At 72.8% G+C, this 57,671-nt stretch carries 45 protein-coding genes and 1 tRNA gene (1 of these 46 running past the window's edge); 33 read left to right on the top strand and 13 right to left on the bottom strand.

The genetic code is table 11. The features are described 5' to 3' along the window. The 5 genes from ACFWAR_RS20390 to ACFWAR_RS20370 form a co-directional block, all read left to right on the top strand. Positions 1–307, top strand: partial view of a type II secretion system F family protein gene (locus ACFWAR_RS20390; RefSeq protein WP_385779045.1) — the 3' portion only. The gene continues 581 nt to the left of window position 1, outside the view; the window shows 307 of its 888 coding nt (coding positions 582–888); its start codon lies off the left edge, out of view; its stop codon occupies positions 305–307. Positions 308–324: 17 nt separating this feature from the next. Continuing rightward, positions 325–1,155 carry a type II secretion system F family protein gene (locus tag ACFWAR_RS20385; RefSeq protein WP_385779042.1) on the top strand — a complete coding sequence of 277 codons (831 nt, stop codon included), beginning with the start codon at positions 325–327 and terminating at the stop codon, positions 1,153–1,155. A gap of 45 nt (positions 1,156–1,200) precedes the next feature. Continuing rightward, a complete protein-coding gene (locus ACFWAR_RS20380) occupies positions 1,201–1,389 on the top strand; it encodes a DUF4244 domain-containing protein (protein ID WP_385779099.1) in 189 nt (62 codons plus the stop codon). Positions 1,390–1,534: 145 nt separating this feature from the next. Further along, positions 1,535–1,843, top strand: a complete 309-nt coding sequence (locus tag ACFWAR_RS20375; RefSeq protein WP_385779098.1) for a TadE family type IV pilus minor pilin — start codon at positions 1,535–1,537, stop codon at positions 1,841–1,843. Then, entirely contained in the window at positions 1,840–2,223 is a 384-nt protein-coding gene (locus ACFWAR_RS20370; protein ID WP_385779040.1) for an Rv3654c family TadE-like protein, read from the top strand. The genes ACFWAR_RS20375 and ACFWAR_RS20370 overlap by 4 nt, the downstream gene beginning before the upstream one ends. Here the strand turns inward: ACFWAR_RS20370 and ACFWAR_RS20365 are convergent. Beyond that, positions 2,186–4,642 (bottom strand): DEAD/DEAH box helicase, encoded by a 2,457-nt coding sequence (locus tag ACFWAR_RS20365; protein ID WP_385779038.1) that lies wholly within the window; start codon positions 4,640–4,642, stop codon positions 2,186–2,188. The two genes, ACFWAR_RS20370 and ACFWAR_RS20365, sit on opposite strands and share 38 nt — an antisense overlap. Before the next feature lie 81 nt (positions 4,643–4,723). Between ACFWAR_RS20365 and bldG the strand changes: the two genes are divergently transcribed. The 11 genes from bldG to ACFWAR_RS20310 all read left to right on the top strand — a co-directional run bounded on the left by bldG (position 4,724) and on the right by ACFWAR_RS20310 (position 21,085). Next, positions 4,724–5,065, top strand: coding sequence for an anti-sigma factor antagonist BldG (gene bldG, locus ACFWAR_RS20360; RefSeq protein ID WP_008743037.1), 342 nt, complete (start codon positions 4,724–4,726; stop codon positions 5,063–5,065). Positions 5,066–5,165: 100 nt separating this feature from the next. After that, entirely contained in the window at positions 5,166–5,630 is a 465-nt protein-coding gene (locus tag ACFWAR_RS20355) for an ATP-binding protein (RefSeq protein ID WP_385779035.1), read from the top strand. A 299-nt stretch (positions 5,631–5,929) separates the two neighbouring features. Further along, positions 5,930–8,332 (top strand): sodium-translocating pyrophosphatase, encoded by a 2,403-nt coding sequence (locus ACFWAR_RS20350; protein ID WP_385779033.1) that lies wholly within the window; start codon positions 5,930–5,932, stop codon positions 8,330–8,332. A gap of 150 nt (positions 8,333–8,482) precedes the next feature. Continuing rightward, a complete protein-coding gene (locus tag ACFWAR_RS20345; RefSeq protein ID WP_385779031.1) occupies positions 8,483–9,049 on the top strand; it encodes a small secreted protein in 567 nt (188 codons plus the stop codon). A 140-nt stretch (positions 9,050–9,189) separates the two neighbouring features. Continuing rightward, positions 9,190–10,707: a methyltransferase gene (locus ACFWAR_RS20340; protein WP_385779029.1), complete on the top strand. Its 1,518-nt coding sequence runs from the start codon at positions 9,190–9,192 to the stop codon at positions 10,705–10,707. 102 nt (positions 10,708–10,809) lie between these two features. Continuing rightward, positions 10,810–11,007 carry a hypothetical protein gene (locus tag ACFWAR_RS20335; protein WP_385779027.1) on the top strand — a complete coding sequence of 66 codons (198 nt, stop codon included), beginning with the start codon at positions 10,810–10,812 and terminating at the stop codon, positions 11,005–11,007. 300 nt (positions 11,008–11,307) lie between these two features. Continuing rightward, positions 11,308–14,112 carry a type I DNA topoisomerase gene (topA, locus tag ACFWAR_RS20330; RefSeq protein WP_385779024.1) on the top strand — a complete coding sequence of 935 codons (2,805 nt, stop codon included), beginning with the start codon at positions 11,308–11,310 and terminating at the stop codon, positions 14,110–14,112. Between the two features lie 387 nt (positions 14,113–14,499). Further along, the gene (gene tmk / locus ACFWAR_RS20325) at positions 14,500–17,805 is read left to right on the top strand and encodes a dTMP kinase (RefSeq protein WP_385779021.1); all 3,306 of its coding nucleotides are present in this window, start codon (positions 14,500–14,502) and stop codon (positions 17,803–17,805) included. A gap of 120 nt (positions 17,806–17,925) precedes the next feature. After that, positions 17,926–19,137 (top strand): DNA polymerase III subunit delta', encoded by a 1,212-nt coding sequence (locus tag ACFWAR_RS20320; protein WP_385779019.1) that lies wholly within the window; start codon positions 17,926–17,928, stop codon positions 19,135–19,137. Positions 19,138–19,283: 146 nt separating this feature from the next. Continuing rightward, positions 19,284–20,894: an alpha/beta hydrolase gene (locus tag ACFWAR_RS20315; RefSeq protein WP_385779016.1), complete on the top strand. Its 1,611-nt coding sequence runs from the start codon at positions 19,284–19,286 to the stop codon at positions 20,892–20,894. Positions 20,895–21,011: 117 nt separating this feature from the next. Next, a tRNA-Thr gene (locus ACFWAR_RS20310) sits at positions 21,012–21,085 on the top strand. Between the two features lie 59 nt (positions 21,086–21,144). Here ACFWAR_RS20310 and ACFWAR_RS20305 read toward each other — a convergent pair. Next, a complete protein-coding gene (locus tag ACFWAR_RS20305) occupies positions 21,145–25,974 on the bottom strand; it encodes a hypothetical protein (RefSeq protein WP_385779014.1) in 4,830 nt (1,609 codons plus the stop codon). A gap of 155 nt (positions 25,975–26,129) precedes the next feature. On the opposite strand from ACFWAR_RS20305, the gene ACFWAR_RS20300 reads away from it, so the two are divergent. Beyond that, entirely contained in the window at positions 26,130–26,600 is a 471-nt protein-coding gene (locus ACFWAR_RS20300; protein WP_385779012.1) for a GNAT family N-acetyltransferase, read from the top strand. A gap of 66 nt (positions 26,601–26,666) precedes the next feature. Here ACFWAR_RS20300 and ACFWAR_RS20295 read toward each other — a convergent pair whose 3' ends face one another. The 6 genes from ACFWAR_RS20295 to ACFWAR_RS20270 form a co-directional block, all read right to left on the bottom strand. Then, on the bottom strand, positions 26,667–27,293 hold the full coding sequence (locus ACFWAR_RS20295; protein ID WP_385779010.1) for a hypothetical protein: 627 nt from the start codon (positions 27,291–27,293) through the stop codon (positions 26,667–26,669). 20 nt (positions 27,294–27,313) lie between these two features. After that, complete coding sequence (locus ACFWAR_RS20290) at positions 27,314–29,332, bottom strand: ThiF family adenylyltransferase (protein WP_385779008.1); 2,019 nt, start codon at positions 29,330–29,332, stop codon at positions 27,314–27,316. Positions 29,333–29,343: 11 nt separating this feature from the next. Then, positions 29,344–29,898, bottom strand: coding sequence for a hypothetical protein (locus ACFWAR_RS20285; protein WP_385779006.1), 555 nt, complete (start codon positions 29,896–29,898; stop codon positions 29,344–29,346). Positions 29,899–29,999: 101 nt separating this feature from the next. Continuing rightward, positions 30,000–31,454 (bottom strand): protein kinase, encoded by a 1,455-nt coding sequence (locus ACFWAR_RS20280; RefSeq protein WP_385779004.1) that lies wholly within the window; start codon positions 31,452–31,454, stop codon positions 30,000–30,002. A gap of 169 nt (positions 31,455–31,623) precedes the next feature. After that, a complete protein-coding gene (locus tag ACFWAR_RS20275) occupies positions 31,624–33,345 on the bottom strand; it encodes a bifunctional 3'-5' exonuclease/DNA polymerase (RefSeq protein ID WP_385779002.1) in 1,722 nt (573 codons plus the stop codon). 457 nt (positions 33,346–33,802) lie between these two features. Next, the gene (locus ACFWAR_RS20270) at positions 33,803–34,597 is read right to left on the bottom strand and encodes an NmrA family transcriptional regulator (RefSeq protein ID WP_385779000.1); all 795 of its coding nucleotides are present in this window, start codon (positions 34,595–34,597) and stop codon (positions 33,803–33,805) included. Between the two features lie 61 nt (positions 34,598–34,658). On the opposite strand from ACFWAR_RS20270, the gene ACFWAR_RS20265 reads away from it, so the two are divergent. Then, positions 34,659–35,834 (top strand): DUF2786 domain-containing protein, encoded by a 1,176-nt coding sequence (locus ACFWAR_RS20265; RefSeq protein WP_385778998.1) that lies wholly within the window; start codon positions 34,659–34,661, stop codon positions 35,832–35,834. 26 nt (positions 35,835–35,860) lie between these two features. Here the strand turns inward: ACFWAR_RS20265 and tatA are convergent, their stop codons facing one another. Further along, on the bottom strand, positions 35,861–36,049 hold the full coding sequence (gene tatA, locus ACFWAR_RS20260) for a Sec-independent protein translocase subunit TatA (RefSeq protein ID WP_385778996.1): 189 nt from the start codon (positions 36,047–36,049) through the stop codon (positions 35,861–35,863). Between the two features lie 124 nt (positions 36,050–36,173). Here tatA and ACFWAR_RS20255 point away from each other — a divergent pair, with 124 nt between their 5' ends. Together ACFWAR_RS20255 and ACFWAR_RS20250 are read left to right on the top strand one after the other, a co-directional pair. Next, a complete protein-coding gene (locus ACFWAR_RS20255; RefSeq protein WP_385778994.1) occupies positions 36,174–38,237 on the top strand; it encodes an FUSC family protein in 2,064 nt (687 codons plus the stop codon). 101 nt (positions 38,238–38,338) lie between these two features. Then, positions 38,339–38,575: a DUF397 domain-containing protein gene (locus tag ACFWAR_RS20250; protein ID WP_283461268.1), complete on the top strand. Its 237-nt coding sequence runs from the start codon at positions 38,339–38,341 to the stop codon at positions 38,573–38,575. Positions 38,576–38,741: 166 nt separating this feature from the next. On the opposite strand, the gene ACFWAR_RS20245 is transcribed toward ACFWAR_RS20250, so the two are convergent. Next, the gene (locus tag ACFWAR_RS20245) at positions 38,742–39,260 is read right to left on the bottom strand and encodes an ATP-binding protein (RefSeq protein ID WP_385778992.1); all 519 of its coding nucleotides are present in this window, start codon (positions 39,258–39,260) and stop codon (positions 38,742–38,744) included. Between the two features lie 361 nt (positions 39,261–39,621). On the opposite strand from ACFWAR_RS20245, the gene ACFWAR_RS20240 reads away from it, so the two are divergent. The 3 genes from ACFWAR_RS20240 to ACFWAR_RS20230 all read left to right on the top strand — a co-directional run bounded on the left by ACFWAR_RS20240 (position 39,622) and on the right by ACFWAR_RS20230 (position 42,611). Further along, the gene (locus ACFWAR_RS20240) at positions 39,622–40,458 is read left to right on the top strand and encodes a helix-turn-helix transcriptional regulator (protein ID WP_354380780.1); all 837 of its coding nucleotides are present in this window, start codon (positions 39,622–39,624) and stop codon (positions 40,456–40,458) included. A gap of 71 nt (positions 40,459–40,529) precedes the next feature. Then, positions 40,530–41,987, top strand: coding sequence for an aldehyde dehydrogenase family protein (locus ACFWAR_RS20235; protein ID WP_385778990.1), 1,458 nt, complete (start codon positions 40,530–40,532; stop codon positions 41,985–41,987). Between the two features lie 75 nt (positions 41,988–42,062). After that, complete coding sequence (locus ACFWAR_RS20230; protein WP_385778988.1) at positions 42,063–42,611, top strand: DinB family protein; 549 nt, start codon at positions 42,063–42,065, stop codon at positions 42,609–42,611. Positions 42,612–42,678: 67 nt separating this feature from the next. Here ACFWAR_RS20230 and ACFWAR_RS20225 read toward each other — a convergent pair whose 3' ends face one another. Next, the gene (locus tag ACFWAR_RS20225; protein ID WP_385778986.1) at positions 42,679–43,869 is read right to left on the bottom strand and encodes an MFS transporter; all 1,191 of its coding nucleotides are present in this window, start codon (positions 43,867–43,869) and stop codon (positions 42,679–42,681) included. A 121-nt stretch (positions 43,870–43,990) separates the two neighbouring features. Between ACFWAR_RS20225 and ACFWAR_RS20220 the strand changes: the two genes are divergently transcribed. The 4 genes from ACFWAR_RS20220 to ACFWAR_RS20205 all read left to right on the top strand — a co-directional run bounded on the left by ACFWAR_RS20220 (position 43,991) and on the right by ACFWAR_RS20205 (position 47,493). Further along, positions 43,991–44,989: a DUF5937 family protein gene (locus ACFWAR_RS20220; protein ID WP_385778984.1), complete on the top strand. Its 999-nt coding sequence runs from the start codon at positions 43,991–43,993 to the stop codon at positions 44,987–44,989. 66 nt (positions 44,990–45,055) lie between these two features. After that, a complete protein-coding gene (locus ACFWAR_RS20215; RefSeq protein WP_385778982.1) occupies positions 45,056–45,778 on the top strand; it encodes a flavodoxin family protein in 723 nt (240 codons plus the stop codon). Positions 45,779–45,873: 95 nt separating this feature from the next. Continuing rightward, positions 45,874–46,632: a MerR family transcriptional regulator gene (locus ACFWAR_RS20210; protein ID WP_385778980.1), complete on the top strand. Its 759-nt coding sequence runs from the start codon at positions 45,874–45,876 to the stop codon at positions 46,630–46,632. 162 nt (positions 46,633–46,794) lie between these two features. Further along, entirely contained in the window at positions 46,795–47,493 is a 699-nt protein-coding gene (locus ACFWAR_RS20205; RefSeq protein ID WP_385779095.1) for a DedA family protein, read from the top strand. 94 nt (positions 47,494–47,587) lie between these two features. Here ACFWAR_RS20205 and ACFWAR_RS20200 read toward each other — a convergent pair whose 3' ends face one another. Then, positions 47,588–49,243: a threonine/serine exporter family protein gene (locus tag ACFWAR_RS20200; RefSeq protein ID WP_385778978.1), complete on the bottom strand. Its 1,656-nt coding sequence runs from the start codon at positions 49,241–49,243 to the stop codon at positions 47,588–47,590. Between the two features lie 113 nt (positions 49,244–49,356). Continuing rightward, on the bottom strand, positions 49,357–49,851 hold the full coding sequence (locus ACFWAR_RS20195) for an inorganic diphosphatase (protein WP_214947725.1): 495 nt from the start codon (positions 49,849–49,851) through the stop codon (positions 49,357–49,359). Positions 49,852–50,008: 157 nt separating this feature from the next. Here ACFWAR_RS20195 and dacB point away from each other — a divergent pair, with 157 nt between their 5' ends. The 6 genes from dacB (at position 50,009) to folE (ending at position 57,526) form a co-directional block, all read left to right on the top strand. Beyond that, positions 50,009–51,433 carry a D-alanyl-D-alanine carboxypeptidase/D-alanyl-D-alanine-endopeptidase gene (gene dacB / locus ACFWAR_RS20190; protein WP_385778976.1) on the top strand — a complete coding sequence of 475 codons (1,425 nt, stop codon included), beginning with the start codon at positions 50,009–50,011 and terminating at the stop codon, positions 51,431–51,433. 49 nt (positions 51,434–51,482) lie between these two features. Continuing rightward, positions 51,483–52,610, top strand: a complete 1,128-nt coding sequence (locus ACFWAR_RS20185; RefSeq protein WP_385778974.1) for a zinc-dependent metalloprotease — start codon at positions 51,483–51,485, stop codon at positions 52,608–52,610. 253 nt (positions 52,611–52,863) lie between these two features. Then, a complete protein-coding gene (tilS, locus tag ACFWAR_RS20180; protein ID WP_385778972.1) occupies positions 52,864–53,949 on the top strand; it encodes a tRNA lysidine(34) synthetase TilS in 1,086 nt (361 codons plus the stop codon). 77 nt (positions 53,950–54,026) lie between these two features. Next, on the top strand, positions 54,027–54,587 hold the full coding sequence (hpt, locus tag ACFWAR_RS20175; RefSeq protein WP_356406650.1) for a hypoxanthine phosphoribosyltransferase: 561 nt from the start codon (positions 54,027–54,029) through the stop codon (positions 54,585–54,587). A gap of 195 nt (positions 54,588–54,782) precedes the next feature. Continuing rightward, a complete protein-coding gene (gene ftsH, locus ACFWAR_RS20170; RefSeq protein WP_385778969.1) occupies positions 54,783–56,804 on the top strand; it encodes an ATP-dependent zinc metalloprotease FtsH in 2,022 nt (673 codons plus the stop codon). 116 nt (positions 56,805–56,920) lie between these two features. Further along, the gene (gene folE / locus ACFWAR_RS20165; protein WP_385778967.1) at positions 56,921–57,526 is read left to right on the top strand and encodes a GTP cyclohydrolase I FolE; all 606 of its coding nucleotides are present in this window, start codon (positions 56,921–56,923) and stop codon (positions 57,524–57,526) included. Positions 57,527–57,671 lie beyond the last annotated feature (145 nt).

Below are 57,671 nucleotides of genomic sequence, written 5' to 3'. Positions count from 1 at the left end.
CTGGCGGGTGTCGTTGGACGGCGGAGCGGGGCTGGCGGCGGGGCTGGAGCGGCTGGAGGGGGCGTTGCGGGCGGAGCGGGACCAGGAGGAGTCGCTGCGGGCCCAGCTGGCGGGGGCGCGGTCCACCGCGGTCGTGCTCGCGCTGCTGCCCGTGGTCGGTCTGCTGATGGGGACCGCGATGGGCGCCGATCCCGTGCGGGTGCTGCTCCACACGCCGCTGGGGCTGGGGTGTCTGGCGGTGGGCGGGGTCCTGGAGGCGCTGGGGCTGCTGTGGTGCCGGCGGCTGATGCGGGCGGGGGAGCGGTGATGGGAGGGGGAGCGGTGATGGGAGGGGGTGCGGTGGCGGGCGGTGTCGCGGCCCAGCTCTTCGCCCATTCCCCGCTCTCCGTCCACAGGCTGGGGACGGCGCTCGCGCTCGGGGGAGCGGTGATGGGCCTGGGGGCGGTGTTGGGCGCGCGGGTTCGGGGGCGGGCGGCCCGGCGCAGGCTCGCGGTGCTCCTTGCGGTGGAGCAGGTGCGCCGGGGGCCCGGCATCCGGCCCCGGGTCCGGGGTGTCGTGGGGGTGTGGGCGGGGCCGCTCGGCGTGCTGCTGGCGGGCTGGGTCCTGGTCGGCGGGGTGGTGGGCGGGGCGGTCGGGTGCGCGGCGGCCTTCGGGGTGCGCCGGTGGCAGCTCCGGGCGCGGGCGTCGCCCGGAGCGGGGGAGGAGCTGAGGGAAGCGGCGCGTCAGCTGCCCCTCGCCGCGGATCTGCTGGCTGCGTGCCTGGCGGCCGGCGCCGGGCCGGTGGAGGCCGCCGAGGTGGTCGGGGAGTCACTGGGCGGGCCGGTGGGCGAGTGCTTGGCCCTGGCCGGGGCGGAGCTGAGGCTCGGCGGTGAACCGGGCGGGACGTGGGGGAGGTTGGCCCGGCTGCCGGATGCCCGGGAGCTCGCCGAGTGCCTGGACCGGGCCGCGCGGACCGGGGCGCCCGCGGCGGAGCAGGTGTCCCGGCTGGCGGGGCGGGTCCGCGAGGACCGGGCCCGGCGGTCGGGGGCCAGGGCGCAGCGGGTCTCGGTGCTCATCACCGCTCCGGTCGGGCTGTGTTTCCTCCCCGCCTTTCTCGCCGTAGGGGTGGCTCCGGTGGTGATCGGAATGGCTTCCGGTCTCCTCTCGGGCAACTGAAATCACATCAGTTACGAAAATTCACAGGAGGTTGTCGTGAGGATCATGTGGGTGCGTGTTCGGTCGGCTCTGCGGGGTCGTTGCGGGGACGCCGGAATGTCGACTTCGGAATACGCCATGGGCACGATCGCGGCGTGTGCGTTCGCCGCCGTTCTGTACAAGGTGGTCACGAGTGACGTCGTCGCGGCGGCGCTCCAGTCGACCATCGGAAAGGCACTCGATGCGCCTTTCTGATCACCGTTCCGGTGGGCCTCCTGACGGGGCTTCTGGTCGCTTTCGAGATGCGCTTTCTGACGGTGCGTCCGGGGAGTTCGGAGTGTCGGGTGCGCGGTCCGGCGAAATGGGCGACCGGGGATATGTGACGGCGGAGGCGTCCTTGGTGATCCCGGCCCTGGTCCTCTTCGCGGCGCTGCTGGTGTGGGCGCTGATGGCGGCGGCCGCGCAGATCCGGTGCGTGGACGCGGCGCGGGCCGGGGCCCGGGTGGCGGCCCGTACCGAACCGGTCGAGGTGGCGCTCGCGGCGGCCCGGGAGGCCGCCCCGGCGGGGGCGCAGGTGGAGCTGGAGCGGACGGGCGACCTGTGGCGGGTCAGGGTCAGTGCGCCCGCGCCGGGGCCGCGGGCCCTGTCGGTGCGGCTGGGGGCCCAGGCGGTGGCGCTGGCCGAGGACAGTGTGGGGCCGCCGCCGTGAGCCGGGAGCGGGGTTCGGCCACGGTGTGGGCGGCCGTGGTGGCCACGGCGCTCGTGGCGGTCTTCGGCGGCGTGCTGCTGCTGGGCCAGGCGGTGGTGGCCCGGCACCGGGCCGCGGCCGCCGCCGACCTGGCGGCCCTGGCCGCGGCCGCCCGCTGGACCCACGGCCCGGCGGACGCGTGCGCCGCGGCGCTGCGGGTGGCGGTGGCGCAGGGGGCCCGGATGGCCGCCTGCACGGTCTCGGGCGAGGTCGCGGAGGTGACGGCCGCCGCCCCGACGGGCCCCTACGCACCGCGGTCCACCTCGCGCGCGGGCCCCGGGCCGGGGCCTTGGCCGGGATCGGCTAGGGCGGCGGCGGGGCCGCTGAGAGGAGGTGGGTGAGGAGGCGGACGGCGCCGCGCTTGTGGAGGGGGTCGTTGCCGTTGCCGCACTTGGGGGACTGGATGCAGGACGGACAGCCGGCCTCGCACTCGCAGGCGGCGATCGCGTCGCGGGTCGCGGTCAGCCAGGCGCCGGCCGTGTGGAAGGCCCGCTCCGCGAACCCGGCACCGCCGGGGTGGCCGTCGTAGACGAAGACCGTCGGAAGGAGGGTGTCCGGGTGGAGCGGCACGGAAACGCCGCCGATGTCCCAGCGGTCGCAGGTGGCGAACAGCGGGAGCAGCCCGATGGAGGCGTGCTCGGCGGCGTGCAGGGCGCCGCCGAGGATCTCCGGATTGATCCGGGCCTCGTCCAGCTGGTCCTCGGTGACCGTCCACCACACGGCCCGGGTGCGGAGGGTGCGCGGAGGCAGGTCGAGCTTGGCCTCGCCGAGCACCTCGCCGGTGATCAGTTTGCGCCGTAGGTAGGAGACCACCTGGTTGGTGACCTCGACCGACCCGAAGCAGAGCGTGGCCGGGCCCCAGGGGATCGAGGTCTCGGTGTCCAGGACGGAGATGGAGGTGATGTCGCGGGCGGTGGTGGAGAAGGGCGGGGAGGCCTCCTCGACGAGGGCGACCGAGTCCTCCAGGTCCAGGTGTTTCACCAGGTAGGTGCGGCCCTGGTGGAGGTGGACGGCGCCCTCGTGGACGGCGGTGTGGGCGGCCGCCTCGTCCACGGTGCCGAGCAGTCGGCCGGTGGCCGCCTCGACGATCTGCACCGGGCGCCCGCCGCCGCCCCGGATGTCGGTCAGGTCCGAGGCGCGCTCCCGGCGGGTCCAGTGCCAGGCCGTGGCCCGGCGCCGCAGCAGCTTGGCCGCTTCGAGCTGGGGCAGCAGGTCGCGGGCGGCCGGGCCGAAGAGGGCCAGGTCGGGCTCGGTCAGGGGCAGCTCGGCCGCCGCCGCGCACAGGTGGGGGGCGAGGACGTACGGGTTGTCGGGGTCCAGGACGGTGGCCTCCACCGGCTGCCGGAACAGGGCCTCGGGGTGGTGGACCAGGTAGGTGTCCAACGGGTCGTCCCGGGCGACCAGGACGGCCAGGGCGCCGTGGCCGGAGCGCCCGGCCCGGCCCGCCTGCTGCCACAGGGAGGCCCGGGTGCCCGGGTAGCCGGTGATCAGGACGGCGTCCAGGCCGGAGACGTCCACGCCCAGCTCCAGGGCGGTCGTGGCGGCGAGTCCGAGCAGCTCGCCGGAGTGCAGGGCCCGCTCCAGGGCCCGGCGCTCCTCGGGCAGGTAACCGCCCCGGTAGGCGGCCACCCGGGGCGGTAGCGAGCGGTCGACGGAGGCGAGGCGCTCCTGGGCGATCAGGGCGATCAGCTCGGCTCCGCGCCGGGAGCGCACGAAGGCGACCGTGCGGACCCCCTGGACGACCAGGTCGGTCAGCAGGTCGGCGGTCTCCGCGGTGGCCGTGCGGCGCACCGGGGCGCCCTTCTCGCCGCGCAGCTCGGTGAGCGGCGGCTCCCACAGGGCGAAGACGACCTCGCCGCGCGGAGAGGCGTCGTCCGTGATCTCCGTCACGCTCGCGCCGGTCAGTCGGCTCGCCGAGGCGGCCGGATCGGTGGCGGTGGCCGAGGCGAGGAGGAAGACCGGATCGGAGCCGTAGCGGGCGCACAGCCGCCGCAGGCGGCGCAGCACCTGGGCGACGTGCGAGCCGAAGACCCCGCGGTAGGTGTGGCACTCGTCGATGACCACGTAGCGCAGGGCCCGCAGGAAGGAGGACCAGCGCGGGTGGGCCGGGAGTATCCCGCGGTGCAGCATGTCGGGATTGGTGAGCACCAGGTTGGCGTACTGGCGCACCCATTCGCGTTCCTCGACGGGGGTGTCCCCGTCGTAGACGGCGGGCCGGACCGCGTTTCCCAGGGGCCCGGCCAGCTCCCGCACGGCGCGCCGCTGGTCGGCGGCCAGGGCCTTGGTGGGGGCGAGGTACAGGGCGGTGGCGCCCCGACCGTTGGGCGCCTCGGCGCCGTCGGCGAGGGCGCTGAGCACCGGGGCGAGGTAGGCCAGGGACTTGCCGGAGGCGGTACCGGTGGCGACGATCACGGATTCGCCGTCGAGGGCGAGCTCGGCCGCGGCGGCCTGGTGTTCCCACAGGTGTTCGATGCCCGCCGCTTGGATGGCCGCTACGACGTCAGTTCGGATGCGATCGGGCCAGACCGCATGACGGCCCTCCCGAGGGGGCAAGTGCTCCGTATGGGTGATGCGCGCAGCTCGGGAAGGCCCCCGTGACAGGCGGTCCAGGACCGTGTCGGGGCCGGGTCGTGAGTCCGTGGCAGCCGTGGGCCGACCGGGACGGGGAGTATGGGACATCCGAAGTGAGTGTGTCACCGGTGTGCGGGACAATGGTCCCAAGGCGTCGTGCGCGCCTGCCGGTAAGTGATTGAATGCCATCGCGGCAGCCAATCCCTCCTCTACCTTCGGGTGAGGAGGCCCCTGGGGGGCGCCGCTCGATAGCAAGGTGCTGGAGGATCCGTGGACCTGTCCCTGTCGACTCGCACAGTTGGCGACCGCACAGTCGTCGAGGTCGGTGGCGAGATTGATGTGTATACCGCGCCCAAGCTGCGCGAGCAGTTGGTCGAGTTGGTGAACGACGGCAGCTACCACTTGGTTGTCGACATGGAGCGAGTGGACTTCCTCGACTCCACCGGCCTCGGTGTGCTCGTGGGAGGCCTCAAGCGCGTCCGCGCGCACGAGGGCTCGCTGCGCCTGGTGTGCAACCAGGAGCGCATCCTCAAGATTTTCCGCATCACCGGTCTCACCAAGGTGTTCCCGATCCACACCACGGTGGAAGACGCCGTCAACGCCACCGACTGACGGATCCCGAGCTGACGGATTCCGCCAGTAGGAGCGGGGGGTTCCGGGCCATACGGCCCGGGCCCCTGCAAGGCACGCCCGTAGTCCGAGGGGGACGCGCATGGCCACCGTTGAACTCCGCTTCAGCGCTCAACCCGAACACGTCCGGACCGCCCGTCTGGTCGCGGCCGCCGTGGCCCGCCGGGCCGGTGTGGAAGAGGCCGTCCTCGACGAGGTCAGACTCGCCGTGGGCGAGGCCTGCTCGCGCGCCGTCGGACTGCACCGCGGCAACGGGCTGACCGCTCCCGTCCGCGTCGTGCTGACCGAAGAGGAGAAGGTCTTCTCCATCGAGGTCGGCGACGAGGTTCCCGGGCCGCCCGGTGGCACCGGCACGTCTTCTTCCGCCGACGCGGACGCCGACCCGGACTCCGCCGCTGTGGGCGACGCCGATGTCACCGACACCGAGGACGAGATGAGCCTCGCGGTGATCAGCGGGCTCGTCGACGACGTCGAAGTGACCAGTGGGGAATCGGGCGGTGTCATCAGGATGAGCTGGCCGACGACCGGCGCTTCCGAACTCCCCTAGCCCGCCCGTGTTTCTCGCATAGACCTTCCATAGATCTTTAATCCCATCTTCCGATGTTTTTTCAAGGCCCTGCTGAGCAGGGCCTTTTTTGTTTTTCTAGATCGAATCCCGGCGATCCGGGAACGACGCGCGACCGGTCAATGGGTTTGCCCCATTACTACTTTCGAGGGTATTGGCGTGACGCGATCTATTGGTGAGGAGCAAGTGCAGGCCAATTCCGTTTCCCGCCCACTGTTTTGATCAGGTCGCGCTCCCTACAATCCGTCCACATCTTGGGCTCATCGCGTCAAGGAGGACGAATGACGGGGCTCTTCACCCATCTCGCACAAGAAGGCACCTCTCCGCTCGCAGCGGCGGTGCTCACCGATGACAATCGGCTTATCGTGATCGTCATCGCCGCGGTGGCACTCGCGGCACTCGTGGTCGCGCAGATCCTGGTCCGCCAGGTCCTCGCGGCCGACGAGGGAACCGACCGGATGAAGGAGATCGCGGCGGCCGTCCAGGAGGGCGCCAACGCCTACCTGGGGCGGCAATTGCGCACCCTCGGCATCTTCGCCGTCGTCGTGTTCTTCCTGCTCTTCATGCTCCCCGCGGAGAACTGGACCCAGCGGGCCGGACGTTCCGCCTTCTTCCTCGTCGGCGCGCTCTTCTCGGCCGCCACCGGCTACATCGGCATGCGCCTGGCCGTCCGCGCCAACGTCCGCGTCGCCGCGGCCGCCCGCGAGGCCACCCCCGCCGAGGGCGAGGCCGCCAAGGACCTCACCGAGGTCTCCCACAAGGCCATGCGGATCGCCTTCCGCACCGGCGGCGTGGTGGGCATGTTCACCGTCGGCCTCGGCCTGCTCGGCGCCTCCTGCGTCGTGCTCGTCTACGCCGCCGACGCCCCCAAGGTCCTGGAGGGCTTCGGCCTCGGCGCCGCGCTCATCGCGATGTTCATGCGTGTCGGCGGCGGCATCTTCACCAAGGCCGCCGACGTCGGCGCCGACCTGGTCGGCAAGGTCGAGCAGGGCATTCCGGAGGACGATCCGCGCAATGCCGCGACCATCGCCGACAACGTGGGCGACAACGTCGGCGACTGCGCCGGAATGGCCGCCGACCTCTTCGAGTCCTACGCCGTCACGCTCGTCGCGGCGCTGATCCTGGGCAAGGCCGCCTTCGGCGACCTGGGCCTGGCCTTCCCGCTGATCGTCCCGGCGATCGGCGTGGTCACCGCCATGATCGGCATCTTCGCGGTCTCCCCGCGGCGCACCGACCGCAGCGGCATGAGCGCCATCAACCGCGGATTCTTCATCTCGGCGGTCATCTCCCTGGTGCTCGTCGCCGTCGCGGTCCTCGTCTACCTGCCCTCCAGCTTCAAGGACCTGGTCGGCGTCGAGGACGCGGGCATCACCGGCCACTCCGGCGACCCGCGCGTCTTCGCGCTCGTCTCGGTGGCCATCGGCATCGTGCTCGCGGCCCTGATCCAGCAGCTCACGGGCTACTTCACCGAGACCAACCGCCGTCCCGTCCAGGACATCGGCAAGTCCTCGCTCACCGGCGCGGCCACCGTCGTCCTCGCCGGCATCTCCATCGGCCTGGAATCCGCCGTCTACACCGCGCTGCTCATCGGCCTCGGTGTCTACGGAGCCTTCCTGCTCGGCGGCACCTCGATCATGCTGGCGCTCTTCGCGGTGGCCCTGGCCGGCACCGGCCTGCTGACCACCGTCGGCGTCATCGTCGCCATGGACACCTTCGGCCCGGTCTCCGACAACGCCCAGGGCATCGCGGAGATGTCCGGCGACGTCGAGGGCGCGGGCGCCCAGGTCCTGACCGACCTGGACGCGGTGGGCAACACCACGAAGGCGATCACCAAGGGCATCGCCATCGCCACGGCCGTACTGGCCGCCGCCGCGCTCTTCGGCTCGTACCGCGACGCGATCGCCACGGCCGTCAAGGACGTCGGCGCCAAGGCCGGGGACATGGGCCTGAGCCTGGACATCTCGCAGCCCAACAACCTCGTCGGGCTGATCCTCGGCGCGGCCGTCGTGTTCCTCTTCTCGGGCCTGGCCATCAACGCGGTGTCCCGCTCGGCCGGCGCCGTGGTCTACGAGGTGCGCCGCCAGTTCCGCGAGCACCCCGGGATCATGGACTACAGCGAGAAGCCCGAGTACGGGCGCGTCGTGGACATCTGCACCAAGGACGCGCTGCGCGAGCTCGCCACGCCCGGCCTGCTCGCCGTGATGGCCCCCATCGCGGTCGGCTTCAGCCTCGGCGTCGGGGCGCTCGGTTCGTACCTGGCCGGCGCGATCGGCACCGGCACGCTGATGGCGGTCTTCCTCGCCAACTCCGGTGGCGCGTGGGACAACGCGAAGAAGCTCGTCGAGGACGGCCACTACGGCGGCAAGGGCAGCGACGCGCACGCCGCGACCGTCATCGGCGACACCGTCGGCGACCCGTTCAAGGACACCGCCGGTCCCGCGATCAACCCGCTGCTCAAGGTGATGAACCTGGTCGCGCTGCTGATCGCGCCCGCCGTCGTGCAGTTCAGCTACGGCGCCGACGCCAGCGGGACCGTCCGCGCGGTGGTCGCCGTCCTGGCGATCATCGTGATCGTCGGCGCGGTGTACGTGTCCAAGCGGCGCGGCATCGCGGTCGGCGACGACACCGGCACCGACACCGCCGAGCGGGTGGCCCAGCCGGCCGACCCCGCGGTGGTGAACTGACGGTACGCCGAAGGGCCCCCGCGGGGGCCGCGGTGCGGGACCGAATGGCGGACGGGCGGCGCGTACTGACGCGCCGTCTGTCCGTCTTTCCGCTTATCCGGATGCAGACGTGTATCTTCCGGGCCGAGAGCCTTGGAAGGGACCGATCCGGTGAACAAGAAGTTTGCGGCCGCCTTGTCCGGCGGCGCGGTACTGATGCTCGTGCTGTCCGGTTGCGGTGACGACGGCGACAAGAAGACCGACGACTGGGCCAAGAAGGTCTGCGACAAGTGGCAGCCCGAGCTCAAGAAGATCGAAGCCGCCAACGCCGACATCAAGCGCGTGGCGACCGAGAGCAGCAAGCCCGAGGACGTGCAGAAGACCGACGCGGGCGCGTTCCAGACCATGTCCACCTCGTACAAGGCCATGGGTACGGCCTTGACGAGCGCGGGAGTTCCTCCGGTCAAGGACGGTGATGCGACCCAGAAGGCCGCCGTCAAGGGCTTCGAGGACACCTCCAAGGGCTATGCGGACCTCAAGACGAAGATGGACGCGCTCGATCCCAAGGACCAGGGCAAGTTCGCCGAGGGCCTCAAGACCATCGCGAGCGGCCTCGACCAGACGACCCAGGGCGGCAAGGCGGCCCTGGAGAAGCTGAAGGCGGGCGGCCTCGACAAGTCCATGAACGGTCAGAAGGGCTGCCAGGTCGCGGCCGCCCCGGAGCCGTCCAAGGGCTGACCGACCGCCTCCTGACGGGGCGTACGCCGACCAGGGCGGCCGGGACCGGAAACGGACCCGGCCGCCCTGGTGCGCGCCGGGCCGCCGCCCGTGTCCGCCGCTTCGCACGCGATGTCGGCGACAGCGGCCACAATGGGCGGGTGAGTACCACCAGCCTTCCCCGCCTCCCCTCGCCCGCCCGCGCCGCCGCCCTGCGCGCGGCCCTGCTCGCCGCGGGCTTCACCGCCGACGGCCTGCTCGACCTGCTCGGCGCCCCCGCCTACGCCGCGCTGGCCCGCAGCGAGACGGTCCCCGCCCTGCGCGCCACCCGCGGCGACGGTCCGCTGGAGGGCCTGGTGCGGCTCTTCCTGCTCCAGCGGCCCGTGCCGTACGACCGGGCCGCGGCCGCGCTGCCCGTCGAGGAGGCGCTGGCCGACGGCTGGCTGCGCCGCGCGGGGGACGACGTACACGCCGTGGTGGACGTGCGGCCCTACGGCGGCCCGGACGGCGAGGACTGGTTCATCGTCTCGGACCTGGGCTGCGCGGTCGGCGGGGCCGGCGGGATCGGCAGCCGCGAGGAGGGCGTGGTCCTGGGCGTCGGCGGGGCCTCCACCACCCTGGCCGGGATCACCGTGCGCACCCCGGTCGGCTCGGCCCTCGACATCGGCACCGGATCCGGCATCCAGGCCCTGCACGCGGCGCAGCACGCGACCCGGGTCACGGCCACGGACGTCAACCCGCGCGCCCTGGACTTCACCCGTCTGACGCTCGCGCTGTCGGGGGCCCCGGAGGCCGAGCTGCTCACCGGTTCGCTCTTCGAGCCGGTCGGCGACGCGACCTACGACCTGATCGTCTCCAACCCGCCCTTCGTGATCTCGCCCGGGGCCCGGTTGACCTACCGGGACGGCGGGATGGGCGGGGACGACCTGTGCCGCGCGCTGGTCCGGCAGGCCGGGGACCGATTGAATCCGGGCGGATATGCGCAGTTCTTGGCCAACTGGCAGCACGTCGAGGGCGAGGACTGGCACGACCGGCTGCGCTCCTGGGTGCCGCAGGGCTGCGACGCGTGGATCGTGCAGCGCGACGTGCAGGACGTGACGCAGTACGCGGAACTCTGGCTGCGGGACGCGGGCGACCACCGCGAGGACCCCGAGGCGTACGCCCGGCGCTACGAGGCCTGGCTGGACGAGTTCGAGGCGCGGGGGACCAAGTCGATCGGCTTCGGCTGGATCACCCTGCGCCGCACGGACGCGGCGGTCCCGTCGATCGTGGTCGAGGAGTGGCCGCACTCGGTGGAACAGCCGCTCGGCGACACCGTCCGGGCCCATTTCGCCCGCCAGGACTACCTGCGCGAGCACGACGACGCGGCCCTGCTGGAGGGGTACTTCCGGCTCGCCGTGGAGGTCGTCCAGGAGCAGGTCGGCGCGCCCGGCGCGGAGGACCCGGAGCACGTCGTGCTCCGCCAGAACCGCGGGATGCGGCGCGCCACCAAGGTGGACACGGTCGGCGCGGGCTTCGCCGGAGTGTGCGACGGCTCACTGAGCGCCGGGCGCATCCTCGACGCGATCGCCCACCTGGTCGAGGAGGATCCGGTGGTCCTGCGGGACCGCACGCCGGAGGCGATCCGGCTGCTCGTGGAGCAGGGGTTCCTGGAGCCCGCGGAGCCCGCGCAGCCGTGAGTTAACCCGGGGTTCGCGCGCCGTACGCCCGGGGCTGGAAGGGTCCGCACCGGGGGAGTCCGGGGGGACTCCGGCAGCGGCGCGCGGGGCGGGGGAATCGGCGTGGAAAGTGGTCCGGCGGTCTTCGCGGCGACCGTGTTCCTGCTGTTCGGCGCGGCCCTGCTGACCTGGACGGGGGCGCGCGCACGGCGCCGCGCGCCGGTCGCCGAGGGCGTGCGCCACGCCGTGGCCGTACCGGTCGCCGTCCTGGCCGGCGCGGTCTCGCTCGCGCTCGGCGCGTGGTGCCTCGGCCGGGTCTGAACCCGGCGCCGGGGCGGGCGCCGCACGGCCCGCGGGGCGGGCGGAGCAACGTGCGCGAGCCCGTTCGCCGGCCCGCTCGAAGGAGGCTCCGGGGGCGGGGCCAGACGGCCCCCAGGACCCCCCGCACGGTGATCAGGAGGGGTCCGCCGCGGCATCCGGGCGGCAGAAGTGGCACTTGTCGGGTTACCGTTCGAGTGGCCGTTGCGGGCTTGTGCCGTTTGACACGGGGGCGGGTTGTACCGTCACACTCCGCAGCGTCGCCGTACTGCGACCGAGTGCCGACCGGAGAGAAGAGCCAAGTTGTCCCCGACTAGCGAGACCGCAAAGGGCGGCCGCCGACTCGTCATCGTCGAGTCTCCTGCCAAGGCGAAGACGATCAAGGGCTACCTCGGCCCGGGATACGTCGTCGAGGCGAGCGTCGGGCACATCCGCGACCTCCCCAGCGGCGCGGCCGAGGTTCCCGACAAGTACACGGGCGAGGTCCGTCGTCTCGGTGTGGACGTCGAGCACGACTTCGCGCCGATCTACGTCGTCAACGCGGACAAGAAGGCCCAGGTCAGGAAGCTCAAGGAGCTGCTGGCCGAGTCCGACGAACTCTTCCTCGCCACCGATGAGGACCGCGAGGGCGAAGCCATCGCGTGGCACCTGCAGGAAGTCCTCAAGCCCAAGGTCCCCGTCCACCGGATGGTCTTCCACGAGATCACCAAGGACGCGATCCGCGACGCCGTCGCCAACCCGCGCGAGCTGAACCAGCGCATGGTCGACGCCCAGGAGACCCGCCGCATCCTCGACCGCCTCTACGGCTACGAGGTCTCGCCGGTCCTGTGGAAGAAGGTCATGCCGAAGCTGTCGGCGGGCCGCGTCCAGTCGGTGGCCACCCGCATGGTCGTCGAGAAGGAGCGCGAGCGCATCGCCTTCCGCTCGGCCGAGTACTGGGACCTGACCGGCACCTTCTCCACCGGCCGCGCCGGTGACGCCTCCGACCCGTCCTCGCTGGTCGCCCGGCTGAACACGGTCGACGGCAAGCGCGTGGCCCAGGGCCGCGACTTCGGTTCCACCGGGCAGCTCAAGAGCGAGGTGCTGCACCTCGACGAGGCGAACGCGCGCTCGCTGGCCGCCGCCCTCGCCGAGACGGCCTTCGCGGTCCGCTCGGTCGAGTCGAAGCCCTACCGCCGTTCCCCGTATGCGCCCTTCCGCACGACCACGCTCCAGCAGGAGGCCTCGCGCAAGCTGGGCTTCGGTGCGAAGGCGACCATGCAGGTGGCGCAGAAGCTGTACGAGAACGGCTTCATCACCTACATGCGTACGGACTCCACGACGCTGTCCGACACCGCCGTCACGGCGGCCCGGGCGCAGGTCACGCAGCTCTACGGGGCCGAGTACCTGCCGGAGAAGCCCCGCGTCTACGCGGGCAAGGTCAAGAACGCGCAGGAGGCGCACGAGGCGATCCGGCCTTCGGGTGATCGTTTCCGCACGCCCGCCGAGACGGGTCTGACCGGCGACCAGTTCCGCCTGTACGAGCTGATCTGGAAGCGGACCGTCGCCTCCCAGATGAAGGACGCGGTCGGCAACTCGGTCACGGTCAAGATCGGCGGCCGGTCGAGCGACGGCCGCGACGCCGAGTTCTCCGCCTCCGGCAAGACGATCACCTTCCACGGCTTCATGAAGGCCTACGTCGAAGGCGCCGACGACCCGAACGCCGAGCTGGACGACCGCGAGAAGCGGCTGCCGCAGGTCGCCGAGGGGGACGCGCTGAGCGGCGAGGACATCACCGCCGACGGTCACTCGACCAAGCCCCCGGCCCGCTACACCGAGGCCTCGCTGGTCAAGGAGCTCGAAGAGCGCGAGATCGGCCGTCCGTCGACCTACGCGTCGATCATCGGCACGATCCTCGACCGCGGCTACGTCTTCAAGAAGGGCACGGCCCTCGTGCCGTCCTTCCTGTCCTTCGCCGTGGTGAACCTCCTGGAGACGCACTTCGGGCGGCTCGTCGACTACGACTTCACCGCCAAGATGGAGGACGACCTCGACCGCATCGCGCGGGGCGAGGCCCAGTCCGTGCCGTGGCTCAAGCGGTTCTACTTCGGCTCCGAGGACGCCTCCGAGGTGGTCCCGGCCAACGGCGACCACCTGGGCGGCCTCAAGGAACTGGTCACGGACCTCGGCGCGATCGACGCCCGGGAGATCTCCTCCTTCCCGGTCGGCGAGGGCATCGTGCTGCGCGTGGGCCGCTACGGTCCCTACGTCGAGCGCGGCGAGAAGGACTCCGAGGGCCACCAGCGGGCCGACGTACCGGACGACATGGCTCCGGACGAGCTGACCACGGAGTACGCGGAGGAGCTCTTCGCGAAGCCGAGCGGTGAGTTCGCCCTGGGCAAGGACCCGATCAGCGGGAACGAGATCGTCGCGAAGGACGGTCGCTACGGGCCGTACGTGACGGAGATCCTTCCCGAGGGCACGCCGAAGACGGGCAAGAACGCGGTCAAGCCGCGGACGGCCTCCCTCTTCCAGTCGATGAGCCTCGACACGGTGACGCTGGAGGAAGCGCTCAAGCTGATGTCGCTGCCGCGCGTCGTCGGCGTGGACGCCGAAGGCGTCGAGATCACCGCGCAGAACGGCAGGTACGGCCCGTACCTGAAGAAGGGGACGGACTCGCGCTCCCTGGAGACCGAGGACCAGCTCTTCTCGATCACGCTGGAAGCGGCGCTGGCGATCTACGCCCAGCCCAAGCAGCGCGGCCGGGCCGCGGCCAAGCCGCCGCTCAAGGAGCTGGGCACCGACCCGGTCAGCGAGAAGCCGGTGGTGGTCAAGGACGGCCGCTTCGGTCCGTACGTGACGGACGGCGAGACGAACGCGACGCTGCGGCGGGACGACGACGTCGAGACGATCACGCCGGAGCGGGGCTACGAACTGCTCGCGGAGAAGCGCGCGAAGGGCCCGGCGAAGAAGACCGCCAAGAAGGCCCCGGCCAAGAAGGCGACCGCGGCGAAGAAGACGACGACGGCCAAGAAGACGGCCGCCAAGACGACGACGGCGAAGAAGACGACGGCCAAGAAGACGACGGCGAAGAAGGCCGCCGCCGCCACACCGTCGACGGAGGAGTGACCCACCCACCACCGAAGGGCCCCGCACACCGCCGGGCCCTTCGCTGTTCCCCCACTCCCACGGGACGGCGCCGGACGCGTCGTCGTTCCCCCACCCCCACGGGCGGGACGTCATCCGACGGGGCCGGGGCGGGGCAGGAGGGTCCCCGCAGGCCGAGCGGTCCACCCCGCGCCGCTCCTCCGACCCGCCGAGGGCCAGCGAGCCGAGGAGACCCTCCTGCCCGGCCCCGCCCCGCGGTACCCGACCCGCCCCGCCCCCGCCCTGCGGAACGGACCCTGCCGCGCGGATCAGGCCCCGCCCCCCCCCCGCGGAACTGGGTCCGGGCTCACAGCCCGAGCGCGTCCACAGCCCTCCGCACCCGCCAAGCGCAGCGGATAGGCTGGGCGGATGACGCGAGCCGAGCAGCCGACGGTCGTCACGGCCCCCGAGACCTCCCCTTCCGCCCCCACCTACGACGAAGCCCTCGCCGCGGACTCCCGCGAGCGCGCGGTGCGCGCCCTGCTGCGCACCCCCAGGCTGCGCCGCCTGTGGAGCGCCCAGCTGGTGAGCGGCATCGGCGACATGCTCGCGCTGCTGGTCCTGGTGCTGCTGGCGCTCCAGGCCGCGGTCTCGCAGGGCTCGTTCGGCGGTGGTCCGCGCGGCCCCGCGCTCGCCGTCGCGGCCGTCCTCGGCGTGCGCGTCCTGGCCACGGTGCTGTGCGGCGCGGTGCTGCTCGGCCCGCTGACCAAGCTCACGGCGGCGGGCGGCAAGCTCGACCGCCGCTGGACCATGCTCGGCGCCGACGGCCTGCGCATCGCGCTGTTCGTCGTGGCCCCGCTCTGGCTCGACTGGATCCCGGAGCACGCGCTGACCGTGCTGCTCGCGACCGTCTTCGTCTCCGGCGCGGCCGAGCGCCTGTGGACGCTGGCCAAGGAGAGCGCCGCCCCGTCCCTGCTGCCCGGGCCGCCGCCGGAGGGCGCGACCGTACGCCCGCTGCCGGACCACCTCGACACCCTGCGGCGCCTGACCCTGCGCACGGCGTTCGCCGCGCTGCCGCTCGCCGCCACCGTGCTGCTCGCGGCCACCCTGGTCGGCCGCGCGATCGGCCTCGGCGTGGACTGGTTCGCGCAGAACCAGGCCGCGCTCGGCTCGTACGTCGCCGCCGGGCTCTTCGCCGCCTCCGTGTCGCTGCTGTTCCCGCTCGTGCTCCCCGAGTCGAAGACCCCGCGTCCGCGCTCCCCGCTGGAGGGGCTGCGCGCCCCGAAGGCCGGTGACCGCCCCGAGCAGGGGCGTACGGGCGCCATCCGGCTGCTCGTGCTCGCCTGCGCCGCGGTCGCCGGAGCCGTGGCCTGCGCCGTCGGCGTGGCCGCGCTGCACGCGTACGACCTGGCCGGCGGCCCCGCCACCTTCGCGCTGCTGGTGCTCGCGCTGGCCGGTGGCACCGCGGCCGGGATCCGCCTCACCCAGGCGGGCAAGATGCTGCCGGCGCTCTCGCGGCGCCGCCTGCTGGCCCTGGCGGTGGGCGTCACGGGCCTCGCGCTGCTGCTGACGGGTCTGGTCGCGGACACCGCGACCGTGCTCTTCCTGACCCTGATCGCCGGGACCGGCGCGGGCGTCGCGGCCAACACCGGGCACACCCTGCTCGACCAGGAGACCGAGGAGTTCCGCCGGGTCCGGGTCACCGAGCACCTGCACGCGGCCGTCCGGGTCGCGGTCGGCCTCGGCGCCGTCGGCGCCCCGGCGCTGGCCGCCCTGATCGGCGCGCACCGGCTGGTGGCCGGCCGGGTGGTCTTCGAGCACGGCGGTGCGGCCTTCGTCCTCATGCTGGTGGGCGCGCTGCTGCTGCCGGTGGCCGTCGTCGTGCTGATCAAGGCGGACGACCGCCGCGGCGTTCCGCTCCGCCGCGACCTGCGCGAGGCGCTGCGCGGCGGCGAGCCGGTGCAGGCCGCTTCGGGCACCGGGTTCTTCATCGCCCTGGAGGGCGGCGACGGCGCCGGGAAGTCCACCCAGGTGCAGACGCTCGCCGACTGGATACGGAGCAAGGGCCACGAGGTCGTCGTCACGCGCGAACCGGGGGCGACCCCGGTCGGCAAGCGACTGCGCTCGATCCTGCTGGACGTCTCCTCGGCCGGGCTCTCGAACCGCGCCGAGGCACTGCTGTACGCCGCCGACCGGGCGGAGCACGTGGACACGGTGGTCCGACCGGCGCTGGAGCGCGGCGCGGTCGTGATCTCCGACCGGTACATCGACTCCTCCGTCGCCTACCAGGGCGCGGGCCGCGATCTGTCGCCGACCGAGATCGCCCGGATCTCGCGCTGGGCCACCGACGGGCTGGTCCCGAACCTGACGATCCTGCTGGACGTCTCCCCGGAGACGGCCCGGGAGCGCTTCACGGAGGCGCCGGACCGGCTGGAGTCGGAGCCCCAGGAGTTCCACCAGCGGGTGCGGTCCGGGTTCCTGACGCTGGCCGCGGCCGACCCCGGTCGCTACCTGGTGGTGGACGCGGGCCAGGACCCGGAGTCGGTGGCCACCGTCGTGCGGCACCGGATGGACCGGATGCTCCCGCTGTCCGAGGCCGAGGTGGCGGCGCAGATCGAGGCGCGCCGACTGGCACAGGAGGAGGCGCGGCGGGCCGCCGAGGCGGAGGCCGCGCGCAAGGCGGAAGAGGCCCGACTGCGGGCCGAGGAAGAGGCGCGCAAGGCCCGCGAGGCGGAGGCGGCCCGGCTCGAAGCCGAGGCGGAGGCCGCCCGCAAGGCGCAGGAGGAGCGGCTGCGCGCCGAGGAGGAGGCCCGGGCCCGGGCCGAGGCCGAGCGGCTGCGCGTCGAGGCCGAGGAGAAGGCCCGCGCGCTGGAGCAGGAGCGGTTGCGGGTGCAGGCGCAGGAGGAGGCCCGGCTGCGGGCCGAGGCCGAGGAGCGCCGCCTGGAGAAGCAGCGGCGTGCCGAGGAGGCCCTGCTGAAGGCGGAGGAGGCCCGGCGGCTGGCCGAGGCCTCGGCCGCGGCCGTCGCCGCCGAAACCGCGAAGGCCGCTGCGGCCAAGGCCGCCGCGGAGGCCGCTGCCAAGGCTTCGGCCGACGCCGCCGCCAAGGCCGCGACCGAAGCCGCGGCGAAGGCTTCGGCCGAGGCCGCCGCGACCGCTGCCGCGGAGTCCGCGGCGCGGGCCGCCGAGGCGGTCACGGCGCCCGTGCCCCGCGTCGACATGGCCAAGGAGCCGCTGCCGGACCGGGCCCCGGCCGCGAAGCCGGCGGAGGGCGCCCATCCGGCGGACGCGATCACGGTGGTCACGCCGGTCGTGAAGCCGGACGACATCACCCAGACGGTCCCGGTCCCGAAGTTCTCGCCGCCGCCGGTCTCCGCGCCGCCGGTCTCCCCGAACGAGGAGACGGCCGTGCTGCCGCCGGTCCGCGCCTCCGACCCGACGGCCCGGGTGCCGCAGCGGATCTTCCGGGATTCCGCGGGCGGCCAGGGCGGCGGATCCGACCGCTCCGGCGACGACCGCGGTGGCAACGGCAACGACGTCACCCGGGAGCTGCCGGTCCTCGACGAGTCGGGGCGCCCGCGCCACCGGCCCGCCTGGGCCGAGGACGCCCCGATGGACGACGAGCCGACCCTCGCGGACGAGCTGCTCGGCCCGCGCGGGCGCCACGACGACGAGGACGGCGACGGGGGCCACGGCAACGGCGGCAACGGCGCCGGGGGCCGGCCGCGCCGCCGCTGACCGCGCCCGGCCGCGCTTGTCAGTGCGCCCCGCCACACTGGTGGGCGTGCGGGGCGACTGGACGCTCGTAAAGACCAGTAGAGACCGCAGATACCCGCAGAGAGAAAGGTGGTGGGCGGCATGCCCGTATGGGACGACCTGGTGGGCCAGGAGCGCGTGCAGGCACAGCTGGCCGCCGCCGCCCGCGACGCCGACGCGCTGGTCACGGCCGATGCCGAGGGCACCGAGTCGGCGACCGCGTCGAAGATGACGCACGCCTGGCTCTTCACGGGCCCGCCCGGCTCCGGCCGGTCCACCGCGGCCCGCGCCTTCGCCGCGGCCCTGCAGTGCACGAGCCCGGACCGGGCGCTCGGCGGCGAACCGGGCTGCGGGTTCTGCGACGGCTGCCACACCACGGTGGTCGGCACCCACTCCGACGTCGAGATCGTCCGCACTGACCTCCTGTCCATCGGCGTGAAGGACACCCGGGACCTGGTCCGCCGGGCCCAGCTCTCCCCGGCCGTGGGCCGCTGGCAGGTCATCGTCCTGGAGGACGCCGACCGGCTCACCGAGGGCGCGGGGAACGTCCTGCTGAAAGCCGTCGAGGAGCCCGCCCCGCGCACGGTGTGGCTGCTGTGCGCGCCCTCGCTGGAGGACGTGCTGCCCACCATCCGCTCCCGCTGCCGCCACCTGACGCTGCGCACCCCGTCGGTCGCCGCCGTCGCGGACGTACTGGTCCGGCGGGACGGCATCGAGCCGGCGGCCGCGGCCGCGGCCGCCCGGGCCACCCAGGGGCACATCGGCCGGGCCCGCCGACTGGCCACGGACGAGCGGGCCCGCAGCCGCCGGGCCGCCGTGCTGAAACTGCCGCTGCGGGTGGACGACGTCGGGGCGTGCCTGAAAGCCGCCCAGGAGCTGGTGGACGCCGCCGCCGAGGACGCCAAGCAGGTGGCCGAGGAGGTGGACGTCAAGGAGACCGAGGAGCTGCGCGCCGCGATGGGCGCCGCCGCGGGGACCGGCGGGCGGATGCCCCGCGGTACCGCGGGGGTGATGAAGGACCTGGAGGACCGGCAGAAGCGCCGCCGCACCAGGACCCAGCGCGACACGCTCGACCTCGCGCTCACCGACCTGATCGGCTTCTACCGGGACGTGCTGGCGCTCCAGCTCGGCTCCGGACTGGCCATCGCCAACGAGGAAGTACGTCCGGACCTCGACCGGGTCGCCCGCGCCTCGGGCCCGGAGCGGACCCTGCGCCGCATCGAGGGGATCATCGCCTGCCGGGAGGCGCTGGACCGCAACGTGTCCCCGCTCCTCGCGGTGGAGGCGATGACGATGGCCCTGCGCGCCGGCTGAGGGGCGCGGGTGCGGGTGCGCGGACGCCGGTTGACCGGCTCACCCGTACGGGCAAGGCGCGGCTGACCCCGGCGCGCCCCGCGTCACCCCGCGGACCGGGCGCGGCCTCCACCTCGTGGGCGCCGGGCAGGCCGTACGCTCCGGAGATGGACACGAGTCGCCTGCTGCGCACCACCGGAACCGTGATCGCCGCCGCCGGGCTCCTGCTCTCCGGGTGCACGTCGGGCAGCTCGGCCCCCCGGGCCGCCGCGTCGTCCTCCGGGGCGGCCTCCCCGGCCGGGACCGGGGCCAGCGCCGGGGCGAGCAAGGGCGCGAGCGTGCAGGCACCCGAGCCCACGGCGATCCCGGCGGCCCTGGCCCCGTACTACGCCCAGAAGCTGAAGTGGCGCGACTGCGGCGCGCCCGGCTTCCAGTGCTCGACCATGAAGGCCCCGCTGGACTACGCGCACCCCGGCAACGGCCAGGACATCGACATCGCCGTCTCCCGCAAGGCGGCCACCGGTCCCGGCAAGCGGCTCGGTTCGCTGCTGGTCAATCCGGGCGGCCCGGGCGGCTCCGGCATCGGGTACCTCCAGGCGTACGCGGGCATCGGCTACCCGGCGCCCGTGCGCGCCCAGTACGACATGGTGTCCTTCGACCCGCGCGGCGTGGCCCGCAGCGCCCCGGTGGACTGTCTGAGCGGCCCCCGGATGGACGCCTTCACCCAGGTGGACCAGACCCCGGACGACCCGGCCGAGCGGGCCAAGCTGGTGACGGCCTTCAAGGAGTTCGCCGCGGGCTGCGCCGAGAAGTCCGCCCGGATGCTGCCGCACGTCTCCACGGTGGAGGCGGCCCGGGACATGGACATGCTGCGCGCGGTCCTCGGGGACGAGAAGCTGACGTACGTCGGTGCCTCGTACGGGACCTTCCTCGGGGCGACGTACGCGGACCTCTTCCCGAGCCGGGTGGGCCGGCTGGTCCTGGACGGCGCGATGGACCCCGCGCGTCCGGCGCTGGAGCTGAACCGGGATCAGACGGAGGGCTTCGAGACGGCGTTCCGTTCCTTCGCCCAGGACTGCGCGAAGCAGCCCGACTGCCCGCTCGGCCAGGGCAGCCCGCAGGAGGTGGCGGCGCAGCTGAAGGAGTTCTTCCGCAAGGTCGACGCCCAGCCGGTGCCCAGCGGGGACGCGGCGCGCCCGCTGGGCGAGTCGCTCGCGACGACCGGGGTGATCGCGGCGCTGTACGACCAGGCGGCCTGGCCCCAGCTGCGCGAGGCGCTCAAGGACGCCAAGAACGGCGAGGGGCAGGGGCTGCTCGGGCTCGCGGACAGCTATTACGAGCGGGACGCCAAGGGCAAGTACGCCAATCTGATGTTCGCCAACGCCGCGGTGAACTGCCTGGACCAGCCCCCCGCCTTCACCACCCCGGAGGACGTCGACAAGGCCCTGCCGTCCTTCGAGAAGGCCTCCCCGGTCTTCGGCGCGGGCCTCGCCTGGGCCTCGCTGAACTGCGCGTACTGGCCGGTCAAGGCGACCGGCACGGCACACCGCGCGGAAGCGAAGGGCGCGGCCCCGATCGTCGTCGTCGGCACCGTCCGGGACCCGGCGACCCCGTACAAGTGGGCCCAGGCCCTCGCGGACCAGCTCGACTCCGGCGTCCTGCTCACCTACGACGGCGACGGCCACACGGCCTACGGCCGCGGCAGCGACTGCATCGACACGGCGATCAACCAGTACCTCCTGGAGGGCACCCCTCCGCAGGCCGGAAAGAAGTGCTGACCCCCCTGCCGACAGCCCCCCGCCGACCTGGTGCGGGGCACCCGGTTTAACCCTGTAGACTTGGCGCCGCTGCTGATGAGAGCCTCCCTCCAGGGAAATTCTCGTCATCCCAGCGGTGCCGCCTTAGCTCAGTTGGCCAGAGCAACGCACTCGTAATGCGTAGGTCTCGGGTTCGAATCCCGAAGGCGGCTCTGTAGAACCCCCAGGACTCACTCGCCGTGACCTGGGGGTTTTGCTGTTTTCGGGGGCGTTACGGCAGGTCGATGTCGAAGCCCTGGGGGGTCGGGGTGGTCTTGAAGCCCAGGGACTCCACGGCCGGGCGGAGTTTGCCCTGGCCGCGGTTCTTGCGGAACGTGCGGTAGGGCTCCATGCCGAACAGCTTCTGGAGGGCGCCGCCCAGTTCCAGGGAGGTCAGCTGTCGGTCGGCGGCGCGGGCCTGCTGGAGCAGGGTGAGGACGGCCTGTGTGAAGGCTTCCGGGCCGTCGGGGGCGGTGCGGGGGGCGGTGGCCCGTAGGCGGGCGGAGAGGGCCTGGATCACCGCCGGTTCGACCCGGTACGGCTGCGGGGCCGCGGGGACCGGGACGGCTGCCTCCGGTTCCGGTTCCGGTTCCGGAGCCGGTGCGGGATCGGGGGGCTGCGGGGCCGACCGGGGGGTTGGGAAGGGCGTCGGGAGGGCGACCGGCTGGAGCGGTTCCGCGTAGGCCAGGGCGTCGGGGGTCTCGCCCGGGTACGTGGGCTCCCAGGCGCGCAGGCCCTCGTAGCTGAAGCCGAGGTAGAACTCGACGGAGGCGTTGACGTCGCGGGTCTGCCAGAACTGGTTGCGCGGGGTGAAGAAGGCCGGCATCTGGCCGTTCGTGATCCGCAGGCGGCCCGACTGGGGGCTCTTGATCTCCTCGATGATCCCGCTCACGCGCTTCAGCTGTTGCGGCCGGCTCCAGAAGCCGGCGGGGCCGTAGCGCTGCCGGCCCATCTCGCTGAAGTGCACCAGGGGGTGCGGGCGCGGCCCGTGGCCCAGCCACTCGAAGCTCCACTGCCGCCGGTGCTGACGGCTCAGCCGCCTCGTCTCCTCCAGGTAGTAGCGGGTGCGGTCCTGGTCGCGGGCGTCCCCCCGGTACCAGATCAGGAAGTGCAGGATGTAGAGGTAGTAGTTCGCGTCCAGGCTGTTCCTCTCCGAGGCGAACCAGGCCAGTCGCTCCAGGGCGTTGGTCTCGGTGTACTCGGGGAGCCTGCGGTAGGACTGGAACCACAGGCGCAGGTCGGCGTCGGTGGCCCGGCCGCTGTTGACCGATCCCTCGGCCATCTCGGCTATGAGGCGCGCCTTGTCCTCGGACAGGCTCGACCAGTCCCGCCCGGCCTTGGCGTACAGGGTGCGGGCGATCGCGAGGTTCACCTCCGGGTTGTCGTTGCCGCGGCGCCGCAGTTCCTGCCACTGCTCGACCAGCCGCTCGACGTCGCCGTACAGGCCGGTGAGCCGGTTGTTGAGCTTCTGGTAGTACGTGCCCTCGGCGTTGAGGTTGCGGAGGTTGTCGAGGAGTTCCTCGGCGCGGCCGATCTGCTCGGTCACCCACATCGCGGACGGGTCGTTGCCCTCCATGAACTCGACGAGGCTGCCGACCCCGGAGGCCTTCCACAGGCGTTCCACCACGGTCGCGATGAGTTGGATGGGGGTGGACCAGGTGTAGTCGGTGTTCGTGTACTTCCCGGCGTTGGTGAACGCCTCCATCGCGCCGTCGAACAGTTCCTGGATCGCGGCGAGGAGTTGTTCAGGGGTGTGGTCCTCGCCGCCCCGGGTCAGGCTGGCCAGCTCGTTCTCGATCCAGAAGCGACGGACCAGGCCGAGGGTGTGCAGGTGCGTCGCGTCGTGGCCGTGGGACTTTTCCACGGCCTTGAGCACGAAGGACTCGGCCTGGCGGAAGTCCGCCTTCACCTTGTAGATGTCGTAGCGGCCGCGGTGGTTCCAGAAGTGCGCGTTGTCCGGGCAGCGGACGGTGAGTTGCTCGAAGACGCGGGCGCCGGCCTCGACCGGCATGCTCTCGATGAGCTCCGCGAAGTTGTCCGGCTTCTGGCCGTTCGGGGACCAGCTGGTGCGCCGGATGAACAGCTCGTTGAGGAGGCGGGCGGTGGTGCTGTTCTCGGGGCCGAGGTACTCGGTGGTCTTCTTGATGAACTCGACCGAGATCTGCGCGAGTCCGTACTGCTCGCCGTCGGCCTCGCCCGCCAGGACGTGCTGGGCGATCAGCGGGTGCAGCAGCCGCAGCGCGCCCCGCTCGGCCACCACCAGGTGGCGCAGGTCCGGGCCGAGCAGCTCGCTGAGGTCGCTGTCGCTCAGGGCGCCGGCCCGGGTGCGCTCGCGGCCCATCCAGGACTCGACCATGGTGACCGGGAGGCCGAGCTCCTGGCCGTAGCGGGTGATGAGGGCGAGGTGGCGGGCCAGTTCCTTCTGGCCGCGGCTCAGCCCGGCGAGGTGGTTGCGCACGTAGGAGGCGACCCCCTCGAACTGCTCCTCGTAGACGCACAGGCCGAAGAAGAAGGGGGAGAGCTTCTGCGCGGCCACCACGTCGGTGACGCCCTCGGCCAGGGCGTCGAGGAGCCGGTGGGCGCGGGGGGTCCGCGCGCGGTTGCGGTACTCCCTGAGGAACAGGTCGCGCTCGTCGCCCTGGAGCGGGTCGACCAGCTTGTGCTTGATCCGGGGGCGCTTGACGTTGGTGCGGTTCACCCACAGCAGGACGGCCCGGGTGTTGCGCTGGGCGAGGGAGTGGATCAGTTCGTCGCGGTCGTACTCCGGCAGGATCGCGGATTCGCAGACGACCAGGGCGGGGTGGCCGGTCTGCTGGTAGATCTCGTCGATGCGGTCGGCCGTCTTGTCCGAGAAGTGGCGCAGGAGCACGGTCGGATAGGTGCGGTGCATGTTCCACGCGACGCGGCGGGCGAGCGTGGTGCCCCCGGCGCCGGGCGAGTGGTCGAGGCGGACCATGTCGAGCTTGTGGTCCCCGAGGCGCTGTTGGACCTCCTTCATCAGGTCCGGGCAGGCGTCGCGCTGTACGTCGACCCACGCCTCCAGCTCCTGCCAGGTGGGCGGGCGGCCGCGCCAGAAGGCGTCCGTCGTCAGCTGGGGCGCGGACTGGCCGTGGGAGAGGACCTCCGAGTGCAGCACCTCCAGGTCGACCGAGAGCCGGTGCAGGTCGGCCCGCTTCAGTTCCCAGGGGCGGCCGCCCAGTCCGGGCAGCGCGGGCGCGGCCTTGCTGCCCGCCGGGGGCAGCGACTCGGCCACCACGGTGAGGAAGGCGTCGATGTCTATGCCGTCGACGGCCGGGGCCTGGGCGAGGTCGAGGCTCTCGGTGATCCCGTCGTACTTCTCGTCGATGTAGTCGATGATGTCGTCGATCTCGCGGCCGCGCCGTCCGGAGCGCAGGCACAGCACCGCCGCCGTCTGGTGCGGGGTGCCCTCGTGCGTCTCGTCGATCAGCTGGCGCACCCGCTGGAGGTAGCCGCGCCGGCGCCACTCGGCGGCGGCCGCGGCCGACGGTTCGTCGTGGGAGCTCCAGCCGTTCGCCATCAGCCAGCTCGTCGCACCGGTGGGCGGGACCGGCGTGCGGTTGCCGCCGAAGACGCTGACGTGCCGGTGCTCCTCCAGCTCGGGGACGACGACGCTGGACAGCCCGCCCTGGTCGCTCGCGGGGTCGAGGTCGATGACGGTCGCCCAGCCGCAGTGCGCGAGCGCCGCCAACTCGGGCCGCGCGGCCACCTCGTCGGCGACGAGGAACAGGTCCATCCCGCCGCCCACCCGCTGGAAGGGCTGCCAGCGGCGCAGCGCCTCCTGCGCCGTGACCGGGGTGGCGCTCGTGCTCGTGGCGATGCCGGTCGTGCCGATCCGGTCCTGCGCCGCGACGTCGACCCAGACCTTCGGGTGGTGCTCGCGCAGCAGCAGCCGGGCCGCCCAGCCCGCGCTGACCAGGGCCGCGCGGCGCAGGGACATGTCGTCGAGCGGCTTGGCGGCCCAGTTGAGACCGGCGGCGATCCGGGCGAAGAGCAGCTGCCGCTGCCAGACGTCGACGCGGTTGGACTCGGCGTCCATGAGGACGTCCCGCACCTCGGTGCGGATGCCGCGGAGCAGGTTGACGAGCCCGGCGTCATTGATGTCCAGCTCGACGGGGACCGTCAGCTTCTCGTCGTCGAGCCGGGCGAGCAGGGGCAGCACCCGGCCGCTCGTGGACCGGCCGAGGCCGAAGAGGAGCGCCGACAGTTCGAGGTAGGCGTGGTCGTACAGCAGGGGGCGGGACACTCCCCAGTTGACGTCGATCAGCCAGTACGCGAGGTCCCGGGTGGGCAGCGAGCCGCGCACCAGGACGTTGCGCAGGTGCAGGTCGCCGTGGGTCGGGCCGCGGAAGTGGTGCAGCTCGCCGTCGGCCAGGCCGACGGCGGGGTCGAGCAGGACGAGCGGGTCGGGCAGTAACTCGCCCTCGTGGCGCAGCGCCCGCCCGCTGCCGGTCCCGCGCAGCTGGGCCGTCACCTCGCGGACGCGGGCGCCGCGCTGGTCCTCCGGGAAGCCCTGCCCCAGCCAGGAGCGGATCACGGATCCCACGGTGCCCTGGTAGTCCGGTGGACCCGCGGCGGCGAGCTGTGCGGCGAGCAGGTCCCGGGAGGCGCGCGCGAGGACCTCCTGGCGGTCCTCGGCGTCGACGTGTTCGGCCGAGCGGACCCGGTCGAGGCTGGACCCGGCGATGTCGTAGAGGTCGACGCTGGTGCCCGAGTCCTGCGACGCGTGCAGCAGCCGCGGGACGTGTCCCTCGCCGAAGTGCGGAAGGCCCTCGATGAAGGCGTGGTGGGCCACGGACTGCGGGCGTCCGCTGGAGATGCCGGCCTTCAGCACGTACTGGCCGTTCAGGGAGCCGTCCGCGGGGCGGCCCGGGGTCCGGCCGATGTCGCACAGGACGACGCGGGCGTCCGTATAGCCGCCCGCGAGCGACTTCACGTACTGGACGCTGCTGGCGCGCGGCAGTTGGCTGCGCAGCAGGTCCAAGCCGGATTCCAACAGGTCGCGGCCGGGTTCACCGTCGCTCTTCGCCGAGTCGCGGTTCATCCCAGCAGGCTACCGACCGGGGCGTCGATGGTGGCCGGAAGTGCGGAGATTGGCGGCCGAATCCGCGGGGTTCTTCCGGTCGACGGCGAAGCGGTGTGGCGTGCGGGGAGCGGGATAATGGGGGTGGCACGAGGGGCGGACGAGAAGGAGTGCACATGGACCAGCGGGTAGTGGTGCGGGAGGCCGGCGACGGCGATGTCGAGGTGGCCGCCGGGCTGTTCCGGGGGTACCTCGACTTCTACCGGGTGGAGGTCGAGGACCCGGGGGCGCCGCGGGAGTTCCTCGCGGAGCGGATCCGCAAGGGCGAGTCGCTCGTGCTGCTCGCGGACGTCGACGCGGATGCCGGCGGGGCGGTGACCGTGGGGCTCGCGCAGGTGTACCGGACCTTCTCGTCGCTGGCGCTGCGCCCGGCCTGGGTGCTGAGCGACCTGTACGTCGCCCCGGACGGGCGGCGGACCGGGGCGGGCCGGGCCCTGCTGCGGGAGGTGCTGCGGCGGGCGCGGGAGGCCGGGGTGTCCGGGGTTCAGCTGGAGACGGCGTACGACAACCACGTCGCCCAGGGGCTGTACGAGGCCGAGGGCTTCGTGCGCGACGAGTTCCACATCTACGTCCACGACCTGGGCTGACCCGGAGCGGCGCGCGCCCGGGGTCCGGCCGGGACCCGATGGGGTCCCGGCCGGGCCCGAAGGGGCTCACTCCCTGACGTAGAGGCGGTGCATCACGGCCCATGCGGCGGCCGCGAGGGTCAGGCCCAGGGGCCACTGGACGAGCAGTGGCGGGGCGCTCGCGAGGAGGGCCGTCAGGCCGTAGGCACCGACCAGCGTGCCCAGCAGGGCCTGGAGGCCCTCCGGCAGGCGGCCCACCCGGACCAGCAGGTAGAGGACCACCGCGCAGGCCGGGAAGAGCCACGGGTACTCCCGCCCCGGCCCCTGGAAGAGCACCAGCTCGCGCAGGTCGGGGTACCAGTCGGCGGCGATCTCCTTGAGCGCCAGCCGGTGCGGTTCGGGCCAGCGCGAGGCGTACTGCGCCGACAGCTTCAGCGGCGCCGTCCAGCCGCTGAGGACCAGCAGCTGCCACATGAGCAGGACGAACGCCGCGCCCTGGCCGAAGGCCGAGAACGCCCCCAGACCCGCGACCGGCTGCTGCCGCACGGCCACCGGCCGGGGCCGCGGGGCGGGCGTGGGCGTCGGTGCGGGCGTGGGCCTCGGTGTCGGGGCCGGTGCCGGGGTGGGTTTCGGGGTCGGCGGCGGCGTGCCCCCGGCGGACTTCTGACGGTCCTCGTATTTCTCGCGCATCCGCCTGGTGAGATCGTCCACCATGGGTGTCCCTCCCTCCTCTTTCAGTGCCGGTGTTGCTGGCGGCGTCTGCGTTCCTGGTAGGCCCGCTTCTGGATGCGGGTGAGTTCGGCTTCGTCCTGCTTCCGGGCGGTGTACTCGCCGGGGTCGCTGCGCAGCGAGAGCTCGCCGCAGACCGGGCAGTCGGGCCGCCGCCCGGTGCGCAGCCAGATGCTCTGGAACGCGTGCTGGCCCGGTGCCTCGCCGAGCACGCGCGGGAAGAACCAGTGGTCGGGTTCCATCGCGAACAGGGCCATGGACAGGTCCTTTTGGAGCGGGGCGGTCAGGAACCCACCGACCCGGTCCGGTCCGCCGCTCGGGTGCAGCAGGGCCAGTACGACCTTCGCGGCGGCCGCGGTCAGGTGGTGGATGTCGGTGAGCAGCCCGGGTACGGCGAACAGGCGGCCGGTGCCGTAGTCCGTGCGCGGCTGGTGGCCCAGTTCGCCCAGGGACTCGCGGACCCCGCCGGTCGCGCACGACCAGCAGGGCGAACCGGGGGTGGTGAAGACGATCTCGCCGCCCGCGGCGCCGTCGTAGAGGCCGATGAAGACGGCCGGGCGGCGCAGGTAGTAGGAGAGGTGGTTGAGGCGCTGCTGCGCGTGGTTGTCGTCGGTGGCGGCGACGACGAGCTGGGCGTCGGAGATCCGCTGGTACCACTGGTGGTAGTCGAGGGCGCCGACGTCGCGCTTGATCACGGTGACCTTGAGCCGCGGGTTCACCTTGCGCAGCCGCCGGGCGGTGGCCTTGGCCTTGTTGCGGCCGATGTCGCGCACCCCGAACAACGAGCGGCCCAGGTTGGCGGGTTCGACCCGGTCGGGGTCGACCAGGGTGAGGTGGCCGACCCCGGAGCGGACCAGCACCTCGGCGAGGTAGCTGCCGACCGAGCCGACCCCGACCAGCACGACGTGGGCGTCCCTCAGCGCGGGCGAGAGCAGGCCCTGGGTCCGGGCGAAGAGACCGGCGCGCGCGGCCCGCCGCCGGCCGATCCCGACCCGGTAGACGAGCCGCCGCATCCGGCCCGGGGGCGGTGCGGAGGGGGTCAGGGGCGCGTCCGGGGAGAGCGGGGCGGGTGCGGGGGCGTCCGCGATCCGGGCGCCTTGGATCCGGGTGTCCTGGATCCGGGTGTCGGGCGTGCGCGGGCTCGGGGTGCGGGTGTCCGGCACGGGGAGCTCCCGGGTGGCGGACAGCGGCTCCGGACCGGGCCCGGACGCGGACGCGTGGCGGGCGGGCTGTCCCGCGCCGCCCTTGCCGCGGGGTCCGGGCGCGGGCGTACCGGCCCCCAGGGCCTCGCGCAGTCGGTCCTGCTCCGGGATCCGCGGGTCCCAGCCCAGCTCCCGCACGATCAGCTCGGGGTGCGGACCGTCCGCCCCCGCCTCCTCCAGCAGCAGGGGCGGGGCCACCGGGAAGTCGGCGGTGGCGAAGAGGTAGCGCCGGGCGCCGGAGCGGCCCGGGGGCAGGGGGACCCGTACCCCGGGCACCGTGCCCACCCGGGTGGTGAGCGGGAGGGAGTCGGACCAGGACAGCCCGGCGTGGCGGAGCGCGGCGGCCAGCGGCACGACCACCGGACGCATCGGCTCCAGGCGGACCCCGCGCTCGGTCCACATCGCACCGAAGAAGGAGATCCGGGCGGTGTCGGTGAACAGCTCGTGGCGCTCGCCCGGGGTGGTGAGGTCGTGGGTGACGATCGGCGCGATGTAGCGCCCGAGGTCGGGCACGGCCTCCAGGGTGCGCCCGTACTCCCGGTGGTCCTGCTGGGAGGGCCGGGGCATGCGCGCCGGGTGCGAGTGGATGATGCCCTTGAAGCGGATCGGGCCGGCCTCCTCCATCCGCCCTATCTCGTCCAGCAGCCACGCGGTGTTGCTGTACTCCACCCGGGTCACCTGGGCGCGCGCGTCGTGCACGAAGGCGGTGAGCACGTCGCGTCCGCGCAGCCCGAGCAGGGCGCCGCCCTGCTCGGGCCGGGTCCGCCCGATGTCCCGCCCCACCTGGTCGATCACATAGTCGAAGACATGTACGGGCAGCACGGCATCGGTCCCTACTGCTTGCGGTTGAACGGGAACGGGCGCCCCATGCGGACGAAGTCGACGCCGAGCGCCCAGGTCGCCGAACGGGCGTACGCCTCCTCCAGGGTGGGCTGGCCCGAGCCGGGGCGCTCGGACAGGCAGATCAGCCCGCTGTGGTAGAGGTGGAAGCCGTGCTGGTCGTGGCTGGGCAGCGACTCCAACTCCGGTTCGATCAGGCGGACCTGGTACTCGGTCCCGTCGAAGCGCGCGCACATCACGTAGCGGTGCTCGAACATCGTGCTGATCTCGTAGACCCACCCCTCGGCGCCGGGGGCGTCCTCGTAGTAGGTGTTGGCGGGCAACTTGCTCGCCACCACGCGGCGTTCGCGCTCCAGACGGCCCGCGTCGGTCCGGGCGGCGAAGGTGCTCTGCGGGACTCTGGAGAGCGGCGCGTCGTCCTGGCCGCCGGTGCCGAGGCGGACCTTGCCCTCGCGGTCGACGTACACCTCCTGCTGGGCCGCGCCCTTCTTGGACTGGCTGGCGAAGAAGCTGTCGCGGATCGCGTTCAGGTCGTACATGTCTGCCATGGTCCCCATCCCCTCCCTGGTGATTCGGTGGTGCGCCGTGCGTGATGTGGTGTGCGGCGTGCGCCGTGCCGCGCGGGTCCTCGCGCGGCACGGCCCACGGTTCAGGCCCGGGTGCGGGCTATCAGCTCGCGCAGCCGGACGGTCTGCGGGTGGTCCGGGCCGTACGCCGTCCAGTGGTCGGCGTACAGGGCCTCGAACTCGGCGGCCGCGCGCCGGGTCTCGCCGGCGGCGGCCAGCCAGTGGGCCTGGTCGTAGCGGATCTCCGAGAGCTTGGGGTCGGTGGCGGACAGGACCCCGGAGACGGCGGTGCGCAGTTCGAGCAGGTGCTGGGCGGCCGGGCGCGGATGGCCCGACTCGCCGATGTAGCGGGCGAGGTTGAGCGCGCACACGACGGCCAACTGGTCGTCGGCGCCCAGCACCTGACGGGCCCGCGCGGCCACCGGCGCGAGCAGCTCGGCGGCGGCCGCGGGGCGACCGGCCCGGGCCATGGCCTGGGCGAGGTGCAGGACGACCAGCCAGGTGCCCCGGTGGTCGGCGGGGAGGGAGGCGTGCGCGAAGTCCAGTACGTCGCGCAGCAGCCGCACCCGCTCGCCCACCGCGCCCTCCGGATCCCGCTCGGTGGCCTCCAGCACGGCGTTGCAGCGGGCCTCGACCTCCCGTGCGGGGTCGGCCGGGGGCCCGGGCGGCGGGCCGGGCGGCGGCGGGGTGGGCGGTGTGACGACGACGGTGGGATGCGGTACGACGGCCAGGCTGAGCCCGCGCAGCAGCCCGGCGACCTCGCGGGCGTCGGCGGGGCGCTCGCCGGGGTTCTTGGTGAGCAGCCGGGTGACCAGGTGGTCCACGGCGGGCGGCACCTCCGGGCGCAGGGAGCGGACGGAGGGGATCGGGGCCCGGCAGTGGAGGTTGACCAGCGTGCCGTAGTCGTCGGGGGCGGAGTAGGGCTGGCGCCCGGTGAGCATCTCGAAGAGCACGCAGCCGACGGCGTAGAGGTCGGTGGCCGGTCCGATGGGGTCCTGGAAGAAGCACTCGGGAGCCATGTACTCCGGGGTGCCGATGAGTTGGGCGTCACCGGTGACCCCGGCCGCGTACCCGAGCGCGCCGTAGGCCGTGTAGGTGCGGGCGATGCCGAAGTCCAGCAGGACCAGCGTGCCCGAGGCGCCCGGCTCGGCCGTCCGGGCCCCGCGGACCATGACGTTGGTCGGCTTGATGTCCCGGTGGACCAGGTCCCGCGCGTGCACCGGGACGAGCGCCTCGCACAGTTCGGCCGCCCAGCGCAGGGCGTGGTCCACCGCGAGCCGGCGGCCCTTGGGGAGGACGACGCGCAGGGTCTGGCCCTCGATGTACTGGGTGATCAGGTAGAGGTGCCAGAAACCGTCGATCCGGGCCTCGTCCACGTCGTGCACGCGGACGATCCGGGGGTCGTCGATGGCCGCGAGGATCTTCGCCTCGCGCAGGAAGCGGAGGGCCGGATGCGTGCCCCGATCGCCCACCCGGAGGAATTTGGCCACGACCGTTCGGTCGAGCCTTTGATCATGCGCTTTCCAGACTTCCGCCATGCCTCCTTGGAAACGCTCAAGCAGTGCGTACCGGTCCAGCACAAGGCGCCGCACGGGCGATGGGCCCGCCCCCCGAATACCCGACATGGGACAAGGGTGGCACTCACCCGGTCATCGGTTCAGCGTATTTCTGAAACATCTCTGAACCTCGTGTGGCTCTTTTGCGTCGCTACTTTGCATCGGCATAACACTCCACCACGGCTGTGGTGAAAGGAAAGCGAACCGGAGTCTCGCCGAAGGCGATCCGGCCGGCCCGGTCGCCCGCCGCGCGGATCGCCTCGGACACGGTCTCGGCCTCCTCGACCGGGCAGTGCACGATCACCTCGTCGTGCTGGAAGAAGACCAGCTCGGCGCGGAGGTGGGCGGTGGCCTGGCGCAGCGCGGCCAACATCAGCAGGGCCCAGTCGGCGGCGCTGCCCTGGACCACGAAGTTGCGCGTGAAGCGGCCGCGGGCCCGGGAGTCGGACGAGGCGTAGCCGGGGGTGAAGCCGTAGCCGCCGCCGGGGGCGGGGTCCGGGGCGCCGTCGTCGGAGTGCGCGCCCTCCTCCTGGGGCAGGCCCGCCTCCTCCTGGGCGCCGGCCCCCGCCGCGGGCGGGCAGGTGCGGCCCAGCCAGGTGCGGACCAGCCGGCCCTCCTCACCGGCGCGGGCGGCGTCGTCGACGTACGCCACGGCGCGGGGGAAGCGGCGGCGCAGTGCGGCGAGGTTCTTGAGGCCGTCGCCGGAGGTCTGCCCGTACACCGCGCCCAGGACGGCGATCTTGGCCATGTCGCGGTCGCCGGAGAAGCCCTGCCGGGAGATCGAGGTGTAGAGGTCCTCGGGGCGGCCGGCCACCTCCATCAGGCCCGGGTCGCGGGAGATCGCGGCCAGCACGCGGGGTTCCATCTGGTCGGCGTCCGCCACGACGAGCCGCCAGCCGGGGTCGGCGACGACCGCCCGGCGGATCACCTTGGGGATCTGCAGGGCGCCGCCGCCGTTGGTGACCCAGCGGCCGGTGACGGTGCCGCCGGGGACGTACTCGGGGCGGAAGCGGCCGTCGTGCACCCAGTCCTGGAGCCAGCCCCAGCCGTGGGCGGTGTAGATGCGGTACAGCTTCTTGTACTCCAGCAGCGGGGCGATGGCGGGGTGGTCGATCTCCTGGATCTCCCAGCGGCGGGTGGACTTCAGCTTGATCCCGGCGCGGGCGAAGGCCTTGATGACCTCGGCGGGCAGGTCGGGGCGGACCGGGTGGCCGAAGGCGGCGGAGATCTGCTCGGCCAGCTCGGCGAGGCGGCGCGGGGCCCCGCCGCCGCCGTAGCGCTCGCCGAGGAGGTCGGTGAGGAGCGCGCGGTGCACGTCCGCCCGCCAGGGCAGGCCCGCCCGGTTCATCTCGGCGGCGACGAGGAACCCGGCGGACTCGGCGGTGGTGAGCAGGTGCATGCGGTCGGGGTGGGCCGTGGCGCCGTGGCGGCGCATCTGGTCGGCGTAGACCGCGAGCAGGGCCTCGAGGGGGAGCGGGGCCGGGCGGGGGTCGAAGAGGGACGACTGGGTGCCGGGCTCGGCGGCGCGCTGCGGGGGGTCGGGCGGGACGGGGGCGTTCGTGAGGCGGGCCCATGCGGCGGCGGCGGAGCGGGGCTCGCCGAGGCGGCCCTCGTGGCCGAGGAGCAGCAGCTCGGCGTCCTCCACGTCGTAGCAGCGCTCCACGGTGACGCCCTCGGCGAGGAGGCGGGGGTAGACGGCCTGGGTGGAGCGCCAGATCCAGCGGGTGCCGGGTGGGGCGGAGCGGATCGCTTCCGCGGGGGTGGGGGTGGTGGTGCGGGGGGCTCGGCCGTGGTCGTGGCCGTCGGCCGGGGTGGCCTGCCAGTGGCCGTCCGGGGTTTCGGCCAACGCCCACCGGGCGGGGTGGTCGCTCATCGTTCGAGTGTTCCACCGGGGTCTGACATCCGGCTTCGGTGGCGGGGTGGTGTCGGCGGGGCGTTTCGGGCGGTGCGTTTCGGCGGGGTCGGGGGTGGTCAGGGCGGCGTCGCCGCGCCGGGGTGGGGTGTCTCCTCGGCTCGCGGGCTCGGGCCGGTCGGACACTGCGGCCAGCGGTGACCGCTCGTCCTTGCGGGGACACCCCACCCCGTCGCGACGCCGCCGCCCTGACGCGGGACCTCCGCGCGGGTCGCGGCCGGGACGGGGGCACGTGGGAGTGTCCCCGCAAGGACGAGCGGTCACCGCCGGGCGCAGTGTCCGACGGGGCCGCTGCCGCGAGCCGAGGAGACACTCGCGCGGGTCACCGGCCCGGCCGCGGCCCGCCCGCGCCGACCGTTTCCGCGCGGGGTCACCGGCCCGGCCGCGGCCCGCCCGCGCCGACCGTTTCCGCTCGGGGTCAGGCGGTGGCCGCGTAGGTCCGCAGGGCGTCTCTGGGCGGGGTGGGGAGGAGGGTGTGGAGGGGGCCCTGGTCGGGGGTGGAGAGGAAGTCCGCCGCGATGGCGGAGTAGGTGCCGATCAGCATCGGGACCTGGAAGGGGACCGAGCCGGGGCCCGAGAGGGCGGTGCGGGCCGCGGCCAGGGTGGAGGGGGCGTAGGTCGTGCCCGTCGCGGTGGCCAGGTCGGCGCCGCCGATCGAGCGGGCGCCGACCAGCTCGTAGGTCCGGCCCGCGTGCGCCCCGGGGTCGAGGGCGACCCGTACGGCCACGTCGGCCAGGTCCTCGCGGGCCACGGCGGCGACGGTGCCGGTGCCCAGCGGGGCGGTGATCCGGCCGTCGGGGCCGGGGGCGGCGAGGGCGGCCAGGAGTTCGGCGTACAGGCCGTTGCGCAGGACGGTCGCGGCGAGCGGGGAGTCGCGCAGGCGGCGTTCGGTCCAGCGGTGGGCGAGGGCGTAGGGGAGGTGGTCGCCCTGTGCCGTCAGGCTCGTGTAGACGACGTGGCGCACCCCCGCGCGTTCGGCCGCGCCGATCGCCGCCTCGTGGCGGGCGATGACCGTGTCGTCCTCGCCGTAGCCCGCCGAGATCAGCAGGAGGGTCTCGACCGAGGTGAAGTCGAGGGTGCGGGGGACGTCCAGGTCGATCTCGCGCTGGTTCGCGGTCGGCGTCCGGGTGCCGATCAGGGTCCGGGGGTGGTGCGCCAGCTTCTGCGCGATGAGGGAACCCAGGGCGCCCGAGGCGCCGGTGATTAACAGCATGGACTGGTCAACGAAGGGACGGGTCCGGGGGCACTCGGGAGGGGCGTGCCAAGCTGTTGGTGTGAAACATGTTGTCGACCGTGCCTTCGCCGCCGCCCTCTACGCCCAGGACGACACCGGGCTCGACACCGGCGCGTCGGTGCTGGCCGCCGCCGCGTGGGGCGAGGTGGGACAGGAACTGCTGGCGCGCGGCGAGGCGTTCGTGCGCCAGGCCTGGGAGCGCGGCTGGCAGCCCGCCGACGTGGTGCGGCTGGTGCGCCGGGACCTGGACGAGCGGCACGTGCGGCTCGTCGGGGACCTGATCGCCGGGGAGGCGCGGCGCTACGCCCGGCTGCCCGCGCGGTGGGGCGCCGCCGAGGCGTGGTGGGGAGCGGACTCCGGGTACGCGGAGCGGGTGGTCGCGCGGGAGAAGTGCGACCGGTTCTCGCTCGCCACCGCGGTGCTGGAAGTGCTGCGGGTGCTGGTGCGGCTGCCCTCGATCGAGCCGGTGGGGCCGCTGCCGGGGGATCCGGCCGGGGAGCTGGAGGCGCACGGGCACATAGAGCCGCGGATGCTCGGGCGGATCCGGGCGCTGTTGGCGAAGGCCGAGGCCACGACCTTCCCCGAGGAGGCGGAGGCGCTGAGCGCGAAGGCGCAGGAGCTGATGGCCCGGCACACCGTCGACGAGGCGTTGCTGGCCGTGCGCGGTGGCGGGTCCGGGCAGCTGCCGGGGGCCTGCCGGATCGGTGTGGAGCCGCCGTACGAGGAGGCCAAGGCGGTGCTGTTGGACGCGGTCGCGCGGGCCAACCGGTGCCAGGCCGTGTGGAACGCGTCCTTCGAGTTCTCCACGGTGGTGGGGTTCGAGGGCGATCTGGAGTCGGTGGAGCTCCTCTACACCTCGCTGCTCGTGCAGGGGACGGCGGCGATGACGCGCGCCGAGGCCGGCCAGCGGGCCGGTGGGCGCAAGCGCACCAAGACCTTCCGGCAGTCGTTCCTGCTGGCCTACGCGAGCCGGTTGGGCCAGCGGCTCGCGGAGACCGCCGAGCACACGGCCTCCGAGGCGCCCGACAACCTGCCCGCGCTGGTGGCCCGTGACGTGGCCGTCAGCTCCCGGGCCGAGGAGATGTTCCCGAAGACGACCACGACCCGGCTGCGCGGGGCCACCGACCTCGCCGGGTGGACCGACGGCACCGAGGCGGCCGACCGCGCCCACGTGGGGAACGCGGGGCGACCGGACCGGCAGGCGCTGCGGAAGTAGCGGGACCCGCCGGTCCGCCCCCGTGGTCAGCGCGGGGTGACCTCGGTCGAGGGGGTCTGGTCCTCGGCCCGCATGGCCTTGGCCTCGCTCTTGAGGATGCGGGCGGACTTGCCCAGCGAGCGGGCCATGTCGGGGAGCTTCTTCGAACCGAACACGAGGAGACAGACGACCAGGAGGACGACGAGGTGCCAGGGTTCCATGGCGTTCCTGAGCATGCGCGTACCCATCTTTCGGACGTGCGGTGACCGGTGTTGGACGGCCTTGGACCGCCTCATGGAAGCGCCACCGATCGGGTCCGTACAAATCTGAAGAAGTCCTGAAAGAAGCTACGCTCGCGGCATGAGCTGGCTCAGGGCCCTGAAGGACACCGCGCGAGCGGGACTGACGGTCGAGCGGACCCGGCTGGAGCCCCTCATCGCGGTCCGCGCGGGCGTCGGGCTGGCCCTCGTCGTCGGGCTGAGCCTGGCCTTCCTGGGGGCCGGTTCGGCCGCGAGTTCCGCCTTCGGCGCCTTCATGGCCGCCATCGCCTCCTTCCAGCGCAGCTGGCGCCCGCGGCCGGTGCTCGCGCTCGCCTCCGGGCTCACCCTCGCCGTCAGCACCTTCGTCGGCTACCTCGTCGGTTCCTCCCACACCCTGGCCTTCCTCCCCCTGTTGGCGGTGTGGACCTTCGCCTCCGGGATGCTCTGGGCGGCCGGTCCGACCGCCGGGGTGATCGCCTCCGGGAACGTGGCGATCATGCTGGTGACGGTCACCCTGCCCACCTCCGTGGCCCAGGCCGCCGGACACGCCGCGCTGATCGCCGCGGGCGGGGTGGTGCAGGCGCTGCTGATCGTGCTGTTCCCGGTGCGCCGCTGGGGGGCCCAGCGCGACGCGCTGGCGGACGCGCTCGCCGCCGAGGGCGACTACGCGCGGCGGCTGCGCCAGGACCCGGCCGCGCCCTTCGACCCCGCGCCGCTGATGACGGCCCGGGCCGCCGCCATCGTCACCCGGCGCCAGGCCCGCAGCCGCCCCGCCGAACTGCACGGGGCGCGGGGGCTCGCGGAGCGGATCCGGCCCGTGCTGGCCTCGCTCGCCGACCCGGCGGTGGGGGCTCCGGCCGAGGGGCCCGCCCGGGACCGGGTGCGGGAGCTGCTGGCCGCCGCCGGGTCCGTACTGGACGCCGCCGCGCGCGCCATCCGGCAGGGGGAGCCCGTCCGGCTGCCCGCGCCCGACCTGGCCGTCCTCAACTCGCCGGACACGCCCGATCTGCTCGACGGGGCGGCGCTGCGGGCCGCGCGCCGGCTCGCGGCCCTGCTGGCGGACGTGCTGGAGACCGCCGAGCCGGGGTCCGGGCGGACGGCGGACCCCGCGGAATCGATGCTGCGCCCCACCCTGCCGGGGCTGGTCCCGCTGGTGGCCAAGGCGGTACGGGCGGAGCTGCGGCCGGGATCGCCGATCCTGCGCCATGCGCTGCGCGTCGCCGCGGTCGCCTCGGCGGGCTACCTGATCGGGCACGCGCTGCCCTTCGGGCACGCCTACTGGGCGCCGATGGCCGCTGTCATGGTGATGCGGCCCGACTTCAGCCAGACCTACTCGCGCGCCGTCGCCCGCTTCGGCGGGACCCTCGTGGGGGTCGCGGTCGCCACCGGCATCGTCCAGCTCGCCCATCCCGGCATGTACCTCTCCGGGCTGCTGGCGGTGGTCAGCGCCTGCCTGATGTACGTCCTGATGCGCACGGGGTACGCCGTCTCCCAGGTGTTCGTGTCGGCGTACGTCGTCTTCCTGCTCGGCATGGGCGGGGTGCGCTGGGACCAGACGGTCCCCGACCGGGTCGCCCTGACGCTCGTCGGCGGGCTGCTCGCGATGGTGGCCTACGCGCTCTACCCGGCGTGGGAGACCCCGCGGCTGCGCACCCGGCTCGCCGACTGGGTCGCGGCCAGCGGGCGGTACGCGGCGGCCGTGCTCGGGCAGTACGCCGACCCGGCCGGCGCCCGGCGGGCGGACGTGCGCGAGGCGGTGCTGGCCTCCCGGGACGCCCGGATCGCCTGGCAGGAGGCCCTCTCGCGGGCCGCCGGGGAGCCGGTGCGGCACCGGGGGATCTCCCGCTCGGCCGCCGACGACGCGGCCGAGGCGCTGGCGGCGTTGGGGCGGCGCGCGATGCTCCTGGAGGCGCACCTGCCCGACCGCGACCGGGAGCCGGTACCGGGTGCGGCGGCGCTCGCGCGGGCCCTGCGGACGGCGACCGAGGAGGGCGCCCGGGCGGTGCGGGAGCGGCGGGTCCCGGAGTGGGAGGCGGTCCGGGGCGTGCTGGACGGGCCGGACGGACCGCCGCCCGGGGTGCTGCGCAACGCCGCCGAGCTGCTGTGGGAGTCGTTGGAGGAGGTCTCGGCGGCGCTCGGGGCGAAACCGGCCGTCCGGCTGTGATCAAAGGACCACGCCGCGTGCACGTGCATCTGCCCATGCAGCTGTTTCTGAACACAGCTATGATCCGGTGCAGTTGACATCTGCACTATCGGGGGCTTCCTGTGGACCACGCGTACAACGGGATGGCGGCCGCGGCACTCGTCGGGGTGATGTGGCAGAAGAGCAGGCACAGCAACTCGCAGGGGTCTTGCGTGGAGTTCGCCAAGCTGCCGGGAGGCAACGTGGCGGTACGGAACTCACGTCACCCGGACGGACCGGCGCTGGTCTACACGCCGGCCGAGATAGAGGCGCTGTTGCTGGGCGTCAAGGACGGGGAATTCGACCACCTCATCGCCTGACGGCGCGGGCCGCGGGCGGCAGGCACAGGGCGGCTGATCGAGCCATGCACGTGCACTGGCCGGGAACGATCGCAGTGATCGTTCCCGGTCAGTGTCGTGTGGAACGGCCGGTCCGCGACGGGTGCGCGCCCACCGGTGGGGTGGGCGCCGCGCCCCTGTCGCCGCGTCAGTCCTGGAGCATGAACAGGGCCCAGACCACCTTGCCGGTGAGCCGTCCCGCGAGCGGGTGCCAGCCCCAGCTGTCGCTGTAGGAGTCCACGAGGAACAGCCCGCGCCCCGACTCGGCGTCGAAGTTCTCCTCCGTCCGCTCCGGTGAGAAGCAGCCCCCGGGCCGGTCCTCGCTCGGGTCGCGCACGGCGCACACCAGCCGGGTGCTCCACCGCATCAAGTGCAGGCGGACCGGCGGGTCCTGCTCCCCGCGCGACCCCGTACAGCCGTGGGAATCCTCGGGAAGCGCGTGCCGCAGCGCGTTGGTGACGAGTTCGGAGACGACCAGGGAGACGTCGTCGAAGCGGCTGTCCAGTCCCCACCCCGACAGTGTCGAGCGGGTGAACGAACGGGCGCCGCGCACCGCCTCGTAGCGGGCGGGCAGAGCGCAGGAGGCGGACCCCGAGACAGCCGTGGGGTCGACCGGGGGAAGCCCCTGCCGTAACGGCTCTAGCACGGTCGATCCATTCGTCCCCATGCGAGGCACTCCCGGGATTCGCGGCCGGGCGGTGGCCCTGACCAGAAAGAACTGCGGGGTGGGTCTCGCGCCGGCGCGAAGAGCACGCAGGTGCGCGGGGACCATGCTTCCGAATGCGGATGTCAGATGCAAGGGCAGATGCACGTGCACGCGCCGGACCTGTCCGGTCCCGTCATGGTTCTTGCTCATTTCTTCCTACGCATACTTACGGACTTCTTTTCCGGGACGCAGGATTCCGTTACAGAACGAGTACGGGCCGATGCGTTTTGGTGGCAGACTGCGGCCCCTGGGGTACGGGGGCCCCGCGCACGCCAAGGCGAAGGGGAGGGCAGGACTAGTGACCGCAGAAGCAAGCGGTTCTGTGGTGCGCCGTATTCTCCTGGGCTCGCAGCTCAGGCGGCTCCGTGAATCCCGTGGGATCACCCGTGAGGCGGCCGGCTACTCGATCCGCGCGTCCGAGTCGAAGATCAGCCGCTTGGAGTTGGGAAGGGTGAGCTTCAAGGCGAGAGACGTAGAGGACCTCCTCACGCTCTACGGAGTCATGGACGGCACCGAGCGCGAGTCGCTCCTCGGGCTCGTCCGCGAGGCCAACGCGGCCGGCTGGTGGCACAGTTACGGCGACGTCCTGCCCGGGTGGTTCCAGACCTACATCGGCCTGGAGGGTGCCGCTTCCCTCATCCGCATCTACGAGGTCCAGTTCGTCCACGGCCTGCTCCAGACCGAGGCGTACGCCCACGCCGTCGTCAGTCGTGGCATGCCCACGGCCACCGCCGCCGAGATCGACCGACGGGTCGCGCTGCGCCTGGAGCGGCAGAAGGTCCTGGTCTCCGAGAACGCCCCCGTCTTCCACGCCGTCCTCGACGAGGCCGCCCTGCGTCGCCCGTACGGCGACCGGGACGTGATGCGCGGTCAGCTGGAGCACCTCATCGAGATCTCCCAGCGCCCGAACGTGCAGCTCCAGGTCATGCCCTTCTCCTTCGGCGGGCACGCGGGCGAGAGCGGCGCGTTCACGCTGCTGCGCTTCCCCGAGTCCGATCTGCAGGACATCGTCTATCTGGAACAGCTCACCAGCGCCCTCTACCTGGACAAGGAAGAGGAAGTGGGTCAGTACAGCCGGGCCATGGAACGGCTCCAGGGCGACTGCCCGGACCCGCGCCAGACCCGGGATCTTCTCCGGGGCCTGCTCCAACTGTCTTGATTCGCACGTACTATGACGACTGATCAGTCTCCGGTGCAGCGCAAGGGTGCGCGCTCGCAGTAAGGGATGGCATGTCCATATTCAGCGACTTGGCCCATCAGTACATCGACGGCGAGTGGCTGGCCGGTATGGGCTCGTGGGACATCATCGACGTGAACCCCTACAACGGGGAGAAGCTCGCGGCCATCACCGTGGCCACCGTCGAACAGGTCGACCGCGCCTACCGGGCGGCCGAGCGCGCGCAGGCCGAATGGGCCGCGACCAGCCCTTACTCCAGACGCGCCGTGCTGGAACGCGCCCTGCGGATCACCGAGGAGCGCGAGCCGGAGATCGTCGAGGCGATGATCGACGAGCTGGGCGGGACCCGGCCCAAGGCCGAGTACGAGGTCCACCTGGCCAAGGAGTTCATCCGGGAGGCCATCCAGCTCTCCGTCCGCCCCGAGGGCCGCATCCTGCCCTCGCCGGTGGCGGGCAAGGAGAACAGGGTCCAGCGGCTGCCCGTCGGCGTGATAGCCGTCATCAGCCCCTTCAACTTCCCCTTCCTGGTCACCATGAAGTCGGTCGCGCCCGCGCTGGCGCTCGGCAACGCCGTGGTGATCAAGCCGAACCAGAACGCGCCGGTCGTCGGCGGCGGTGTGATCGCGAAGATCTTCGAGGAGGCGGGGCTCCCCGCCGGGCTGCTGAACGTCCTCGTCACCGACATCGCCGAAATAGGGGACGCGATCCTCACCCACCCGGTGCCCAAGGTGATCTCCTTCGCGGGCTCCGACCGGGTCGGCCGGCACGTCGGCGCCGTCGCCGCCCGCCACTTCAAGCGGACCGTCCTGGAGCTGAGCGGCAACAGCGCGCTGGTCGTCCTCGACGACGCCGACCTCGACTACGCGGTGGACGCGGCCGTCTTCAGCCGCTTCGTCTACCAGGGCCAGGTCTGCATGGCCGCGAACCGGATCCTCGTGGACCGCTCGGTCGCCCCCGAGTTCACCGAGAAGTTCGTCGCGAAGGTGCGCTCCCTGAACACGGGCGACCCGCACGACCCCGAGACCCACATCGGTCCCCTGATCAACTCCTTCCAGGCGGACGCGCTCACCGCGCTCGTGGACCGGGCCGTCGCTTCGGGGGCGCGGGCACTGGTGCGCGGTTCTACGCGCGGCAACCTGGTCGAACCGACCGTGCTGGCGGACCTGCCCGAGGACTCCCCGCTCCTGGGCCAGGAGATCTTCGGTCCGGTGGCCCTGCTGGTCGTCTTCGACGGCGAGGAGGAGGGCGTACGGCTGGCCAACGCGACCCCGTACGGCCTCAGCGGCGCCGTCCACACGCGGGACGTCGAGCGCGGCGTGCGCTTCGCCCAGCGGATCGAGACGGGCATGATCCACGTGAACGACTCCACCATCGGGGACGAGCCGCTGGCCGCCTTCGGCGGCGAGAAGGCCTCGGGTCTGGGTCGGCTGAACGGTGAGGCGACGGTGGAGGCCTTCACCACGCAGAAGTGGATCTCGGTCCAACACGGGCGGACCCACTTCCCCTTCTAGGACAGCAACTGACCTAGTTGGTCCCTAGATTGTTCCTTGTCGAAGAGCCCCACAGACAAGAGGCGGTCGTTCAGCATGGTCACCCACGTTCCCGCGGAAGCACACGGCGACGAGCGCAGCGCGCTCCTGTCCTTCATCGAGGCCCAGCGCGGCGGGCTGCGGCGATCGGTCCTCGGCCTCACGGACGAGCAGGCCGCGAGCCGCCCCAGCGCGAGCGAGCTGTCCCTGTCCGGGCTGCTCAAGCACGTGTCCGAGACCGAGCTGGGCTGGCTGCGGATGGCCCAGCAGCAGCCGAACGAGAAGCAGCGCGACGAGACGACCTGGGCGGACAGCTTCCGACTCGTCGGCGACGAATCGGTGGCCGCGGTCCTGGAGTTCTGGGACGGGGTGGTGGTCGAGCTGGAGAAGTTCGTCCGCGACGTGCCGAGCCTGGACGACACCTTCCCGCTGCCGGACCAGCCCTGGTTCCCCAAGGAGGGCCGGGTCTCGATGCGCTGGCTGCTCCTGCACCTGATCGAGGAGCACGCCCGGCACGCGGGGCACGCCGACGTCATCCGCGAGTCCCTCGACGGCAAGACAGCCTTCGAGCTGGTGGCCCAGGCCCGGACCGAAGCCCAGGCCTAGGCGGTTCCCTCCAGATCGCGCCGGGCCTCGCCCTGCCTCCGGGGGCGGCGGCCCGGGCGTACGGGCGCTACGCCGCCAGGTCGTGGGTCAGGCGGGCCGTGACGCGGCGGTGCAGGGCCAGGGTGGTCGCCGCCGTGAGCAGCCCGGCCGTGAGGGCGAGCAGCCACAGGGCGGCCGGTCCGGCGCCCTCGTAGAGGGTGACGCCCAGGGTGAGCGCGGCGAAGCGGGCCACGCCCCAGGTCCAGCCGAAGGCGCCCTGGTAGCGGCCGCGGGCGTCCGCCGGGGCGAGGTTGGCGACGACGGAGGCCGCGATGCCGGCCACGACCACCTCGCCCAGCGACCAGACGGCCACCGACACCGTGTAGCCGACGATGCCGTCGGCGAGCCCGGTCAGCGCCACGCCCACGGCGATCAGCGCGCTGCCCGCCGCCTGCACGGGCAGCTGGGGCAGCCGGGAGAGCAGGCCGGAGGCGAAGGGCTGCAGCGCGACCACCAGGATCGCGTTGACGGCCGCGGTGGCCCCGTAGGCGGCGGGGGAGAGCCCGCTGTCGCGCATGGCCAGCGGCAGCGCCACCTCGGTCAGCGAGTACACGAAGAGCTGCACCCCGAAGAGCGGGAGCAGGGCGAGCAGCAGCCGGTCGCGCAGCACCACCCCGTAGCCGAGCCCGGCCCCGGCCTCCGCGGCCTTGGGGGCGCGCAGCGGCTCGCGCAGCCGGGTCGCCACCACCGCGGCGTAGACCAGCAGGGTCCCGGCGTCGACCGCGAAGAGCAGCCAGTAGCCGTGGGCGGCGAGGAACCCGCCCAGCACCCCGGCGACCGCGGTGCCGATGTTGACCCCCCAGCCGAAGAGGGCGTAGGCGCGCTGTCGGCGCTCCGGGTCCACGGTGTCGGCCATCAGCGCGTAGGCGGCGGGGCTGACGGTCGCCGAGGCGGCGCTCAGCAGCAGGGCCGCCGCGGCCATCGTCAGGGCGCCCGGGGCCAGGAACAGCGCCCCCTGCGCGGCCGCGGCGCCGAGCAGCCCGGTCAGCATGGTGGGCCGGCGGCCGATCCGGTCGGCGAGGAAGCCGCCGAGGACCGGACCGAGCAGGTTGCCGGCGCCGAGCGCGCCGAGGACGTAGGCGGCTTCGGACCCCGTCACCCCGCGGTCGGCCAGCAGGAACACGAGGAAGGGCGTGACCAGGTGACCGAGCCGGTTGACGATCGTTCCGGCGAAGACGGTCCAGACGGTGGGCGGGAGTCCGCGGAAGGTGGAGGGCATGCGAGGAGCGTGCGCCCCTGCCCCCGCCCGCCGTATTGATTAAGCTCAGGCCGAATCCACCGGGCGCGTGGCCCGGTGGTCCCGGACGGCCGGGGACGGCCGCGGATACGGAGGCGGGGCTGTGGAGTCGGAGCTGAGCTTCTCGACGGCGGACCTGGCGCAGACCCGCTTCGCGGTCTCCCCGATGTGGGAGGTCGTCACCAGCTTCCGGCTGCTGGCCGGTGCGGCCGATCCGGTGCCGCACCGCCGCTGGGCCGAGCAGGTGCGCCCCCGGCTGGAGTGCGCGGGCCTGGACCGCGGTTGGCTGGCCGAGCTGGTCCCGGCCCGCGGCTACCTCGCGGACTTCCTCAACCCGACCCCGGCCGGTCCCTTCCCGGAGCTGGCCGCGGAGCTGACGATGATCCGGGACACCGCCCCCGAGCGGGTACGGGCGGACCTCGCCCGGCTGCGGGCCGAGCGCCCCGGGCCCGCGGGCGCGGGGGCGGCCCGGCTGCGGCTGCTGGAGGAGGCGCCCGGGGCCGCGCTGGAGAAGGTCGCGGCCGAGATCGAGACCTACTGGGAGCTGGCGATCGCGCCCTACTGGGCCAGGATCCGGCAGCTGCTGGAGGCCGACGTCTTCCACCGGGCGCGCCAGGTGGCCGAGTACGGCTCCGCGTACGTGCTGAACGAGCTGCACGAGTCGGTCACGTGGGACGAGGGCACGCTGCGCCTGGTGCGCAGGCACTGCTCGGTGACCCGGGACCACGCGGGCGCGGGGATGCTGCTGGTGCCCTCGGCCTTCGCCTGGCCGCGGGTGCTGACCCGCTCGGTGGTGCCGGAGCCGCCCCAACTGGCCTACCCGGCGCGCGGGATCGGCACGCTGTGGGAGCCCCGCACCCCGGGGGCCGCCGGGGAGGCCGTCGCCGCGGTGCTGGGCCGCTCCCGGGCGCTGCTGCTCGCCGAGCTGGACACCCCGGCCTCCACGACCGACCTGGCCGCCCGGTGCGCGCTGTCCGCGCCCGCGGTCTCGCAGCACCTGACCGCGCTGCGGGGGGCCGGGCTGGTCACCGCGCACCGGGCCGGTCGTTCGGTGCTGTACGCCCGTACCGCGGTCGCGGACGCGCTGCTCGCACCGGCCTAGAGCGCCCCCGGGCCCGGACGGGCCACCGCGCTCGCGCGGGCGGGGGTGCGCGGTCAGGCTGGACGCGTGCCGACGAACGATCACGATTACCGCGACCTGAACCTGCGTGCCGTCTACGTCAACTGCACGCTCAAACGCTCGCCCGAGCCCAGCAACACCGACGGGCTGATCGACAGGAGCCGGGCCGTGCTGGAGGCGAACGGCGTCACCACCGAGCTGATCCGCGCGGTCGACCGGGACATCGCCACCGGGGTCTGGCCCGACATGACCGAGCACGGCTGGGAGAGCGACGACTGGCCGGTCCTCTACTCGCAGATCATGGCGGCGGACATCCTCGTCCTGGCGGGCCCGATCTGGCTCGGCGACAACAGCTCCGTGATGAAGCGGGTCATCGAGCGGCTCTACGCCTGCTCCTCGGTCCTGAACGAGGAGGGCCAGTACGCCTACTACGGGCGGGTCGGCGGCTGCCTGATCACCGGCAACGAGGACGGGGTCAAGCACTGCGCGATGAACGTGCTCTACAGCCTCCAGCACCTGGGCTACACGGTGCCGCCGCAGGCGGACGCGGGCTGGATCGGCGAGGCCGGTCCCGGGCCCTCCTACATGGACCCCGGTTCCGGCGGCCCCGAGAACGACTTCACCAACCGCAACACCGCCTTCATGTCCTGGAACCTGATGCACCTGGCCGCCCTGCTCCGGCGCTCGGGCGGGATCCCGGCGCACGGCAACCAGCGCTCGCAGTGGGACGCGGGCTGCCGCTTCGACTTCCCCAACCCCGAGCACCGCTGAAGCCCTCCGCCGGCCGCCCGCGCTCCGCGCTTGCACCTCACGCGACGTGAGGCAGCACTGTGGGTGCGTACCCGAGAAGAGGAGGGGCGGAGGCCATGGGCTATTCCGTGGGACAGGTCGCCGGTTTCGCGAAGGTCACGGTGCGGACGCTGCACCACTACGACGAGATCGGGCTGCTCTCCCCGAGCGGCCGCAGCGGCGCGGGGCACCGGCGCTACGGCGACGGTGACCTCGACCGGTTGCAGCGGATCCTGTTCTACCGGGAGCTCGGCTTTCCGCTCGACGAGGTGGCGGCGCTGCTGGACGACCCGCGGACCGATCCCCAGGAGCACCTGCGCAGGCAGCACGCGCTCCTGTCGGACCGGATCGGGACGCTCCAGCGGATGGCGGCGGCCGTGGAGCGCGCGATGGAGGCACGCACGATGAGCATCGATTTGACCCCCGAGGAGAAGTTCGAGGTCTTCGGGGACCACGATCCCGACCGGTACGCCGCGGAGGCCGAGCGCCGCTGGGGCACCACCGACGCCTACGCCGAGTCGCGGCGCAGGGCCGCGTCGGCGACGAAGGAGGACTGGCAGCGGATCATGGGCGAGTCCGACGACATCAACCGGCGGCTGGCCGCGCTGATGGAGACGGGCGCGTCCGCGGAGTCGGCCGCCGCCATGGACCTGGCCGAGGAGCACCGCGCCTGGATCGACGGGAACTCCTACCCCTGCTCGTACGAGATGCACACCGCGCTGGGCGAGATGTACGTCGCGGACGAGCGGTTCACGGCGTACTACGACAAGGTCCGCCCGGGCCTGGCGGTCTACCTGCGCGACGCGATCACGGCCAACGCGGTGCGCCGGGCGTAGGGCGGCCGCCCCGGGGCGCGAGCGCGCCCGTGAGCCCCCGCCGGGGTCTGGAACCCGGTGGGGGCCGTGTGCGTTCATACTTGAAACCACCGCCATGTGTTCCCACCCGGCGCAGGTCCTGCCCGCATCCCCCCGATCCAGGAGACTCCGGAACTCGTGAACATGCTCGCACTCGGCCCTGAGTGGATCTCTCCGGAGTACCTGATCGGGCAATTCGGCCTGATCGGCATCTTGGTCATCGTCTTCGCGGAATCGGGTCTCTTCGCGTTCCTGCCGGGCGATTCGCTGCTCTTCACGGCCGGTCTGTTCGTCGCGGCCGGCACGATCGAGCAGCCGCTGTGGCTGGTCTGCACGCTGATCGTGGCCGCCGCGATCCTCGGTGACCAGGTCGGTTACATGATCGGCAAGGTCTTCGGGCCGAAGCTCTTCAACAAGCCCAATTCGCGGCTCTTCAAGCGCGAGAACCTCGACTCGGCGCAGGACTTCATGGTCAAGCACGGGCCCAAGGCCATCGTGCTCGCCCGTTTCGTGCCGATCATCCGCACCTTCGCGCCGATGGTCGCGGGCGCGACCGCGATGAAGTACCGCACCTTCCTGATGTTCAACGTCATCGGTGGCGTGCTGTGGGGCGCGGGCGTCACGATCCTGGGCTACCAGCTCGGCCAGTTCGAGTTCATCAAGAACAACGTCGAGCCGATCTTCATCGGCATCGTCCTGATCTCCGTCATCCCGGTGATCTTCGAGGTCATGAAGTCCCGCAAGGAGAAGAAGGCGAACCCCGCCCCCGCCGAGCCCGCCGCCGGCGGCCAGGACGGCTTCCCGCCCGCACCGGGCCAGCGCGGGCGGCACGCCAAGCGCTGAACCGCCCGCCGCGCACGCGCCGACGCCCCGGGAGCACCTCGTGCCCCGGGGCGTCGGCGTACCCGGGGCACGCGGTGCCCCGGGGCCGGGCGGGTCAGAATCCGCGGGTCCGCTTGGCCGCGCGGCGCTTGGCGGCGCTCGCGGAGCCCGGGATGCGCATGAAGAGCCGCGAGGCCTCCGAGCCCAGGTTGACCCCGATGGCGATGGCGAAGGCGATCGCGGCGGCGTTGGTCAGCGAGGCGAAGCCCATGCTGAGCCGGTTCTCGGCGATCAGGAGCAGCCCGTAGTACGTCGCCGAGCCCGGCAGCAGCGGCCCGATGGCCGCGGTCACGAAGGGCAGGGCGGAGGCGAAGCGGTAGCGGGAGAAGAGCTGCCCGAACAGGCCCACCAGACCGGCCGCGATCGCGGTGGAGGGTACGGGGGCCAGGTCGCCCGCGTAGTGCAGGGCGCCGTAGGTCACCCAGGCGACCCCGCCGTTCAGGGTCACGATCAGCACGGTGGAGCGTTCCTGCTGGAGCAGGATCGCGAAGGTGAAGACCAGCACCATCGAAGCGATGGTCTGGATGATCGGCCGCTGGGTGATCTGGAGGGCCTCCTCCGGATTGGGCTTGGCGCCCCACTGGAGGCCGACGTAGATCACCACCAGGACGCCCATGATGATCCCGATGAAGAGGTACATGACCTCCAGCAGGCGGGCCGAGGCGGTGATGTAGTAGCCGGTCAGGCCGTCCTGCACGGCCGCGACCAGGGCCCGCCCGGGCAGCAGCGCGAAGAGCCCGCCGGTGATGACCGCGGAGGCGCGCACGTCGATCTCGGCCAGCTTGAGGGCCACCCCGAGCGCGGCGGGCGGCATTCCGGCCACCACGAACTGGTAGAACTCCGGCAGCCCGCGCCCGGCGCACAGCCAGGCCAGCCGGTCGCCGAGCACGGCTCCGATCGCGGCCGCGAAGAAGACCACGACGCCACCGCCGACGAGCGTGGAGGCGGCCCCGGCGAGCAGTCCGGCGGCCAGGGTGAGCACCCAGCCCGGGTACGGGTGGCGGTTGCGCCGGATCTCGGCGAGGCGCCGGTAGGCCTCCTCCAGGGAGACCTCGACCTCGTGCGCGCTGATGTCGTCGACGAGCCGGAAGACGGCCGCCAGCCGGGTGTAGTCGGTGCCCCGGCGGCGCACGGTCCGGCTCGCCGAGACGGGATCGTCCACCAGCGAGGGCTGGTGGGTGATCGAGAGCATGGTGAAGGTGACGGTGGGCTCGCAGCGGTCGAGCCCGTAGGCGCGGGCCACGGCGAACATCGCGGCCTCGACGTCCTCGGCCCCCTCGCCGCCCGCGAGCAGCAGCTCGCCGATGCGCAGGGTGAGGTCGAGCACGCGGCCGACGGCGGGCCCGGAGTCCTCGCTCACGCGCTGCACGGCCTCGGGGACCGGGCGGTCGCCCACGGGCATGCGCAGCATGGTGCGCATCCGGTCCTGCCAGGGGGACTCCTTCATCCGGGAGACCGGGTACCCCTGGCCGGGGGTGTAGGCGGGCGGGGAGTGGCGGCCGCTGTAGGTGGCGGGCAGGGCGAAGGCGGAGCCCTCGGGTTCGACCGGCACGGCGGCGGTGCCCGCGGGGGCGGCGAACTCGGAGGTGGGCTGTTCGTCCTCGAAGACCGCCGCGTCGGCCACTCCGGCAGGCTGGCTGAAGGCGCTGCGCGCCTCGTCCGAGGCGGGCTTGCGCCGGTCGCGGTCCTCTGAATCGGCCTCTGCCGCCACGCGCGCTCCTGTGTCCCTGGGCCGGATCCCCAACCGGTGATCCAATTATGCGGAATCGTTTCGTCCGTGGCGGCCCGGGATACGCCGACGGGCGGAGATCAGCGGGGATCCACTCAGTGGTGGCCGCCCTGCGCCTCCAGGCGCTTGTACGAGGCCTCGATCTCGGCCTCGGCCTCGGTGCGGCCGACCCAGTTCGCGCCCTCGACGGACTTGCCGGGCTCCAGGTCCTTGTAGACCTCGAAGAAGTGCTGGATCTCCAGGCGGTCGAACTCGGAGACGTGGTGGATGTCGCGCAGGTGCTCCACGCGCGGGTCCGACGCCGGGACGCACAGCAGCTTGGCGTCGCCGCCGGCCTCGTCCGTCATGTTGAACATGCCGATCGCGCGGCACTTGATCAGGCAGCCCGGGAAGGTCGGCTCGTCGAGGATGACGAGCGCGTCCAGCGGGTCGCCGTCCTCGCCGAGGGTGTTCTCGACGAAGCCGTAGTCGGCCGGGTAGCTGGTGGACGTGAAGAGGCGACGGTCCAGGCGGATCCGGCCGGTCTCGTGGTCCACTTCGTACTTGTTCCGCGAACCCTTGGGGATCTCGATGGTGACGTCGAACTCCACGTCCTGCTCCTCCATGATCAGCTGCATTGCTTCGAGACTGCTGTGATCCGCGTGCGCGTCCGGCCCAGCCCTGCGGGTGGGGTGCCATGCTCGCGGCAAGACTCAGTGGTTAAGTGTCCCTCACGCATACGTGTGATCGCGAAAGGGGCTGGTAGAGGTGCCATTGATCAAGACATGGCAGCTCATCGCCGGTTCGGCCGTTGCGGGCCTGGCCCTGTCGGCCACCGCGGTGGTCGCGGCCGGTCCGTGGGACTCCGGCCAGCGTAAGGCCGAGCGGGCCGCAGCCGCCTCTTGGGGCCGTACGGGTGGCGGAGATCACGGGGAATATGTCACTCCGCTCGCCGCGCCCAGCGCCCCGGGCGTCCTGGCGCCGTTGAGCGCCCCCGGATCCGCCCCGGCCGCACCGGCCGGGAACCGCGACGACCTCGCCGCCGCGCTGCGGCCGCTGCTGTCCGATTCCGCGCTCGGCACGGTCCGCGGCGCCTCGGTCGTCGAGGCGGCCACCGGCCGGGTGCTCTTCGACAGCGGCTCGCACGAGGCGATGACCCCCGCCTCCACGATCAAGATCGCCACCGCCACCGCCGCGCTCGCCGCCCTCGGCCCCGAGCACCGCATCCGCACCACCGTCGTCCCCGACCAGGGCGGCCGGATCGTCCTCGTCGGCGGCGGCGACCCCTCGCTCAGCGCCCGCAAGAAGAACCCGGCGGGCCCCGGCGGCAGCCTCGTCGCCCTCGCCGCCGACACCGCCCAGGCGCTGCGCTCCGCCAACACCGACACGGTCACCCTCGGGTACGACGCCACGCTCTTCGGCGGACCCGCCCGTCACCCGATCGGCGCCAACGACAACATCGCGCCCGTCAGCGCCCTGATGGCCGACGAGGGCCGGTCCGACGAATCCTTCTCCGGCCCGGTGGGGCGCACCGACGACCCCGCCAGGGACGCCGCCGCCGCCTTCGCCGACCTGCTGCGCGAGCGGGGGATCAAGGTCACCGGCGACGCCGCCCCGGCCAAGGCCCCGGCGGGCGCCGCGCCGCTGGCCTTCACCCTCTCCACCCCGCTGGGCGGGCTCGTCGAGCGGATGCTGACCAACAGCGACAACGACATCGCCGAGGCGCTGGCCCGCCAGACCGCGCTGGCGGCCGGCAAGCCCGCGAGCTTCGAGGGCGCCGAGCAGGCCGTCACCGAGCGGCTCGCCGGGCTCGGGGTCGACCTGAGCGGCGCCCGCTTCGCCGACGGCAGCGGGCTGAACCGGGCCGACAAGGTCAGCGCCGGGCTGCTCACCGCCCTGCTGACCAAGGCCGCCGACCCGGCCCGCCCCGCGCTGCGCCCCGTCCTCACCGGGCTGCCGGTGGCCGGGTTCAGCGGCACCCTGCGGGCCCGCAACGCCGGCGCCTCACCGGCGGCGGGGCTGCTGCGGGCCAAGACCGGCACGCTCACCGGGGTGAACTCGCTGGCCGGTACGGTCGTCGACCCCTCCGGGCGGCTGCTCGTCTTCGCGTTCCTGACGGCGAACACCCCGGCCCCCGACGCCGCCGAGAAGGCCCTGGACAAGCTCGCGGCCACCATCGCCACCACGCCGTAGCCCCGTCCGGGGGGATCCGCCCGGCGGCCCGTCCACGTACCGTTGACGCATGACGAGCATCGGTGGTGTGGAGATGGTCGACTGGAATCTCGCGGTGACGACCGCGACCCGGCTCGTGCGGCCCGGCCCGGAGATCACCCGGGACGAGGCGCGGGCCGTGGTGGCGGAACTGCGCGAGCACGCCAGGACCTCGGAACGGCACGTGCGCGAGTTCACCAGGATGATGCCCGAGGGGACGGTCGTCGAGGACACGCCGGTCCTGGTCGTCGACAGGGCCGGATGGGTCAAGGCCAATGTGGCGGGCTTCCGGGAGCTGCTGGGACCCCTGCTCGGCAAGATGCAGGACCGGCGCGGCAGCACGCCCGGAGGGGCCGTCCTCGGCGCGGTCGGCGGCAAGGTGACCGGGGTCGAGCTGGGGATGCTGCTGAGCTTCCTGTCCTCGCGCGTGCTCGGTCAGTACGAGACCTTCGCGCCGGTCTCCCGGGACCTGCCGGGTTCCGCGACGGGGGGCGGGCGGCTGCTGCTGGTGGCGCCCAACATCGTGCACGTCGAGCGCGAGCTGGAGGTCAACCCGCACGACTTCCGGCTGTGGGTGTGCCTGCACGAGGAGACGCACCGTACCCAGTTCACCGCCGTGCCGTGGCTGCGGGAACATCTGGAGGGCGAAATCCAGACGTTCCTCGGCGCCACCGAGATGGACCCGATGACGGTGCTGGAGCGGCTGCGCGAAGCCGCCCAGTCCCTGGTCGGGGCCCGTCCGGACGGCGAGCGCGGGGAAGAGGGGCGCTCCTTGGTGGAGCTCGTCCAGACCCCCGAGCAGCGGGAGGTGCTGGGGCGGCTGACGGCGGTGATGTCCCTGCTGGAGGGCCACGCGGACTTCGTCATGGACGGGGTCGGCCCCGAGGTGGTGCCCTCGGTCGCGGAGATCCGGGAGAAGTTCCAGACCCGCCGGGCCAGCGGCGCCGGACGCCTCGACGCGGCCCTGCGCAAGCTGCTGGGCCTGGACGCGAAGCTGCGTCAGTACCGCGACGGCGAGCGCTTCGTCCGCGCGGTCGTCGGGGAGGTGGGAATGGACGGTTTCAACCGGGTATGGACTTCACCGAACACATTGCCGACCAAAGCGGAGATCGCCAAGCCCGCGGACTGGGTGGCCCGCGTCCACCGGCGGGGGGAGTGAAAAGGGGCGAACAAGGGGGCGTAAAGCTGTCCCGTCGGGGGAAGCAGCATCACCCGTCCGAGGGACCGTGGGTCGATGAAGGGCGTGCGATGCTCAGGGAACGGCTCGGTTCTGTCACCATCGACGCACTCTGAGTGACAGCCCGTCCTCTCGCGGAACCTTCCGCGGGGCCGGCGGGCGCGGCCGAGCACCCCGAGCGCGCACCACCCCCAACGCCTCCGAGGCATCCGAACTCCACCGAAGGGCACCGGACATGGGTCCCCATCCTGCGGTCGCGGCGATACGCCTGGCGGTCCGCCGCGTACTCCACGACGTTCTCACCGACCTGACCGACCCCACCGAACGCCGCACCGCCCCCGCTGCCCGCCGCGCCGACCGCGCCGACAGCAGGGCCCGCACCGACCGCGCCGGCGGCCCGCAGCCGCTCGTGCTCGTCGCCTGCTCCGGTGGCGCCGATTCCATGGCGCTCGCCTCCGCCCTCGCCTTCGAGGCCCCCAAACTCGGCATCCGGGCCGGCGGCATCACCGTCGACCACGGCCTCCAGGACGGCTCCGACCTGCGCGCCGCCGAGGTCGTCAGCCGGATGACCGCGCTCCAGCTGGAACCGGCGGAAGCCATCGCCGTGCGCGTCGGCCGCGACGGCGGACCCGAGGCGGCCGCCCGCGACGCCCGCTACGCCGCCCTCGACGAGGCCGCCGACCGGCTCGGCGCCGCCACCGTCCTGCTCGGCCACACCCGGGACGACCAGGCGGAAACCGTCCTGCTGGGGCTGGCCCGCGGTTCCGGCATCCGCTCCCTGTCCGGGATGGCCGAGATCTCCGGAGGCCCCGGCCGCACCGGCCGCTACCGCCGCCCCTTCCTGCACATCGACCGGCAGACCGCCCGCAAGGCCTGCATGGTCCAGTCCCTGGCCGTCTGGGACGACCCGCACAACATCGACCCCGCCTACACCCGCTCCCGGCTGCGCCACGAAGGGCTGCCCGCCCTGGAGAAGGCGCTCGGCAAGGGAGTGGTCGAGGCCCTCGCCCGGACCGCCCAGCTCTCCCGGGACGACGCCGACGCGCTGGACGCCTGGGCCGCCGACGCGGAGTCCGCCGTACGGGACGAGCTCGGCCAGCTGGAGTGCGCCAAGCTCTTCGCCCTGCCCCCGGCCGTTCGCCGCCGCGTGCTGCGCAGGGCCGTCCTGTCGGCCGGTTCCCCCGCCGGTTCGCTGTTCGCCCGCCACATCGAGGAAGTGGACCGCCTGATCACGGGTTGGCGCGGTCAGGGCGCCATCAACCTGCCCGGCCGGGTCGAGGCCCAGCGCCAGGGTGGCAGACTGGTCATCCGGCAGGGCTGACGGCGATGACTGAGCCGTCGCCCCGGGCGGCTGAGTCCTCCGGGGAACCCCCGGAGCCACGGCGGACTACGAAAGTGATGCGGGTGGACGAGAAGGACATGGGCGACGACCTCCAGTCGGTGCTCATCACCAAGGAAGAGATCGACGCGAAGCTGGCCGAGCTGGCCGCGAAGATCGACGAGCAGTACGCGGGCAAGGACCTGCTCATCGTCGGCGTCCTCAAGGGCGCGGTGATGGTGATGGCGGACCTGGCACGCGCCTTGTCCACCCCCCTCACCATGGACTGGATGGCGGTGTCCTCCTACGGCGCCGGGACCCAGTCCTCCGGCGTGGTCCGCATCCTCAAGGACCTGGACACCGACATCAAGGGCAAGCACGTCCTGATCGTCGAGGACATCATCGACTCCGGTCTGACGCTGTCCTGGCTGCTGTCGAACCTGGGCTCCCGCGAGCCGGCCTCCCTGGAGGTCTGCACGCTGCTGCGCAAGCCCGACGCCGCGAAGGTCGCCATCGACGTCCGTTGGGTCGGCTTCGACATCCCCAACGAGTTCGTCGTCGGTTACGGCCTCGACTACGCGGAGAAGTACCGCAACCTGCCGTTCGTGGGCACGCTCGCCCCGCACGTCTACGGCGGCTGATCCCGCCGCCGCCCCCGGGTCCCCGTTGGGGAACCTGGGGGCGATTCCCGCCGTTGGAGCATGCGAAGGCGGGTCTGTCAGCCGTCCCACGAGGCCGCGGGTGACAATTCAGGGGTACATTCCGAAGAACAGTCTTTACTCACAGCAGCATTTACCTACGGGCAGGAGGGACGGGGTGCTCTGCGCCCCGTATGGATGGACGTGAAGCGATACTTCCGTGGGCCGGTCATGTGGATCGTGCTGGCCGTCCTCGCCGTGGTCGTGTTGATGAACGTCGTCGGCTCCGGCGGCGGCTACAAGTCGGTGGAGACCAGCGAGGTCATCAAGGCGATCAACCAGGACCAGGTGTCGAGCGCCAAGCTCACCACCGGTGACAGCCAGATGATCAAGATCGAGCTGAAGAGTGGCGAGAAGCTCGGTAAGAACGACGGCACCAAGTTCCAGGCCAACTACATCGGGGACCAGGGCGTCGCGCTCGCCAAGGACCTCCAGACCAAGTACGACGCGGGCAAGATCGCGGACGGGTACACCGTCTCGCCGGACAAGACCAGCCCGTTCCTCAGCGTCCTGCTGAGCCTGCTGCCCTTCGTCCTGATCGTCGTGGTCTTCCTGTTCCTGATGAATCAGATGCAGGGCGGCGGCTCCCGAGTCATGAACTTCGGGAAGTCCAAGGCCAAGCTGATCACCAAGGACACCCCGAAGACGACGTTCGCCGACGTGGCGGGCTCGGACGAGGCGGTGGAGGAGCTCCACGAGATCAAGGAGTTCCTGCAGGAGCCGGCCAAGTTCCAGGCCGTCGGCGCGAAGATCCCCAAGGGCGTGCTGCTCTACGGCCCGCCCGGCACCGGCAAGACCCTGCTCGCGCGCGCTGTCGCGGGCGAAGCCGGTGTTCCCTTCTACTCGATCTCCGGTTCCGACTTCGTCGAGATGTTCGTCGGTGTCGGTGCCTCGCGTGTCCGTGACCTGTTCGAACAGGCCAAGGCCAACGCTCCGGCGATCGTCTTCGTCGACGAGATCGACGCCGTCGGCCGGCACCGTGGTGCGGGTCTCGGTGGCGGTCACGACGAGCGCGAGCAGACCCTCAACCAGCTGCTGGTCGAGATGGACGGCTTCGACGTGAAGGGCGGCGTCATCCTGATCGCCGCCACGAACCGTCCGGACATCCTCGACCCGGCGCTGCTGCGCCCCGGCCGTTTCGACCGCCAGATCGCGGTGGACCGTCCGGACATGCAGGGCCGGTTGGAGATCCTCAAGGTCCACCAGAAGGGCAAGCCGGTCGCCCCGGACGTCGACCTGGGCGCGGTTGCCCGTCGTACGCCCGGTTTCACCGGCGCGGACCTGGCGAACGTGCTGAACGAAGCCGCGCTGCTCACCGCGCGCGGGGACCGGAAGCTGATCGACAACCACGCCCTGGACGAGGCGATCGACCGCGTCGTGGCGGGCCCGCAGAAGCGGACCCGGATCATGTCGGACCGGGAAAAGAAGATCACCGCGTACCACGAGGGCGGCCACGCCCTGGTCGCGGCGGCTTCCCCGAACTCCGACCCGGTCCACAAGATCACGATCCTGTCCCGTGGCCGTGCCCTGGGTTACACCATGGTGCTGCCGGACGAGGACAAGTACTCCACCACGCGCAACGAGATGCTGGACCAGCTCGCGTACATGCTGGGCGGGCGCGCGGCCGAGGAACTGGTCTTCCACGACCCGACCACGGGCGCCGCGAACGACATCGAGAAGGCCACCGCCACGGCCCGCGCGATGGTCACCCAGTACGGCATGACGGAGCGCCTGGGCGCGATCAAGTTCGGTGGCGACAACACCGAACCGTTCCTGGGCCGCGACATGGCGCACCAGCGCGACTACTCGGAAGAGGTCGCCGCGCTGGTCGACGAAGAGGTCAAGAAGCTCATCGAGACGGCGCACAACGAGGCCTGGGAAATCCTGGTCGAGAACCGCGACGTGCTCGACAACCTCGTCCTCGCGCTGCTGGAGAAGGAAACGCTGAACAAGGAGCAGATCGCCGAGGTCTTCTCGACGATCGTGAAGCGTCCGGCCCGCCCCGCGTGGACCGGATCCTCCCGCCGTACCCCGTCGACCCGTCCGCCGGTGCTCTCCCCCCGGGAGCTGTCCCTGACGAACGCGGCGAACGGTAGCTCCGCTCCGGTCTCCACGGAGAAGAGCCCCGAGGCGGTCCCGGAGGACCGTCCCGAGAGCTGACAGAGCGAGCACTCCGGAATGGATGCCGCGGTCCCCAGGTTCTAGCCTGGGGACCGCGGCACTTTTACATGTCCAGCACTGCTGTCCAGCACTGCAATGGCAGGAACGAGGAAGAGATGACCAATCCAGTGACCCTGGATGGCGAGGGCGCGGCCCGCGAGTTCGACGAGAAGCGGGCCGAGGCGGCAGTGCGGGAGCTTCTCCTCGCGGTCGGCGAGAACCCGGACCGCGAGGGCCTTCTGGAGACCCCGGCGCGAGTGGCGCGGGCCTACCGGGAGATCCTGGCGGGCCTGTGGCAGGAGCCGGAGGACGTGCTCACCACGACCTTCGACCTCGGGCACGACGAGATGGTCCTGGTGAAGGACATCGAGATCGTCAGCCTCTGCGAGCACCACCTGCTGCCCTTCCACGGCGTGGCCCACGTCGGCTACATCCCGGCCGAGTCCGGCAAGATCACCGGCCTGTCGAAGCTGGCCCGGCTGGTCGAGGTCTACGCCCGCCGCCCGCAGGTGCAGGAACGCCTCACCACCCAGATAGCCGACTCGCTGATGCGCATCCTGGAGGCCCGCGGGGCGATCGTCGTCATCGAGGCCGAGCACATGTGCATGTCGGTCCGCGGCATCCGCAAGCCGGGCGCCAAGACCCTCACCTCGGCGGTCCGCGGCCAGCTCCGCGACCCCGCGACCCGCGGCGAGGCGATGAGCCTGATCGTGGCCCGCTGAGGCCCCCGCACCGCACACGAAGAGGACGGCCGTCGCATCAGCGACGGCCGAGGAAATTCGTGTGGGTAACCGGGTGGGGGGCGGGGGGGGGCGGGGTGGCGGGGGGGCCGGTGGCGGAGGTGGCGCGGCCGGATGATGGCCCCCG

Source organism: Streptomyces sp. NPDC059917 (assembly GCF_042730635.1).
In the GTDB taxonomy this organism is placed as follows: domain Bacteria; phylum Actinomycetota; class Actinomycetes; order Streptomycetales; family Streptomycetaceae; genus Streptomyces.
The sequence above is the reverse complement of the archived record's forward strand: the minus strand, read 5'-3'. Positions and strand labels throughout refer to the sequence as shown.

What these genes read in the sequence shown, in the direction of transcription:
- ACFWAR_RS20210 (WP_385778980.1), top strand. Translation starts at nt 45,874, where the DNA reads ATGGGCTATTCCGTGGGACAGGTCGCCGGTTTCGCGAAGGTCACGGTG.
- ACFWAR_RS20230 (WP_385778988.1), top strand. Translation starts at nt 42,063, where the DNA reads ATGGTCACCCACGTTCCCGCGGAAGCACACGGCGACGAGCGCAGCGCG.
- ACFWAR_RS20295 (WP_385779010.1), bottom strand. Translation starts at nt 27,293, where the DNA reads ATGGTGGACGATCTCACCAGGCGGATGCGCGAGAAATACGAGGACCGT.
- tilS (WP_385778972.1), top strand. Translation starts at nt 52,864, where the DNA reads ATGGGTCCCCATCCTGCGGTCGCGGCGATACGCCTGGCGGTCCGCCGC.
- ACFWAR_RS20225 (WP_385778986.1), bottom strand. Translation starts at nt 43,869, where the DNA reads ATGCCCTCCACCTTCCGCGGACTCCCGCCCACCGTCTGGACCGTCTTC.
- ACFWAR_RS20305 (WP_385779014.1), bottom strand. Translation starts at nt 25,974, where the DNA reads ATGAACCGCGACTCGGCGAAGAGCGACGGTGAACCCGGCCGCGACCTG.
- ACFWAR_RS20255 (WP_385778994.1), top strand. Translation starts at nt 36,174, where the DNA reads ATGAGCTGGCTCAGGGCCCTGAAGGACACCGCGCGAGCGGGACTGACG.
- hpt (WP_356406650.1), top strand. Translation starts at nt 54,027, where the DNA reads ATGCGGGTGGACGAGAAGGACATGGGCGACGACCTCCAGTCGGTGCTC.
- ACFWAR_RS20320 (WP_385779019.1), top strand. Translation starts at nt 17,926, where the DNA reads ATGCCCGTATGGGACGACCTGGTGGGCCAGGAGCGCGTGCAGGCACAG.
- folE (WP_385778967.1), top strand. Translation starts at nt 56,921, where the DNA reads ATGACCAATCCAGTGACCCTGGATGGCGAGGGCGCGGCCCGCGAGTTC.
- ACFWAR_RS20300 (WP_385779012.1), top strand. Translation starts at nt 26,130, where the DNA reads ATGGACCAGCGGGTAGTGGTGCGGGAGGCCGGCGACGGCGATGTCGAG.
- ACFWAR_RS20350 (WP_385779033.1), top strand. Translation starts at nt 5,930, where the DNA reads ATGACGGGGCTCTTCACCCATCTCGCACAAGAAGGCACCTCTCCGCTC.
- ACFWAR_RS20380 (WP_385779099.1), top strand. Translation starts at nt 1,201, where the DNA reads ATGTGGGTGCGTGTTCGGTCGGCTCTGCGGGGTCGTTGCGGGGACGCC.
- ACFWAR_RS20275 (WP_385779002.1), bottom strand. Translation starts at nt 33,345, where the DNA reads ATGAGCGACCACCCCGCCCGGTGGGCGTTGGCCGAAACCCCGGACGGC.
- ACFWAR_RS20365 (WP_385779038.1), bottom strand. Translation starts at nt 4,642, where the DNA reads ATGGCATTCAATCACTTACCGGCAGGCGCGCACGACGCCTTGGGACCA.
- ACFWAR_RS20355 (WP_385779035.1), top strand. Translation starts at nt 5,166, where the DNA reads ATGGCCACCGTTGAACTCCGCTTCAGCGCTCAACCCGAACACGTCCGG.
- ACFWAR_RS20205 (WP_385779095.1), top strand. Translation starts at nt 46,795, where the DNA reads ATGCTCGCACTCGGCCCTGAGTGGATCTCTCCGGAGTACCTGATCGGG.
- ACFWAR_RS20385 (WP_385779042.1), top strand. Translation starts at nt 325, where the DNA reads ATGGGAGGGGGTGCGGTGGCGGGCGGTGTCGCGGCCCAGCTCTTCGCC.
- ACFWAR_RS20185 (WP_385778974.1), top strand. Translation starts at nt 51,483, where the DNA reads ATGACGAGCATCGGTGGTGTGGAGATGGTCGACTGGAATCTCGCGGTG.
- ftsH (WP_385778969.1), top strand. Translation starts at nt 54,783, where the DNA reads ATGGACGTGAAGCGATACTTCCGTGGGCCGGTCATGTGGATCGTGCTG.
- tatA (WP_385778996.1), bottom strand. Translation starts at nt 36,049, where the DNA reads ATGCTCAGGAACGCCATGGAACCCTGGCACCTCGTCGTCCTCCTGGTC.
- ACFWAR_RS20315 (WP_385779016.1), top strand. Translation starts at nt 19,284, where the DNA reads ATGGACACGAGTCGCCTGCTGCGCACCACCGGAACCGTGATCGCCGCC.
- ACFWAR_RS20270 (WP_385779000.1), bottom strand. Translation starts at nt 34,597, where the DNA reads ATGCTGTTAATCACCGGCGCCTCGGGCGCCCTGGGTTCCCTCATCGCG.
- ACFWAR_RS20245 (WP_385778992.1), bottom strand. Translation starts at nt 39,260, where the DNA reads ATGGGGACGAATGGATCGACCGTGCTAGAGCCGTTACGGCAGGGGCTT.
- ACFWAR_RS20285 (WP_385779006.1), bottom strand. Translation starts at nt 29,898, where the DNA reads ATGGCAGACATGTACGACCTGAACGCGATCCGCGACAGCTTCTTCGCC.
- ACFWAR_RS20280 (WP_385779004.1), bottom strand. Translation starts at nt 31,454, where the DNA reads ATGGCGGAAGTCTGGAAAGCGCATGATCAAAGGCTCGACCGAACGGTC.
- tmk (WP_385779021.1), top strand. Translation starts at nt 14,500, where the DNA reads ATGACGCGAGCCGAGCAGCCGACGGTCGTCACGGCCCCCGAGACCTCC.
- ACFWAR_RS20235 (WP_385778990.1), top strand. Translation starts at nt 40,530, where the DNA reads ATGTCCATATTCAGCGACTTGGCCCATCAGTACATCGACGGCGAGTGG.